49 protein-coding genes and 1 pseudogene (1 of these 50 running past the window's edge) are annotated in these 57671 nt (G+C 55.3%); 16 read left to right on the top strand and 34 right to left on the bottom strand.

The genetic code is table 11. The features are described 5' to 3' along the window. Nucleotides 1–1017 carry the end of a type I polyketide synthase gene (locus Q1B13_RS05210; protein WP_299078051.1) on the top strand. Its footprint begins 4275 nt before the window's first position, so only the last 1017 of its 5292 coding nucleotides appear in the window; the start codon falls outside the window, past its left edge; it ends in the stop codon at nt 1015–1017. Here Q1B13_RS05210 and Q1B13_RS05205 read toward each other — a convergent pair. The 7 genes from Q1B13_RS05205 to Q1B13_RS05175 all read right to left on the bottom strand — a co-directional run bounded on the left by Q1B13_RS05205 (nt 1010) and on the right by Q1B13_RS05175 (nt 8754). Further along, nucleotides 1010–1636 carry a hypothetical protein gene (locus Q1B13_RS05205; RefSeq protein ID WP_299078048.1) on the bottom strand — a complete coding sequence of 209 codons (627 nt, stop codon included), beginning with the start codon at nt 1634–1636 and terminating at the stop codon, nt 1010–1012. The two genes, Q1B13_RS05210 and Q1B13_RS05205, sit on opposite strands and share 8 nt — an antisense overlap. A gap of 219 nt (nt 1637–1855) precedes the next feature. Beyond that, on the bottom strand, nt 1856–2977 hold the full coding sequence (locus tag Q1B13_RS05200; protein ID WP_299078046.1) for a radical SAM protein: 1122 nt from the start codon (nt 2975–2977) through the stop codon (nt 1856–1858). 446 nt (nt 2978–3423) lie between these two features. Further along, entirely contained in the window at nt 3424–4737 is a 1314-nt protein-coding gene (locus Q1B13_RS05195) for a TRAP transporter large permease subunit (protein ID WP_298932818.1), read from the bottom strand. Between the two features lie 4 nt (nt 4738–4741). Then, entirely contained in the window at nt 4742–5275 is a 534-nt protein-coding gene (locus Q1B13_RS05190; RefSeq protein ID WP_298932820.1) for a TRAP transporter small permease, read from the bottom strand. Nucleotides 5276–5344: 69 nt separating this feature from the next. Next, nucleotides 5345–6322 (bottom strand): TRAP transporter substrate-binding protein, encoded by a 978-nt coding sequence (locus Q1B13_RS05185; protein ID WP_299078043.1) that lies wholly within the window; start codon nt 6320–6322, stop codon nt 5345–5347. 51 nt (nt 6323–6373) lie between these two features. Beyond that, complete coding sequence (locus Q1B13_RS05180) at nt 6374–7624, bottom strand: FAD-binding oxidoreductase (protein ID WP_299078040.1); 1251 nt, start codon at nt 7622–7624, stop codon at nt 6374–6376. Beyond that, nucleotides 7621–8754, bottom strand: a complete 1134-nt coding sequence (locus Q1B13_RS05175; protein ID WP_299078037.1) for an enolase C-terminal domain-like protein — start codon at nt 8752–8754, stop codon at nt 7621–7623. The genes Q1B13_RS05180 and Q1B13_RS05175 overlap by 4 nt, the downstream gene beginning before the upstream one ends. Before the next feature lie 98 nt (nt 8755–8852). Between Q1B13_RS05175 and Q1B13_RS05170 the strand changes: the two genes are divergently transcribed. Beyond that, nucleotides 8853–9773, top strand: coding sequence for a LysR family transcriptional regulator (locus tag Q1B13_RS05170; protein ID WP_298932828.1), 921 nt, complete (start codon nt 8853–8855; stop codon nt 9771–9773). Here Q1B13_RS05170 and Q1B13_RS05165 read toward each other — a convergent pair. Further along, entirely contained in the window at nt 9734–11428 is a 1695-nt protein-coding gene (locus Q1B13_RS05165; protein WP_299078034.1) for a thiamine pyrophosphate-binding protein, read from the bottom strand. The two genes, Q1B13_RS05170 and Q1B13_RS05165, sit on opposite strands and share 40 nt — an antisense overlap. A gap of 110 nt (nt 11429–11538) precedes the next feature. Between Q1B13_RS05165 and Q1B13_RS05160 the strand changes: the two genes are divergently transcribed. The 4 genes from Q1B13_RS05160 to Q1B13_RS05145 all read left to right on the top strand — a co-directional run bounded on the left by Q1B13_RS05160 (nt 11539) and on the right by Q1B13_RS05145 (nt 16691). Beyond that, entirely contained in the window at nt 11539–12237 is a 699-nt protein-coding gene (locus Q1B13_RS05160) for a GntR family transcriptional regulator (RefSeq protein ID WP_299078031.1), read from the top strand. A gap of 3 nt (nt 12238–12240) precedes the next feature. Then, nucleotides 12241–12951, top strand: coding sequence for an aspartate/glutamate racemase family protein (locus Q1B13_RS05155; RefSeq protein WP_299078028.1), 711 nt, complete (start codon nt 12241–12243; stop codon nt 12949–12951). A 419-nt stretch (nt 12952–13370) separates the two neighbouring features. Further along, on the top strand, nt 13371–15152 hold the full coding sequence (locus Q1B13_RS05150) for an adenylate cyclase (RefSeq protein ID WP_299078025.1): 1782 nt from the start codon (nt 13371–13373) through the stop codon (nt 15150–15152). A 99-nt stretch (nt 15153–15251) separates the two neighbouring features. Beyond that, entirely contained in the window at nt 15252–16691 is a 1440-nt protein-coding gene (locus Q1B13_RS05145) for a phosphatidic acid phosphatase (protein WP_299078022.1), read from the top strand. On the opposite strand, the gene Q1B13_RS05140 is transcribed toward Q1B13_RS05145, so the two are convergent. The 5 genes from Q1B13_RS05140 to xylF all read right to left on the bottom strand — a co-directional run bounded on the left by Q1B13_RS05140 (nt 16688) and on the right by xylF (nt 24768). Next, on the bottom strand, nt 16688–19513 hold the full coding sequence (locus tag Q1B13_RS05140) for a hypothetical protein (protein ID WP_299078020.1): 2826 nt from the start codon (nt 19511–19513) through the stop codon (nt 16688–16690). The two genes, Q1B13_RS05145 and Q1B13_RS05140, sit on opposite strands and share 4 nt — an antisense overlap. 754 nt (nt 19514–20267) lie before the next feature. Continuing rightward, nucleotides 20268–21575, bottom strand: coding sequence for a xylose isomerase (xylA, locus tag Q1B13_RS05135; RefSeq protein ID WP_298932842.1), 1308 nt, complete (start codon nt 21573–21575; stop codon nt 20268–20270). A gap of 9 nt (nt 21576–21584) precedes the next feature. Further along, a complete protein-coding gene (locus Q1B13_RS05130; RefSeq protein ID WP_299078017.1) occupies nt 21585–22388 on the bottom strand; it encodes an ATP-binding cassette domain-containing protein in 804 nt (267 codons plus the stop codon). Beyond that, nucleotides 22388–23686 (bottom strand): sugar ABC transporter permease, encoded by a 1299-nt coding sequence (locus Q1B13_RS05125; RefSeq protein WP_298932846.1) that lies wholly within the window; start codon nt 23684–23686, stop codon nt 22388–22390. The genes Q1B13_RS05130 and Q1B13_RS05125 overlap by 1 nt, the downstream gene beginning before the upstream one ends. Before the next feature lie 62 nt (nt 23687–23748). After that, nucleotides 23749–24768: a D-xylose ABC transporter substrate-binding protein gene (gene xylF, locus Q1B13_RS05120; RefSeq protein WP_298932848.1), complete on the bottom strand. Its 1020-nt coding sequence runs from the start codon at nt 24766–24768 to the stop codon at nt 23749–23751. 152 nt (nt 24769–24920) lie between these two features. Here xylF and Q1B13_RS05115 point away from each other — a divergent pair, with 152 nt between their 5' ends. Both Q1B13_RS05115 and Q1B13_RS05110 read left to right on the top strand, forming a co-directional pair. Continuing rightward, nucleotides 24921–26138: an ROK family transcriptional regulator gene (locus Q1B13_RS05115; RefSeq protein ID WP_299078015.1), complete on the top strand. Its 1218-nt coding sequence runs from the start codon at nt 24921–24923 to the stop codon at nt 26136–26138. Further along, nucleotides 26128–27639 carry a CRTAC1 family protein gene (locus Q1B13_RS05110; RefSeq protein WP_299078011.1) on the top strand — a complete coding sequence of 504 codons (1512 nt, stop codon included), beginning with the start codon at nt 26128–26130 and terminating at the stop codon, nt 27637–27639. The genes Q1B13_RS05115 and Q1B13_RS05110 overlap by 11 nt, the downstream gene beginning before the upstream one ends. Here the strand turns inward: Q1B13_RS05110 and Q1B13_RS05105 are convergent, their stop codons facing one another. From Q1B13_RS05105 to Q1B13_RS05045, 13 genes are all read right to left on the bottom strand, one after another. Continuing rightward, complete coding sequence (locus tag Q1B13_RS05105) at nt 27640–28938, bottom strand: cytochrome c peroxidase (protein ID WP_299078008.1); 1299 nt, start codon at nt 28936–28938, stop codon at nt 27640–27642. After that, a complete protein-coding gene (locus Q1B13_RS05100; protein ID WP_299078005.1) occupies nt 28935–29864 on the bottom strand; it encodes an aldose epimerase family protein in 930 nt (309 codons plus the stop codon). Before Q1B13_RS05100 ends, Q1B13_RS05105 begins: the two co-directional genes overlap by 4 nt. 20 nt (nt 29865–29884) lie before the next feature. Next, on the bottom strand, nt 29885–31342 hold the full coding sequence (xylB, locus tag Q1B13_RS05095) for a xylulokinase (protein WP_299078002.1): 1458 nt from the start codon (nt 31340–31342) through the stop codon (nt 29885–29887). 93 nt (nt 31343–31435) lie between these two features. Further along, nucleotides 31436–32590 (bottom strand): Gfo/Idh/MocA family oxidoreductase, encoded by a 1155-nt coding sequence (locus tag Q1B13_RS05090; RefSeq protein WP_299077999.1) that lies wholly within the window; start codon nt 32588–32590, stop codon nt 31436–31438. Further along, nucleotides 32590–33645 (bottom strand): sugar phosphate isomerase/epimerase, encoded by a 1056-nt coding sequence (locus Q1B13_RS05085; RefSeq protein ID WP_299077996.1) that lies wholly within the window; start codon nt 33643–33645, stop codon nt 32590–32592. The genes Q1B13_RS05090 and Q1B13_RS05085 overlap by 1 nt, the downstream gene beginning before the upstream one ends. A gap of 27 nt (nt 33646–33672) precedes the next feature. Then, nucleotides 33673–34701, bottom strand: a complete 1029-nt coding sequence (locus Q1B13_RS05080; protein WP_299077993.1) for a LacI family DNA-binding transcriptional regulator — start codon at nt 34699–34701, stop codon at nt 33673–33675. 37 nt (nt 34702–34738) lie between these two features. After that, nucleotides 34739–36361 carry a dihydroxyacetone kinase subunit DhaK gene (locus Q1B13_RS05075; RefSeq protein ID WP_299077991.1) on the bottom strand — a complete coding sequence of 541 codons (1623 nt, stop codon included), beginning with the start codon at nt 36359–36361 and terminating at the stop codon, nt 34739–34741. An 11-nt stretch (nt 36362–36372) separates the two neighbouring features. Further along, on the bottom strand, nt 36373–37365 hold the full coding sequence (locus Q1B13_RS05070) for an ABC transporter ATP-binding protein (protein ID WP_299077973.1): 993 nt from the start codon (nt 37363–37365) through the stop codon (nt 36373–36375). After that, the gene (locus Q1B13_RS05065) at nt 37358–38455 is read right to left on the bottom strand and encodes an ABC transporter ATP-binding protein (RefSeq protein ID WP_299077971.1); all 1098 of its coding nucleotides are present in this window, start codon (nt 38453–38455) and stop codon (nt 37358–37360) included. Before Q1B13_RS05065 ends, Q1B13_RS05070 begins: the two co-directional genes overlap by 8 nt. Nucleotides 38456–38457: 2 nt before the next feature. After that, the gene (locus tag Q1B13_RS05060) at nt 38458–38646 is read right to left on the bottom strand and encodes a hypothetical protein (protein WP_298932870.1); all 189 of its coding nucleotides are present in this window, start codon (nt 38644–38646) and stop codon (nt 38458–38460) included. Next, entirely contained in the window at nt 38643–39581 is a 939-nt protein-coding gene (locus Q1B13_RS05055; protein ID WP_299077968.1) for a carbohydrate ABC transporter permease, read from the bottom strand. Before Q1B13_RS05055 ends, Q1B13_RS05060 begins: the two co-directional genes overlap by 4 nt. Continuing rightward, the gene (locus Q1B13_RS05050; RefSeq protein ID WP_299077965.1) at nt 39578–40525 is read right to left on the bottom strand and encodes a carbohydrate ABC transporter permease; all 948 of its coding nucleotides are present in this window, start codon (nt 40523–40525) and stop codon (nt 39578–39580) included. Before Q1B13_RS05050 ends, Q1B13_RS05055 begins: the two co-directional genes overlap by 4 nt. Nucleotides 40526–40606: 81 nt before the next feature. Next, entirely contained in the window at nt 40607–41926 is a 1320-nt protein-coding gene (locus tag Q1B13_RS05045) for an extracellular solute-binding protein (RefSeq protein WP_299077962.1), read from the bottom strand. A gap of 421 nt (nt 41927–42347) precedes the next feature. Here Q1B13_RS05045 and Q1B13_RS05040 point away from each other — a divergent pair, with 421 nt between their 5' ends. Next, on the top strand, nt 42348–43064 hold the full coding sequence (locus tag Q1B13_RS05040) for an MOSC domain-containing protein (protein ID WP_366870884.1): 717 nt from the start codon (nt 42348–42350) through the stop codon (nt 43062–43064). 165 nt (nt 43065–43229) lie between these two features. After that, nucleotides 43230–43511: pseudogene (locus Q1B13_RS05035) on the top strand (IS3 family transposase); the annotation flags it as partial. A gap of 206 nt (nt 43512–43717) precedes the next feature. Here the strand turns inward: Q1B13_RS05035 and ureG are convergent. The 8 genes from ureG to Q1B13_RS04995 form a co-directional block, all read right to left on the bottom strand. Continuing rightward, a complete protein-coding gene (gene ureG, locus Q1B13_RS05030; RefSeq protein WP_299077956.1) occupies nt 43718–44389 on the bottom strand; it encodes an urease accessory protein UreG in 672 nt (223 codons plus the stop codon). Then, nucleotides 44386–45033 (bottom strand): urease accessory protein UreF, encoded by a 648-nt coding sequence (locus Q1B13_RS05025; protein WP_299077953.1) that lies wholly within the window; start codon nt 45031–45033, stop codon nt 44386–44388. The genes ureG and Q1B13_RS05025 overlap by 4 nt, the downstream gene beginning before the upstream one ends. Beyond that, nucleotides 45023–45475 carry an urease accessory protein UreE gene (gene ureE / locus Q1B13_RS05020; protein WP_299077951.1) on the bottom strand — a complete coding sequence of 151 codons (453 nt, stop codon included), beginning with the start codon at nt 45473–45475 and terminating at the stop codon, nt 45023–45025. The genes Q1B13_RS05025 and ureE overlap by 11 nt, the downstream gene beginning before the upstream one ends. A 355-nt stretch (nt 45476–45830) precedes the next feature. Next, nucleotides 45831–47591, bottom strand: a complete 1761-nt coding sequence (ureC, locus tag Q1B13_RS05015; RefSeq protein ID WP_299077948.1) for an urease subunit alpha — start codon at nt 47589–47591, stop codon at nt 45831–45833. Further along, entirely contained in the window at nt 47591–47896 is a 306-nt protein-coding gene (locus tag Q1B13_RS05010) for an urease subunit beta (RefSeq protein WP_299078795.1), read from the bottom strand. The genes ureC and Q1B13_RS05010 overlap by 1 nt, the downstream gene beginning before the upstream one ends. After that, nucleotides 47893–48054, bottom strand: a complete 162-nt coding sequence (locus Q1B13_RS05005) for a hypothetical protein (protein WP_299077945.1) — start codon at nt 48052–48054, stop codon at nt 47893–47895. Before Q1B13_RS05005 ends, Q1B13_RS05010 begins: the two co-directional genes overlap by 4 nt. Before the next feature lie 17 nt (nt 48055–48071). Continuing rightward, nucleotides 48072–48374 (bottom strand): urease subunit gamma, encoded by a 303-nt coding sequence (locus tag Q1B13_RS05000; protein WP_298932890.1) that lies wholly within the window; start codon nt 48372–48374, stop codon nt 48072–48074. 1 nt (nt 48375) lies between these two features. Further along, nucleotides 48376–49242 carry an urease accessory protein UreD gene (locus tag Q1B13_RS04995; RefSeq protein WP_299077942.1) on the bottom strand — a complete coding sequence of 289 codons (867 nt, stop codon included), beginning with the start codon at nt 49240–49242 and terminating at the stop codon, nt 48376–48378. 346 nt (nt 49243–49588) lie between these two features. Between Q1B13_RS04995 and urtA the strand changes: the two genes are divergently transcribed. The 6 genes from urtA to Q1B13_RS04965 all read left to right on the top strand — a co-directional run bounded on the left by urtA (nt 49589) and on the right by Q1B13_RS04965 (nt 56878). Next, nucleotides 49589–50869 carry an urea ABC transporter substrate-binding protein gene (urtA, locus tag Q1B13_RS04990; protein ID WP_299077939.1) on the top strand — a complete coding sequence of 427 codons (1281 nt, stop codon included), beginning with the start codon at nt 49589–49591 and terminating at the stop codon, nt 50867–50869. Nucleotides 50870–50929: 60 nt separating this feature from the next. Beyond that, nucleotides 50930–52882 carry an urea ABC transporter permease subunit UrtB gene (urtB, locus tag Q1B13_RS04985; RefSeq protein ID WP_299077936.1) on the top strand — a complete coding sequence of 651 codons (1953 nt, stop codon included), beginning with the start codon at nt 50930–50932 and terminating at the stop codon, nt 52880–52882. 3 nt (nt 52883–52885) lie between these two features. After that, a complete protein-coding gene (gene urtC / locus Q1B13_RS04980; protein WP_299077934.1) occupies nt 52886–54115 on the top strand; it encodes an urea ABC transporter permease subunit UrtC in 1230 nt (409 codons plus the stop codon). Then, a complete protein-coding gene (gene urtD, locus Q1B13_RS04975) occupies nt 54112–54852 on the top strand; it encodes an urea ABC transporter ATP-binding protein UrtD (RefSeq protein ID WP_299077931.1) in 741 nt (246 codons plus the stop codon). The genes urtC and urtD overlap by 4 nt, the downstream gene beginning before the upstream one ends. A 3-nt stretch (nt 54853–54855) precedes the next feature. Continuing rightward, nucleotides 54856–55554: an urea ABC transporter ATP-binding subunit UrtE gene (gene urtE / locus Q1B13_RS04970; RefSeq protein ID WP_299077928.1), complete on the top strand. Its 699-nt coding sequence runs from the start codon at nt 54856–54858 to the stop codon at nt 55552–55554. A 688-nt stretch (nt 55555–56242) separates the two neighbouring features. After that, complete coding sequence (locus Q1B13_RS04965; protein WP_299077925.1) at nt 56243–56878, top strand: hypothetical protein; 636 nt, start codon at nt 56243–56245, stop codon at nt 56876–56878. Nucleotides 56879–57671 lie beyond the last annotated feature (793 nt).

Raw genomic sequence — 57671 nt, 5'->3', positions numbered from 1 at the left:
TTAAGCCCCGTCGGTATCCACGATAAGTTCTTTGAATTGGGCGGCCATTCGCTGCTTGCCATTGAGATGACAATGCGGATCGAAGAGCGGTTTGGTTACACCCCAGAGGTCGGTCAGATTTTTGACGCGCCAACGATTGCAGGGCTAGCCCCGTTAATTGAGAAAAACATAGGGAAGGAACGGGAGCCGCCCCAACCAGCCGAGGCCAATCATAATTCTGCGGCAACCGATCCGGACCTAAGCTTGGAGGGTGCTAAGAAAAGCTTTCAGGACATGTATGACGGTGTGACCAAACAACTGGATGGGTCCGCTTTCGGAGCCTTCGCACATTTTCTGAACTATGGCTACGTGTCAAACGGTGCGCCAGAGGCATCAAAGGCAGAACTTGGCGACAAGATGATGAACCGAAACTCGGTCAAACTGGCGCTGGAAGTGATCGGAACCTACCCTGTTGATGGCAAAACCCTATTGGATGTGGGATGCGGACGGGGTGGAACAGCCAGAACCTTGGTTGAGTTCTTCGAACCCGCCGCGGTCACCGGCGTGGATCTCTCAGGCGCGGCGATCGATTTTTGCCGAAAGACACACACTGACGGCAGTCTTACATTTCTGCAGGGCGACGCCGAGGACTTGCCTTTCAAGGATGCGCAGTTCGACGCTGTGACCAACATCGAAAGCTCTCATACCTACCCCGCCATACAGCGCTTCTACGCATCGGTCATGCGGGTTCTGAAACCGGGTGGTGCGTTTCTGTACACCGATCTCTTGCCGGTCGGAAAACTGCATCAATGCCTCGAACTACTGAAAGATCTGGGCTTTGTGATTGAAGATGAACGAGACATTACACCTAATGTGCTGCTGTCATGTGACGAAATCGCAGCGTCGCGCCTTGGTGCCTTTGGAGGCGATCAGGACATGAGCAACTTTCTGGCCGCCCCTGGATCGGCTGTCTATGAATCGATGAAGTCGGGTGAGTGGAGTTACCGTATCTGGCGATTGATGCGGCCAATTAGGTGACGTCTATCTGACAAGAAATCAATTGGTTGCGCGCCTGACCTAATCCAACAATCACAAGGGCAGTCGAATAACATACCCCTTCGCGGTAGAGGTCAGCATCAAGCGGTATCATAACCTTTACCGTTTGCTTTTGACCGGGCGCGAGGTTGATAAGCTCTGGGACGACATCAATCATCGCACCTTCAAGAGCCGTACCAGAGTCATCCAGAACCGGCGTCGTCGAGACACGGGGGCTGACACTGGTGGCTGTGCTGTTCTCAACATCAAAACTAGCGGACAGGGTTGTGCCCGCAGCACCAGACAGCGAAATCAATGCCGCTTGAGGGTCTGGCGCCGGGTCGGTCAAATAGCCATTCATTCCGCGTGTATTCAGGAAATGAAAAAGTTCATCAGTATATCGTTTGGACAAAACTTGCGCCGATGCAGCATATCGAATGGCAAGCTGAAGACCCTCCTGCGCGATCTCAGCACCGCGCGTTTCGGTGAATTCTTTGTAAAGGTCAGCCAACTCAGGCGCATATCCTTGTTCCGACAGCTTTTGATACTGTGTCCCAGCGTCGGTGTATTGCTGGGTGAAGGCCGTATAGATCGACTGTAGCTGACGGTAGCTTTCCTCCATCGCGGCCTGCAGGTCGGCTTGCCCATCTTTCCCCGAGCGGGCCGGCTGCAGGCTCGGATTGTCATTCTCAATTTTCGTTGGTTTCTTAGAAGACTCCGTTGGCGCGGGCTTAGGTTTCGGCGCGCTCCGCTTTGCCTTCCTCGTTGGTTTTTTTGCTGGTTGTTTTCTGGTAGTTTTGGCCATTTCAGCCCCTATCGTAGCCGTGCTGACCCGCCCAACTTACACCAAAGCAGTGGTTTGCGCCAATTTGCCCTCGGTCTCGCGCCGAATTGCAGCCTGATACCATGTGCTCAAAAGCGCGACGTAGCCCGCCAAATTGGTCGAGGTCAGCGTTGCTGCAGCGTGCGTTGGGCCACGCAGGCCACGTTCAACCGAAAGCGTGCCATAAAGCTCAATCACTCTCTGGATCAATGTTGGCGCAGCATAGGCAAGCGACAGATGCTCCGGCTCCCAGACCGTATTGAAGTATAGGACCGCACCAAGCTCATCGGCAAACTCCAACAGATCAACCAGCTCCTGCCAGTTGACGGTCATAATGCAGGCCGAAATCCCGATTGGTCGGTTGTTCTGGTGCGAATAGTCGGCCAGCCAGCGTGTGTTTGCCATCACAGTGTCAAAGTCGGCATTGCGACGGATCGAGCAATAAGTGTCGCGCCGAACACTGTCGAGCGAGATGCCGATATGCACGTTGCCGCGTTCCAAAACTGAACGGGCTTGATCCGGAAGGATCGACGCATTGGTCTGTATAGTGATTTCGCAATCCGGGTTCAGGGCGATGAGCCGTTCCCAGATCCGATAATACAGCCGCATGACGAAAGGTTCGCCGCCATAAAATGTCGTGCCCTCAAGATGGGGGATGAACTCTTCCAGTTCGTCGACAAAGGGCTGGCCATAAGCCTGCGGCAAGGCCGGACGTCTTTCGCGGAACCGACGGATCCGCGAAGAAAGCTCTCCGTTGCACATGATGCATTCCAGATTGCAGGCATTGTGCAACTCGAAAGACAGCGAAGTTGGATGATCCGGATTTGGCGTCCAGCGGTCGAAATGCTGTGCGACAACGGCTCCGAAATTTCCGGTTTCGATTTGCGACCCGCACCCGTTGCACGCGCCGCCAAGATCGTCCGCCGCGATGCGTTTGCACAGGGTTTGGCGCGCACGGCCCTCCCAAATCTCGCGGATTGATTGGGTCGGGTAATACCCTAGAGGTTCGCGATTGTAGCAGCAGCTTGATACGTTGCCGTCAGTGCCGAAATACAGGCTTGTTGACGGGCTGTAACACAGCAGAGGCCGAGGTCCAGAGCGGCGCTGCTGGTTATAAAGATAGTTCTGGATCGGGTTCACGACGTCCCCCCGCAAAACTCTTTCTTGGTCATATCTTATCACAAATCTTGTTCGGTGAGTCTGAAATGAGCGAAAGCTCGCGGCGTCTGCATTTCTGCTTGGGCGTTACGCCCACCCCGTATGGCGACCTTTAGCCCTGACACATCCGTCCCAACGACAAGAACACCGGCATCTGATGTGTTTTTTCGTATGTTTTCGTGAGAACTAGTTCGTACGCCACTCCTTGCCATTCGTTGGGTTCTATTTGCGCCGAATTTGAACTCCGATTTATGCTCTTTCGGCTTTTACAGATATGTCACGCCCAGATACTCCAACGCGCAGCAAATGTCGGAAAGCAACGAGTTCGCGTTGACATCTGTTCGCTCTAAAACAACAGCAGCAGAACTTTTTACCCTAGTTCAATACGCTCTTTGTCTGTTTGCGGAACAAGTGCCAGGCGTGTGACGTCAACCTCCGGGCCCCTGACGTAAGTTGTCAGGCAACCACGTGGCCAGTTCCGGGAACCAGATCAGCACGAATACCATCAAAACCATGATCAGGAACATCGGGATGGCAGCGCGCGCGATGTAACTCATTTCGTGGTTCGTCATACCTTGCATCACGAACAGGTTGAACCCGATCGGCGGCGTGATCTGCGCCATCTCGACGACAACCACGATGAAGATGCCAAACCATATCAGGTCAATCCCGGCGTCACGGATCATCGGCTCGACAACTGCCATGGTCAGCACAACCGAGGATATCCCGTCAAGAAAACAGCCCAGAATGATGTAGAAAACCAGAAGCACCATCAACAGTTCGAACCGGGTCAACTCCCAGCCAGCGATCAGATCCGCCAGCCCGCGTGGCAGACCGGTAAAGCCCATGGACAACGACAAGAACGCGGCCCCGGCCAAGATCAATGCAATCATGGCGCTGGTGCGTGTCGCTCCCATCAGGCTTTCGGTGAACGTTTTCCAGTTCAACGATCCTTGACCTGCCGCCAGTAACAACCCCCCGATCACACCAAAAGCAGCCGCTTCGGTTGCGGTGGCATAGCCCAGATACATCGATCCAATCACCACTGTGATCAGCAAAATCACCGGCAACAGGAAACGGGAATTCCTGACCTTTTCTGAAAAACTTAGTTTGCTTTCATCGTTCGGGTTCCAGTCTTTACCCACCTTCGAATAGATCGCGACATAGCCCATGAACATGGTGGCCAGCACAAGCCCCGGCAGAATGCCCGCAAAGAACAGTTTGGTGATCGATTCATTAATCGTCACGCCATAAACGATTAGCGTCAGCGAAGGCGGGATCATAAGCCCCAAAGTCGCCGCTCCGGTCAGCGTCCCGATGATCATCTTCTCGGGGTAATTGCGCTTTCTCAGCTCTGGGATCGACATTTTCCCAACTGTGGTCAAAGTGGCAGCAGAGGACCCCGACACAGCGGCAAAGACCGTACAGCCCACGATATTGGTGTGCACCAACCCACCGGGCATAGGGGCCATCCAAGGGGACAGTCCTTTGAACATATCTTCGGATAATCGTGTTCGATACAGGATCTCACCCATCCAGATGAACATTGGCAGCGCTGTCAGCGTCCACGAGGAGGAGGCGGACCAAATGGTGGTGATCATCACGTCACCAACCGGTCGGGTAGTGAACAGCTCCATTCCGACCCACGCGACGCCCATCAGAGCAAGGCCAACCCATACGCCGGACCCAAGCAGCGTAAAAAGGACAAAAAGAAACAGGATGATGACAGATACGTTCTCCATATCCCTATTCTCCGTGGCTTTGATCGGCCAGATCACGGACGATGCGGTGATCGCCCCGGAACAGCACATGGATCAGATGATCTGTCAGGGCGATGGCCAGGATGATCGCCCCAATCAGCATGGTTGACTGCGGTATCCACAGTGCAGTTTTGTCCTGACCCTGACTGATATCGTTGAACTTCCAGCTCCAGTAGACAAAGCGATAGGCGTACCAGCAAAAGTACCACATCACTGCTGCGCCGATGGTAAAGCACCAGATTTCAAGTATACGGCGCACCCCGTCCGGGACAGAGTTCAACAGGATTGACACCCGAATATGGCTGCCGCGATTCAACGCATTGGCGAAGGCAAGGAACGACGCCGCCGCCATCGCATATCCGGCATAATCCGGAGCGCCTGGAAATACTTCTCCGGTCCAGCGGGCAAGCATCTGAACGACGATGAGCAACAATATGGCAATCAGGCTAAGCGCTGCCAGCACACCCGCCGCCAAATAGATGAAATCCAGTACGGACCGAAGCCCTCGCAATACCGCCATACCGTCCCCGCTGTGGTTCGTTTTGAGTGACAGCGGGCAGAGGGTTGGCCCCCGCCCGCCTTATGATGCTTACTGCGACGAGTTGAATGCATCGACGATGGCTTTGCCCTCGTCCCCTGCCGCTTCAAGCCATTCGTTTGTCATCGTCACGCCGATCTCTTTCAGCTCACCCACCATCTGGTCAGAAGCCGGACCAACAGTCATTCCGCCATCGCGCAGACCTTGCAGAGTAAACCCGGTGTATTCTTTGGCACGCCAGTTACCGGCGTATTCAGCCAGCGACGCACAAGCCTGAATGACGTTTTTATTGGCGTCAGACACGCCGGCCCAAACTTCCGAGTTAACCATGACGTAGTTTCGCGGCAACCACGCGTCTACTTCATAAAAATAACTCAGGCTTTCCCAAACCTTACGGTCATAACCGGTCGATCCGGATGACACCATGGACTCGGCAACGCCAGTCGCAAAAGCCTGACTGATTTCGGCAGCTTCGATGGTAACCGGCAGCATTCCCGTCAGTTCGGCCAGTCGGGATGTGGCGTTGTTGTACGAGCGGAATTTGATGCCTGCCATATCCGCGACCGAGTTTACCTCGTTCTTGAAATACAGGCCCTGTGGTGGCCACGGCACGGCGTAAAGCAGTGTCAGGTTCTGCTCGGCCAAAAGCTTTTCGATAGACGGCTTGGCAGCGTCCCAGAGTTTCGCGCTGTCGTCAAACGAAGTGGCGAGGAACGGAATAGAATCGAACCCAAACAGCGCATTTTCATTTTGGTGGCCGGAAAGAAGACGTTCGCCGATTGGCGCCTGCCCGGTTTGGATTGCGCGCTTGATGTCACCACCTTTGAACAGCGATCCCGAGGGGTGGGTGACGATTTCGATCTCACCGCCTGTCCCGGTAGTGACGCATTTGGCGAATTCCGCACCTGTCGCCGAATGGAAATTCGATGCCGAATAAGCCATCGGCATGTCCCATTTCTCGGCCAGTGCTGGTGCCACGGTGGCGGCGGTCAAAGCAGTCGCTGCCAGTAGGTTGGTTAGATGTTTCATCGTTTTCTCCCTATTGAGTACTAAAGTGTCGATGTTTTTCACCGGTCTGTCTTATGTTGTGAAACGCGAAGGCGCATAGACGCTCATATCCGTGTTCGGGGTTCTGCACGCAATCATTTGCGCCAACAGGCGTCCAGTCTTTGGCCCGCCCGTCAGACCAACATGATGATGTCCAAAGCCCATATAGGCCCCTTTGATACCAGGTACGTCGCCAATGATCGGGATCGAGTCAGCCGGAGCGGGTCTGTGCCCCATCCATTCCACTTCCTCCTTCCATGTCACGCCGGGAAACGCGGCCCGGGCATTTTTTCGCATCAGGTCAAACGGAGCGCGTGATGGCGCCGCATCTAGACCGCCGAATTCAACGATTCCTGCCAGCCGAATGCGTCCGTCCATTGGCGTCGCCACAAACTTGCCCGCGGCCACCATAACCGGGCTACGCGGCATGGCAGAAGGCTCTACCAATTCAATATGATAACCGCGTTCGCTTTCCAGAGGAACTGAAACTCCTAGTCGCTTGGCCAGTGGGCCAGACCAGACCCCCGCCGTGACGATGGCCGTGTCACACGCGATCGTTTCCCCACCGGCTCGCACGCCAGTGACTTGTCCGTTTTCACGAACGACGTCTTCGACATTGGCCCGCATGATCTTGCCACCGTTTGCTTCCACATGCGCGGCGAGATCTTTAACGTAGCGCCCCGGATCGGTGATGTGTCCGTGATCCGCCAGCTTTGCGGCGAAACCGATATCTTCGCTAAAGACAGGATCGTAGGCTTGAAAGGCCTTGCCCTCCAGCTCTTCCCAGTGGAAGCCATGCTTGCGCCGGATTTCCCATCCAAAGGCATCGCCTTCGAAATGGGCCCGGTTTTCATACAAGAACAGATAATCCGACGGAACGATCCACCTTTCGGCGATCGTGCCTTCGGCCAGCGCTTTGTGGTCGTTCAGGCTGTCTCCGATGATGGGCGTCAAGGCGGATGCGATGCGGTCAACGTCTGAAGCGTTGGCATGGCGCAGGTAGCGCATTAACCAAGGGACCAGCTTCGGCAAATACCCCCATTTCAGAAACAATGGCTGCGACGGGCTGAGGAGCATTTTCGGGGCTTTCTTCAAAAGACCCGGAACAGTCACCGGCACGATCGAACACGACGCCAACACCCCGCCATTCCCGTGCGAGGTACCCTCGCCCGGGCCTTCCTTGTCGATCAGGACTACATCATGGCCATCCCGCTGCAGCCAAACGGCAGCAGAAACACCGACAATTCCTGCGCCGATGATAGCGATTGTTTTGGATTCACTCATGCCGCCACCGCCTTGGCCACGGCATAGTGGTCAAGCTTTGTGACGTCTGGCTTGCCCCCCAACCCTGGCCCATCAGGGACAACGACATGACCATTTCTTACATCGAATGGTTCCTCCAGAATATCCTCTCTCAGAAAGTACGAAGCCTGATAGAACTCACAGCCCAGTGTGATTTCAGGCGTTGCGGCGATCATGTGAGTGCCGGCCAAATGCGCCAATCCAGCCTCGAACATATCGCCACCATAGGCGCTAAGACCATGCGCCGCGGCGATGCGGGCAACTGTTTGACCACGTGTCAGGCCTGCGGATTTCATTATCTTGACAGAGACACCGTCACAAATACCGTCTCGGGACGCGCGTTCCATGTCTTCCGGACCAAAGACGCTTTCGTCGGCCAACAGGGGCACGTCGATCGTCTGACGTAGATTTGCCATCAGGTCATAGTGATGAGCCCGTACAGGTTGCTCGATGAAATCGGGATGGAACTGCGCAACGTCCCGCACTTGTGCTGGTGCGTCTTCAATGGCAAGCCCTTGGTTATAGTCCACGCGGACAGAAAAATCAGGATAATTTCGGGCCAGGCTTTCCAGGCGCATGATGTCAAAGGCATGATCTTTGAACCCAGTCTTTAGCTTGACGATCCGGACGCCATCGTCCCGCAACCGTGCCAACAGTTCGATGTCCTGAGTAAAATCAGGATTGGCGATCGAACAGCTTAGCGGGATGGTTCCACGGTACTTGCCACCCAGAAGCGACCAGACTGGCACCGCGCTGATCCTACCAGCTAAATCCAGCAATGCAGTTTCCAAAGCGGCTTTGGCCTCGGTGCAATGGGCCACCGCATAGGCGGCACGCGCCATGATCGCCGCCCGATCCCCGACTTTCGCACCGACGACAAGAGGCCGCAGATACCGGTCGAGTGCGGCATAGGTCGCTTCTGGCGTGCCTGTGAACACTGACCAGGGCGAGGCCTCGCCATATCCTTCACTGCCATCTTCCGACCTCAGGCGCAGGATCACGACCTCACAAACACCTTCGACAGACCCGATACCGTGATCTCGGCGGGACGTTACTGGAAGTTCCAGATGCCACAGGTCGTATCCGATTATTGTTTGTGTCAGATCGCCCATTCTTCCTCCCAGCGATAGAAATCAGCCTGCCTTGACGTCCATATCATTTCAAATACTATATTTTTGATACTTCATCAGAAAAAGTGATGGGATAAACAGTGTCTCTAAGGTTTCGGCAGCTGCAGGCCTTTCACGCGATCATGGAAACCGGAACCGTGACTGGTGCGGCGTCTGTGCTGGGCATCTCGCAGCCGGGCATCAGCAACCTGCTTGCACAGCTGGAACGCGAAGCCCGCCTGCCCTTGTTTGAGCGGAACAAGGGGCGTCTATTGCCGACCCCCGAGGCAGAACTATTGTACCGGGAAGTAGATACGGTCGTTCGGGGTCTCGATCATGTTGCACAAGCCGTGTCAGACTTGCAGAACAAACACCCCGGACAGTTGCAGGTCGCCTCACCACATCTTCTGTCCTTCGGTTTCATGCCGCGAGAGATTGCGCGCTTTGCCAAATCACGGCCGAACCTGTCCGTCAGTTTCCAATCTCAGTATTCCTCGAAAATTCAGGAATGGGTGACCTCTGGTCTGTTCGAGATCGGCATAATCGAAATGCCTGTTCTTCACGACACCCTGAACTATCAGGTTTTTCAATTCGAAACCCTTGCGACCTTTCCGGAAGACAGTCCCTTGGCCGCCTATGATATCCTGACCCCTGAAATACTTGAGGACGAGCCCTTTATCGTCATGGGTCCCGAACATCAGACCCACCTCAAAACACGCGACATCTTTACGACGGCAGGGCGCACGTGGCGGACACAGATACACACGCATCTGTCCGAAAACCTCCTGAGCTTTGTCAAGCAAGGCATGGGTGTCGCGATGATTGATCCATTTACCGTCGCGTTCGACGGCGAAAGCGGGTATCAAACCCGACCGTTCCGACCGGCCGTGATGCTGGATCTGGCGATAATCACGGCAAAAGGACGCCCGTTGTCCGCCATCGCTCAGGAATTTCTGGCACAGTTGGTCCCGTCAATCGAGTCTTATGCTACCCATTCCGAAACCGGCGCCGCCGCTTCGTGAAGCGGTTGAGAATGGATGTCGACCAGTGTCGGCCCGTCATGTTCCAGCGCCTGCTTCAGAACACCGCGTAAGTCTTCGGGGTCTTTCACCGTCCAGGATTTGACACCAAAGGCCGATGCAACTGCCGCATGATCGGTTCGATTGAAATCAACGTTGTAATAGCGCTGACCAAAGCCGGCATTCTGACCGGCCTTGATCCAGCCAAACACCGAGTTTGAGAAGACGATCGAGGTGATTGGCATGTTGTGCCGCACCATCGTTTCAAACTCACCGCAGGCGAAGCCAAAGGATCCATCCCCCATCACCGCCAACGTTTTGACCAAAGGCCGTCCGACATGCGCGCCCATCGCAGCCCCCAGCGAATAGCCCAGCGCGCCATGCGCGCGATTGGTGATGAAATGCCTCCCCGGCTTGTGCCAGCGATAATGCGCACTGAAGTAAGGGCACGGTGTTCCGGGATCAGCGACGACAATCGCATCATCATCCAATACTCCCATTAGATCCGCCATTACGCGTTCGGGCCGGATAGGTGTATCCCGACTGGCTGCGAGTGGGGCAAAAGCCGCCATCTTGGCCTTCCACGCCGCAGAGGCTTTGGCTGCTCCGCCCAAACCGGACAGATCCTTGCGCGCTTCCAAAGCGCGCGCCAAAGCCTCCAACGCCAGTCGTGCGTCGGCGCAGATCGCAACCTCGGTCTGATAATTCGCCCCGATCACCATCGGATCGCTGTCGATATGAATGATTGTGGCGTCCCGCCCCGGGCTTCTCCAACGCTCGGTGGTGACAGATCCAGCGCGGCAGCCGATGAACAACACGACATCGGCGTGATCAACAACTTCGCGGGTGGCAGTTACGCCACCGTTTGACCCAACGACGCCCAAGGCCAGTGGATCGGTTTCGGCAATTGACCCCTGCCCCGACACCGTCGTGGCAACAGGCATGTCTAACACGCTCGCAACACGGCGCAGTGCGTCCTCCGCACCGGACAGAACCGGCCCGCCACCGCATATCGCGACCGCAGATTTGGCCCGCACCAGGACATCAGCTGCCGCCTCAACAGCGTCTGGGTCAGGCCCTGCACGCTCGGCCGGGTAGCTGCGATGGCGCGCATCTGCCCAGATCTCGGCCTCGTCCACTGGGGCTTTCTGTGTGTCAAACGGCAAAGCCAAATGTGTCGCGCCGGGTGTTCCGGTTGTCATCGCCCGAAATGCAGCCCGCACCATCGCAGGCAGACGCGCGGCATCGTCCAATGACGCATTCCACTTTGCCAGCGGCTTGAATAGCGCGGCCTGGTCAAGTTCGGTCAAAGGGTATTTCCCGCGGCTGGTCGTCGCCACATCAGAGGTAATCGCAAGAATTGGCACCGAGCTTTCATTGGCTTCGATAACCCCCGGAAGGATGTAAGTCGCCCCACCTCCTGACGGCCCTTCGCAAATGCCTGGCTTGCCGGTAACGCGGGCATATCCATCTGCCATATAGGCAGCATGGCGTTCATCCCGGGTCAGAATGTGTTGAATTCCATGATCCATCTGTGCCAGCGCATCATAGAACGGCAATGTCGTATCACCGCAAAGACCAAACATATGTTCCACGCCGTGTGCTTCCAGCATGCGCACCAAAGCCTCAGCACCAGTCAGATAGTTGGTCCCCGTCATAGCCTGCGATTCCCTTTACAATAATTGCACGCAGATCTGTATACAGTTTTGTATATTGATTTCAAGCTTGAGCTGTGGCACCTGTACTTTGACTGAAACAGGCGGGTTCTATGGCAGGTCCACGAGTTGATGATATCTATGATCAGGTAAAGGCGATGGCGGTTTCATTTCGTCTGCGACCAGGTGATCGCCTAAACGAAGTTGCCTTATCAAAAGAACTAGGCGTTAGCAGAACGCCGCTGCGTGAAGCGCTGAACCGATTGGTTGCGGAGCGACTGTTCGACTTTCGCCCCGGACAGGGTTTTTTCTGCCGCCCGTTGAATGCCCAAACCGTTTTCGATCTATTCGAACTGCGCGAAATCATCGAAACGGCCGCTGTTCGCGCAGCCTGCATGAAAGCCACCGATGATCAACTGACGGACCTGAAAGATGAGCTTTATGCGACCGGTATCGACATCACTGGCCTGACGGTTCAAGAGGCCGTCAGCCGGGACGAAGCATTTCACCTTGGGATCGCCCGTTTGTCTGGCAATGCCGAGCTATTGCAGACCCTGACGCGGATCAACGAACGCATCCGCTATATCCGCTGGATCTCGATGAGCCTTGATAGGGTCCAGCGTTCGAAGGACGAACACAAGCGGGTGATGCAGGCCCTTCTGGACCGCGATGCTGAAGAAGCCGCACGCGTCTTGGGTGCGCATATCACCAAGCGAATGGATCAAGTACAAGAGGCCGTGCGGTACGGTATCTCTAGCATCTACATGGAAGGGTCCGACGACATCTCGGGCCGTATCATCGAGGAAGCATAGGATATGATCGCAAAAGGTGGCAAATCGATCTATGGAGCGTCTGTTGGCATTCTTATGCTCGACGCCCAGTTTCCACGCATTCCCGGGGACATGGGCAATGCGCTGACATGGCCGTTTCCGGTGCTGTATCGTATCGTTCGAGATGCCTCGCCCGATTTGGTGGTCCGTCACCGGGCTGAAGGCATGCTGGACGCTTTCATCGAAGCGGCTCAGGATCTGGTCAAGGATGGCGTGGACGGTATCACCACCAATTGCGGCTTCCTTTCTCTCTTCCAGAACGAGCTGGCCGAGGCAGTGCCTGTGCCTGTTGCCACGTCATCGCTTATGCAGGTTGAAATGGTGAACCGCGTCCTTCCAGCCGGAAAACGCGCCGGAATTCTTACCATTTCAGCCAGTGCGCTGACCAAAGATCATCTCCAAAGCGCTCGGGTCCCCGACAACACACCAATTGGGTCAACCGAAGACGGATACGAATTCACCCGCGCGATCCTAGGCAACGAATTCGCACTAGACGTGGACAAAGCGCGCGCTGACAATGTCGACGCTGCGCTGGCCCTGAAATCAGACAATCCAGACCTTGGCGCGATAGTTTTGGAATGCACAAATATGTGCCCCTATGCTGCAGATATTCAACAGGCAACGGGGTTGCCGGTGTTTACCATTGTGACATTTGTCACCTGGTTTCAGGCCGGGCTTGTTCCGATCAAGTACTGAATCTCTTCGCCCTTGACGATACTAAGCAATGTATTCCAGGAAGTTGGGTGAATTGAGTTTCAAAATACGATTTCGTGCCCGTTTTGAATGGCCATGAGTTGCTTCTAGAAGCCCACTGTTTTCCGACGGTAACACCCTCATCTGTTCAGAAATACTCGGAGTTTGGCGCGCTCTGGGACTGTTTCTGAGCAGAACCGCAGCTCAGATTTCTTGTTGAAAAGTGGCAGACGACTTGATTCTGTCAATCAAGGCTGCTTTGGTACAGCCTTAATTTTATATTTATTTATTAACTTCAATGCCGCCTTATCGTTCACGCCTCCAGCACGGGCAAAAACCCCAACATGGTTGGGACTCAGTCACTATGCTAGTCTGAGCGCGCAGTTATGGTAAACCGGAAGTCTCAAAAGGTTATTTTTTGAATGGTAGGGTCTAAAGACAACGAACTCAGATTGCGAATTGCCGTTATTGCCTTTGCCGATGTGGCCAACTACTCGCGTCGCATTCGCGAAGATTTGGAGGGGACTGTGCACGCGTGGACGACGCTTCGCCAACAAGTCATTTACCCTACCGTGGCAACCGCCTCCGGCCGCGTTATCAACGAAGCTGGAGACGCGGCGCTGATTGAATTCCCCAGTGTGCGCACCGCAATCAACTGGGCGCTTGATGTTCAACGCTCAATGCGGGGCAAACGCAAATCCCACGCTGGTATGCGATTGCGTATAAGCATCAATGTCGACGATGTATTGGATGACGGTGAAACAATCCAGTCAGACGGGGTTGTTGTCACGTCACGAATTCACCAATTGGCGGCACCGGGTTCGGTTGTGGTTACGCAATCGGTGCGCGATATTATCCGAACCCAACCCGGCCTGACTTTCCGTGGGCTCGGCGCGCCTCAACTGAAGAACATCGATTTTCCAATTCGTGTCTACGCGGTGGAGGAACAGGCCGACAAGCGCGGCTTGGTCCGCCCGCATGCGAATTGGTCAACTAGGCCGACTCTGGCTGTGCTTCCGTTTGAAGTGTCCGGCGATGATAACCAACGTTATTTTGGCGAAGGCATTACCGAGGATATAATCACCGGTGTGTCACGCAGCCGTGCCATGTTTGTTGTCGCTCGCAATTCTACCCTACAGTTTTCCAAAGGTGACAAAAACTCCAAAGAAATCGCATCGGCACTCGGAGTGAAGTATCTACTCAACGGCTCAATTCGTCGACAGGGCGCGGTATTGCGCATCAACACCGAACTGGTTGACGTTGACCGCGACCGCGCTATTTGGCGCGAACGATTTGACGGCGTTTCCGAAGATATTTTTTCGTTCCAGGATCAAATCGTGTCCAGCATTGTCGCGACGTTGGAACCCAAGGTGCTCAACGCAGAAACGTCTAATCTGGGCACGCGCGCTACAGAAAACCTCGATGCGTATGACTGTGTACTTCGTGCATTGTCAGAGCTCTATCTGGCGAACGGCGAAAGCTATTTGCGTGCCCGAGATTATCTATCGCAGGCAGTGCAGCTTGATCCCGGATATGCCCAGGCGCATGCTTATCTAGCCTGGTGCCTTAACTTTATCATGGCAGAAGGTGCGTCCAAGAACATTGCCGACGATCGGAACCTTGCTATCCAATGCGCCCGCCAGGCGCTCAACCTTGATCCGGAGGATGCGCTTAATCTTGCGGTTCGTGCACACATACTTGGCCTCCATGAACAATCCCCAAAAGACGCGGTGGAATTGCTGGATGAGGCGTTGCAGTTGAACGAGAACTTGCCTGTTGCCTGGGGTCTCAGCGCTACAAATCTTGCGTATTTGGGAAATTGCGAAGAAGCGCGGGATCGATTGTTGAATGTCTGGCGGCTGACACCCTACGATCCCCTGAACTTTTTCTATCAGACGGCAGCAGGCCTAATTGAGTTTGTTGCCGGAGACTACGAACAGGCGATTACGCAGCTCAAGCGGGCCAATAGAAGAAAACCAAATTTTGTGGCTGGATTGCGCTTACTCGCCGCCTCGTTGGGAAACAACGGGAACCTGGTCGAAGCGCGAGAGGTCGCTCAGAAACTTATAGAACAGGATCCTGGTTTCTCGGTTCGGGATTTTGTGGCATGGTATCCCATACAAGCACCGGCCGCATTGGAGCAATTGGAACAAGGTTTGATAGCAGCCGGATTACCACCGGCCCACGTTCGAGAAGGCTGCTAATTGGTGCGGCTCAATACAAGCTATCGTTTCTAAGAAGGGGTTTAATTTAACAATTTATCGGCTGACATGCCGAAAAGCCGACAGAGGGGGTTATTGATCATGACATCTAGTGGTTCGCGTTCAGGTGCTGCAAACGGCCTTGGGGCCAGCCAAGGGCTGGGCCTGGGTTTGGGCTCGTCTCAAGGTCTGGGGCTTGGGCTTGGACTTGGTAACGGACTGGGTCTCGGCAATGGTCTAGGACTGGGCAATGGGCTTGGTCTCGGCAATGGTTTGGGATTGGGCAACGGGCTTGGTTTAGGTAACGGGCTCGGGCTTGGCTTGGGTAATGGGCTTGGCTTGGGTAATGGGCTTGGCTTGGGACTGGGGAATGGCGAAGGGGCAATACCCGTCGGAGCAGATGGCGGCATAGGCTTTGTAAGAAGCTACTACGCCACGCCAATTGAGCTGGCATTGCTGCCCTGGTCGCTGAACTTCACGCCCGATAACGCGGGCGTCCCGCCCTTCCCGCTGGATTTCATGATTAGCCCCTATCAGGACGAGGGCAAGGCACCCGTTCTGGCCTGGACCACCGAGGACTGGGATCCTGCGCTACGGTTCTGGACGCTACCCTTTGATGACCACCTGAATGAATGGCTTCGCGCGGCGGACCGGTCTGAACCAGCCACACTTGCAGCGCTTGAATTCGCCGGGCAATGGGAAAAATGGCATCCTGACTTCTTCAATGATCAGGCTGGAGGCGGAGAGGGCCCCGGCGCTGAGACATGGGTAACAGGCGCTGATCTGGCCTGGCGTTACGTCTTGAATAGCGGCGATACGAATGCAGAGAAAAAAGCAAAGTCCGAAGCCGCTTTTGCAACCATTCAAGTCGAACTTGAAACGCTTAAATACTACATGGAGGATGATCGCGCGAGCTACCTCGTGGAATGCGATGTGCAGGCTGATGGTCTGCCCGCCTATCTGATACATTTCCTTGGCGCGAACTCTTTCGATCACCCCTATACCCTCAAACTGATCGATCTTGGACTGGCGGTCGGAAACGTCGCCTATATGTCCTACAAAGCCTACTATAAACGTGTGCGACCATCTATATTGATGCCTGGCCTGACAGTTCCGTTTGGGCCGCCAGCGCATCCGGCATTCCCCAGCGGACACTCTTTCCTGGCATACTTCATCTCATTGCTTTTGCTTGAGATCCCGGGAATTGCATTCCGCTACGGTGTGCAGGTCGGCCCCAATCCGGGCAATGGAGATCTGCTTGGCAAGCCAGATCTTAGCTACATGATGCAAGCGGTAAATGACATTCACTCTCCGTTGCTTCAAATTGCGAACAGAATTGCGGTCAACCGCGAACGCATCGGCGTGCACTATCCCACTGACTCGTCTGCCTCGCGCCACCTTGCGTCTAATATCTGGTCGGACATCATGGCGAATGACATCATCTGTCCAACGGTTCACACGATCCTATCGCACGCAACAAGCGAGTGGCCAGCTGGTTGGGCCGATGCCGATGTTCAGGTCGTTCCAGCGCCCGGGCCCTAGCCGCGCCACAAACCTAGATTGTTGTCAGTGGCCACCAGATCGGTCAGCGCTCGGGGTGTCCCTGGCAAGTTGGGTGTGACGTCACCCGCCTCCACCTCAAGCGCGACCGGAAGTGCTTTCGCAGGGTCGGTGTTGGCATGATCATCTGCGCAACTGATTTCGAACAACAATACCGCGTTGTTTGTGGCCATCGCGTCTTGCACTTCTTGGTCCAAGTCGCCAGCGTCCGTTTGAGTTGATACTCCGGAAGCGATGTCTCCCAGTGGCAGCGAAAACACCCGATCTTCCCATTTCAAGCTACTCGGATTCTCATCCCAACCTGGTGTCGACGGATCGCCGCTCAGCTTGCCAATCCAAATCCTCAGCTCGACATTTTCGGCAGTCACACTGCCTCGATTGCCAAAAACCACAGCATTGGTCATCAACCACAACGGATCGACGCCCCAATCCAATGAAACCGGACGATAGCTGCCTGGCCCGTATTCAACCGGTCCAACAGAGGTGTCTTCCGTTTCGGGACGCCTATCGGCGACATAGATGTCCACCTCGGGTGGCACGCCTATGCCATTATGTGGTTTGGCAGGATCGGGCGGAAACATGCCCTGTGCTTCAAACGCCCAGCGCACAACCTTATTTGCCAACCCGCCGCGCCATTCCACAGGCTGAGTGCCGCCAAAGCGATAGTCGACGATTGGCAATGGCGACAGCGTTCCCACATCAGATTCTTGCATACCTGTTTGGAGGAATTCCGCCATCGAAGGCGATTGAGCAAATCCATCAATCGCCCGAACCAGCAGGTACAACGTCACGAACGAGGCGCGTTCACGCACCTTCTGGTCCGTCCCCTGCCCTGGGTTCCCCATTACATAAGTGTCGCCGCCCAAGGCGCGATACAGGCGAAACAGCGTCGATGACAAGATTTGCTCTGTCAAATAAGACTTAAACCGAAATCCTACTGAAGGCTCCGTCTCTAGCACGGAACGATTTAAGGTCCCATACCATGCCCACCCCAGCAGTGGTGTTCGATCATGGCGGCGTGTCGAAAACACAAAGGGATAAGTCACGCCGCGAAACGAATTTGCAACGCCGTCGCGTGTATCGGCGAGGCGCGAGATAGGATCGAAAGCAACCGCAGCCATGCCATCGCCCGGGCTGTGGCAAAAATCAAATTCCAGTTGCCCTATTCGAGCGGCCAGCAGATAATGTGAAAACTCGTGGAGCATCCAACGTCCGCTTGACGCTATCCCAAGTGGTTCTGCCCACTTTCGGCGGCCATCAGGCTGTACCGGCCTGTCCCAACGGTTCAGGTTGGCCAACGCCAGGTTCATCTCGATTGCTGGTTTCTCTGCCCCAATTTCAGGCTGTTGCGGCGGATCATATTTGACTTGAGCGTTTATCGTACGACCGCCGCCTCCGGGCCCGGGCGTAATGCCTGCTCGATAGAATATCCCGATATCCTTTTGTGCATGAATAACGAAACTGTCTGGAACAATGCCAAAGGCAGACAACATGCGAAAGAAATCAGCGGCGTTGCAGTAGGCGTTGAGTGCCGCAAATTCGTTGCTGCGAGGTGGGATGTCACCCAATTTGGCTGGCGGTATCGTTTTGACGGTTTCTCCGTTTGATGCTGCGGGCCTGTCCTCGGGGACAAGCTTCGGACACAGGCGAATTTCAAACCCATCACCTTCCAATTTAGCAGGCACTGGGCGATCAACGAAATACTCTTCCAGCATTGCGTCATCACGCGGCGGGCGTCGCAGTGTCCAGTCGTACTGCGCCGGCGGATCACTTGCGTCATGCCAACCCGACGGTGTTTGTACAAAAACACTGGCATTGTGCACGGCATGCGTTACCAACTCGTGTTTTGTTGTGCCGCTAATGATCAACTTGAGATCGGGACCCGTTGTGTCGACGCCAGAGATTTCTGATTGCACCTGAAAACCCAAAGAGGTGCCTGCCCTGGGTTTGCTTGCCCGAGCCTTTGATCGCAATGAAAACAAAGGACCCTGCCGGATCAAGGATTCCTCTGACACGATTCGAGGCCAGATTTCTTCAACAACAACAGTCTCCTCGCTTGTCCCTGACGAGGATGCAATGTCCGCGTCGAACCGCCCCAGCTTTGCGGCGCTGGTGAAACCATGGACTACTCTCGAATAGATTTCGCGATTGTCCTCTTTCAACAAAAAGAACTGTTCCGAAAAGCTTGTGTATCCCGGCAATGGCAGTTCTGCCGTCATTGTACGTATGGTTACTTTCAGACCGTCGGTGGAGTGCTCAACCGCCATCGGTATACGAAGACCCACATTGTAGGAAAAAACGTCGAGCCTGTTTTCGTTCTGCTGTCCTTCGGCGGCAGTGAGAATAATCGTGGCGGGAAGTTCGTGCGTTTTGGTGTCGCGAGATAAGTTCCATGACCCAATGAACTCTGGCTTTTGCCCATAGTTTTTTCCAACCGCTGGCCAAACAGGCAGCCATTGAATGTAGTTTTCCAGAAATAACGAAGGGCGTGACGGGAACAGCGCGCGTTCCCACGACTCTGGAAGATCCAACCCCTTGTCGACGTGATTATAATCTTCCAAAAATTTTTGCAGATGGCGCAAATAGTTGGCCGCCACTTCGCCAAGGAGTTCCGCCGTAACCTCGGACGCTCCTTCAATAACTGCCGAATATGGAACACCGATATGCGACGCACGTCGCGATGGGCGGCCAGTTTGCGGAAACTGTTTTTCAAACGTGAGCCAGCGCTTGTATTGGCCTTCGGGATATTTGTTGTAAGGGCCAGGTGGCCAAGCGGGATTTTCGACATCAGGATTTTTTGACAATATGGTTCTCCAGAAAATTGCAGGTATTAAAAGAACACATTGACCTCATTGTAGCTGAAATTCCTCTCGCTCGATAGAAGGCGAAGCTCTGGTCAATGTGTGACGAACCACAGCTATGGCGGAATGACAGCGTAATTGAGCCTCCGCATCGTGATTTAGGTCTCTTTAACATTCTGGAATTATTAAAAATTAGTACTCTCGCATGTGGAGCCCCGGATATCAGACCTGCTTTCCGAATTTACCCGCAGATTGCCGGTTGCCAGTCCCCAAAACGATCTCACCGAATCTCGACACTTAGACTTTCCGATCGATCTTGGCTTAAGGTGTCCGACTTGAGCGGCCCATGTTTGCGACGGTCACACCAACAAAAGTGAATTGCGACACTATTCCTGGTTAGAAAACACAGCTTAAGTGAGACGTGCATAAGTGGCAGCACTGTCAGATAAATCGCACCAGTTTCAGCCAGGCCAGCGGGGCTATCTATTGTCGCCTAAAGGCCGCAAAACCTGACCAATTCAGAACGTGTCAGCTTGAAGGTGGGGCTGGTTGTAAAGTATTTGAAAAGCGGTCGTTTGTTCATGGACGGAGGTTTGGAAAGTCCGCGCGGCCTCTGGCCAAGTGCTTCTGACAAGACCCCTTAACGCATCCCTTGATCGTGAACGCAATATAGTGCCCACCGCGCAACGACTCTTTCCAACTCCGCGCAAGTCGGCTTCTACCGACGACGTTTGGACATGAACTTAGTACGTTTTGGTCAGACGAACCTGTTTACGTAGTTTTCCAAGTATTCTTGCCGTCCCGAACGAGGCTCGGGCTTGATCGCTTCAATCAGAACACGAGAAGCAACTTCTTCTAGGCTGGAACCCAGCATGACCTGAGCTTCGGGACTTTGCCAACCTGAGTATCTATTCGCCAGCGCTGAATCGAGGCCACCGTCCTCAATCATTGCCGCGGCGGCCTTCAGGCCTCTGGCGCAAACATCCATTCCACCGACATGCGCTGCAACAAGATCTTCAGCATCTATCGATTGCCGACGAATTTTCGCATCAAAGTTTGTACCGCCCGTCGAAAACCCACCAGCTTTCAGGATGTAGTAGTAGGCCAAAGCGACTTCGGGAGTGTTGTTCGGGAATTGATCCGTGTCCCAGCCCGACTGGTAGTCGTTTCGGTTCATATCGATAGAGCCCAGCATTCCCTCTGCTGCGGCTACAGCGATTTCGTGTTCAAAGCTGTGGCCCGCAAGAATTGCGTGCCCCTGCTCGAGGTTCAGCTTCACCTCATCCTCGAGCCCATATTTTCTTAGGAACCCGATACACGTCGCCGCATCATAGTCATACTGATGCTTTGATGGTTCCTGCGGTTTGGGTTCGACCAGAATGGCGCCTTTGAATCCAATCTTGTGCTTGTATTCCACCACCATATTCAGAAAGCGGCCCATGTGATCCAGTTCGGCTTTCAAATCGGTGTTCAGCAAAGTCTCGTATCCTTCACGCCCCCCCCACAGAACATAGTTTTCACCACCAAGCTTATGCGTGGCGTCAATACAGGATTTCACAGTGGCGGCGGCAAATGCGAAAACGTCGGGGTCTGGGTTGGTGCTGGCACCTGACATCCAGCGGCGATGGCTGAACATATTGGCGGTACCCCAGAGGAGTTTGGTTCCAACCGCCCGCATCTTTTCGCCGATATAGTCGGTGATTTCCTCGAGGGTTCTCAGGTTGTCCGCAAAGTTCCCTTGTTCGGGCCGGATGTCTGCGTCGTGCCAGCAAAAATATGGCTGCCCCAGAATGTCGAACATCTCAAAGGCAATGTCTGCCTTCATACGGGCCCGACCCATATCATCCTGCGGATGCCATGGACGTTCAAGAGTCGGGCCACCAAATGGATCGCCGCCTTCCCACGCAAAGGAGTGCCACCAGGCTACAGCAAACCGCAGGTGATCTTCCATACGTTTGCCCATGACAACCTCGTCCGGGTTGTAATGGCGGAAGGCCATAGGATTGCTGCTGTCAACGCCTTCATACCGGATCTTTTCGATCCCTTCAAAGAAACGGCTTGTCACACCTGCCCCCTATTCAGCTGTTTGTCCTGGCTGTTTGCCAAGAATGATCATCGACAACAGGTCGTCGTCGGTTACGTCGGCAATGTTCACTGTTCCGACCAGTTTTCCGTTCTTCATGACCGATGCGCGATCACACAGTTCCATCACCGCGTGAACGTCATGATCAATCAGGAATATCCCTATTCCTTGAGCCTTTAGTTGGTGGATCAGGTCTGCCACCATCTGCGTCTCATGCGGACCCAAAGCCGCGGTGGGTTCGTCCATAATCAAAATACGGGCGTTGAAGTATACGGCACGTGCGATTGCGACGGATTGGCGTTGCCCACCAGACAATGCGGAGACCGGATCGTTGAACTTTTGAAAGTTCGGGTTCAATTGCGCCATGATCTTGCGGCACTCGGACTCCATCGCTGCGTCATTGACCAGTCCGAACGGCGTGGTGATTTCGCGCCCCAGGAAAAGGTTCGACGTTGCATCCAGATTGTCTGCCAGGGCGAGCGTCTGGTAGATCGTTTCGATGTTGTTGGCCCGTGCATCGCGGGGGTTGTTGATCTCAACCGGTTTGCCATCGATCAGGGTCTCTCCGTGATCCATCTGATAGGCCCCGGACAAGGCCTTGATCAAAGTGGATTTCCCGGCTCCGTTATGCCCGAGCAAGCCTACGACCTCACCTGGGTAGAGGTCGACCGATACACCGTCCACCGCTTTGATTCCACCGAAAGACACCGAGATATCGCGCATTTCGACCAGTGGCGGTGCGCCTGAGCCGCGACCAGATGCCGAAGGCGTTTGCTGCGTTTCCTGAGCTTGCATCACTTTGCCCCCAATCGTTTGCGGTAGACGATATCGATATAGACAGCGAGCACCAGAACACTGCCAACGACGATGTTCTGAAACGGTGCATCGACGCCAACCATCGCCATCCCGGACTGAAGTGCTTGCATGATTAAGGCGCCAAGGATCGCGCCATAAATGGTCCCGATGCCGCCAGACAGTGCAGTACCGCCTATGACGGCTGCGGCAATCACCCTCAGCTCGTCCAGAGTGCCTATGTCATTGGAGTGGTTGGCCAGCCGAGCCGATGCAACCACAGCCGAAACGGCACAGAGGAATCCCATCAACGCAAATATCTTGACCGTTAGCAGTCGCGTGTTGATGCCCGAAAGCTCAGCCGCGTCCGGGTTGCCGCCGGTCGCAAAGATATAGCGACCGAAACGGGTTTTGCGAGCCACTATGGTCAGAGTGACCGCAACGATAATTAGTATGAGAACGGAAATCGGTATGCCATATCCTACAACCAGCCCCTCTGGCATCGTTTCTCCACGGGCCTCAAACATACGTTGCAGCCTGCGTGTCGGAATGGCGTAGCTGTTGACGATGTAGACATACCCAAGGATCGCAATCGCAATGATCCCGGCCAGAGTGGTTTCGGCCCAAACAGGTTTCACAGGGAAGCCATGCGCAGCCTTGGCGCGCCTCCCGCTCCACAAAACCCAGATTGCGATTGCGGCTGCAAACAGACCGAACATCCAGCTTGTCGTTGAACCCAAAGTTCCGTTGGTTCCTCCGAACATCAGGAACGTGCTATCCAATGGGCCAATTGTCTGCCCGCTGGTCAAATACCAGGCCACGTTCCGCCAGACCAGAAATCCGCCTAGGGTCACAATGAAAGCGGGTATCGTTAGATAGCCTACCATCCATCCGTGAAAAGCCCCGATCAAGGTGCCGACGAACAACCCGACCACGATCGTGATGGCCCATGTCGCGGGATTGTTAAGCCCCATTCCCAGCATACTGGGTAGCAACTCGGTTTGTGTCATCGCCATCACGGCTGATGTGGTCGCCAGCAACGCACCAACCGACAGGTCGATGTGGCGCGTGACGATGATAAAGACCATTCCGCAGGCCATGATGGCTACTGAAACCGTCTGGATCGAAAGGTTAAACAGGTTGCGAGGGGTCAGAAAGCGCCCATCCGTAACGATATTAAACCCTATGCACAAGATGACAAACGCGCCGATCATTCCCAAAAGCCGCATGTCCAGTTCCAGTTGTTGGAACAGGTTTGGCTTTGCTTTTTCAGGTATCGGCTGAGACGAAGTTTCGGTCATTTCCGATCTTTCATATTCAGCAATGGTCCCTGGCCCTTAATGCGGGCCAGGGACTGACAAGTTTAGCTACACGGGGCCGGGCCGTTTTCTACGCCCTGGCATAGGTCCTCTAGCGGGATCCAACCGGCATCGACAACAACGGACAGGTTGTCCTTGGTGATCGGAACCGGCGCCAGGAAGACCGAGTTCATCTCGGTGCCACCTGGTGATGTCCAGCGTACCGCCTCTTCGACCTCAGCAGGGCTTGTTCCACCGCTGAGAGCGACCGCGATTTCACCAGCCGCTTTGCCGAGCTCGCGCGCATCTTTCCAAACCGAAACGGTTTGCGTACCCAGCGCCACTCTGTTCAGGGCTGCATGGTCCCCATCCTGACCAGAAACGGGGATACCCTCCATACCCTGCGCAGTCAGAGCTGCAACGACACCACCGGCAGTTCCGTCATTCGAAGCAACGACCGCGTCCACGTTGTTTTCATTCGCGGTCAGGATCTGCTCCATGTTCCGTTGCGCGTTCGCCGGGAGCCAGCCGTCGGTATATGCCTCGCCCACAATCACGATGTCACCACTGTCTACTGCGGCACCAATAATCTCTTGCTGACCACCGCGCAGAAAGTCGGCGTTCGGGTCAGTCGGAGACCCCTTGATCATCACATAATTACCCTTGGGCATCGCGCCAAAAACCGCCCGCGCCTGCATCCGTCCGACTTCAACATTGTCGAAAGTCAGATAAAAAGCGCGTTCATCTTCGATAAGACGGTCATAGGCGATGACCGGAATGCCTTCGTCGGCAGCCGCCTGTACGGCCGGACCGATCGCTTGCGCATCTTGCGCAAGAATAATCAGAGCGTCCACGCCTTGCGCGATCAGGCTTTCAATGTCGGAAAGCTGTTTTGCCGAAGACGATTGTGCGTCCGCCGAAAGATATTCGGCGCCACCGGCTTCAAGCGCAGACTTGATGGCGGCTTCGTCGGTTTTCCAGCGTTCTTCCTGAAAGTTTGACCAGCTTACGCCAACCACTGGTTCTGCAAACGCCGCAGATGCCAGCAATGTAAACGCAGCCGAGAAGCTGAGAATTCGTTTCATGATTTCCTCCCATTTGCTGAGCCATCGCATCTCGATTCGTGGCCCTCACCTGTATTGAGTAGCATATTTATTTCAGTCGGTAAAATATTTACTCTATTCGAAATACAGAAATCCAAATAGATTGAAGCCATGACAAGATTCGTGAGGACAAGATGCTGAAAAGCAAAGATTCTCCCAATTCTCTGGATCAAAGAAACGCGACCCGCCTTCGGGTCCTTGAGCATATCAGAACGCGCGGATCGATCTCGCGGACTGATATCGCCTCGGCGTTGGAGACCAGCCCGGCAACAGTCACGGCCGCAACCGCCGATCTGATTGCTGCCGGTCTGATCAAAGAGATTGAAGGCGAAACGTCCTCCAAATCCGCGAAACGCGGCAGACCGAGGGTCCTGCTGCAGTTGGATGGGCGATCCCATCTGGTGGCGGGCCTGAAAGTGGCGCGTCATGTCATCTCGGTCCTGCTAGTCGATTTCGAAGGCAATGAGGTCACGTCGCATATACACAAGCTGCAAGAGGTCCAGATGACGCCGGTTGGATTTATGGCAACCGTTCGACTGGCTCTGGAGGAGGCCTGCACGAAGATCGACGGGTCAATCGAACAATTGGCAGGTGTCTCAATCGGAATTGCAGGGCTGGTCGATGCCAACCGGAACTTCGTGCATTGGTCATCCTCGATCACCGAGCGAAACGTCGATTTCAACCGTCTGTTTGCAGAAGGCCTGCCCTGCCCTACTTTTGTTGAAAACGACGCCAATCTTGTCGCAAAGGCCGAGCAGTTGTTTGGGCAAGGCAAAGGCCTGAAGAACTTTCTCGTGGTAACAATCGAACACGGCGTTGGGCTTGGCATTGTGCTGGATGGCAAGCTCTATCGTGGAGAGCGCGGCTGCGGCGCTGAGTTTGGGCATGCCAAGGTTCAGCTTGATGGTGCCTTGTGCCAGTGCGGCCAACGTGGCTGTCTTGAGGCCTATGTCGGGGACTACGCCTTGTTGCGCGAAATGACGGTCACGGGCCACAGCTCAGAGATGGCTAACGTCTCAGACATCCATGTTCAGGCCAATGCAGGTGATCAGCGCGCAACCTCGGTTCTGGCACGCGCAGGTCAGATGTTCGGTCTGGGAGTGTCCAACCTGATCAATCTATTTGACCCCGAATGCATCATTTTATCCGGCGCTCAGATGAGCATGGAACACCTTTGTTCCGACGACGTCATGAACCGCATCAAAAATGGTGTCGTAAATGTTGATACCCCCTTGCCTGAGATTAAGATTCATCACTGGGGCGATCTGATGTGGTCCAAAGGCGCGGCGGCGTATGGGATTGAACAGGTCTCAATTCTCAAGGTCAAGGAGCTTGCGGCGAATGCGTCCTAAGTTTGCTGTCTTTCTAACCCTCGCGACAGTCGCCAACGCAGAGACCGAAATCCCCCGGTTCGAACGCGTTGATGTTCCGGCACATATCTACGATGGCGGTTGGGAGCATTTCGTTGGTGGCGGTGTGGCTGTTTTTGATTGTGACGGAGACACTTTACCCGAACTGTTTGTCGCGGGCGGATCAAATCAATCACAATTGTTCAAAAACACTTCGCAAGAGAAGCTCTCTTTTCGCGCCGAAACTCCTGATCAACTGTCCCTGACCGGCGTGACAGGCGCCTACCCCTTGGACGTTGATAGTGATGGATTCATGGACCTGATTGTCTTGCGCGTGGGTGATGACGTTCTGCTACGAGGCGCGCCAAATTGCGAGTTCGCTCCTTTTGACGCGCTAGGTTTTCAATCCGACGACCATTGGAGCACGGCTTTTTCCGCGACCTGGGAACAAGGTCAGAATCTCCCGACCCTCGCCTTTGGAACTTATGTGGATCGGCACGATCCTGATGGCCCATTTGAAACCTGTGGACCAACGCTGCTGTATCGGCCGAGTAAAGACAATTACGGACAGCCGCAGAACCTAGAACCCGGTTACTGTTCGCTTTCCATTCTGTTTTCAGACTGGGCTCGTACAGGTCGCGCAGACCTACGTGTCAGCAACGACCGGCACTACTATGTGCGCGGCGGTCAAGAGCAGCTTTGGGCCATGGAGACTCAGCCGCGTTTGTACTCAAGTGATGATGGCTGGCTGCCCTATTCGATCTGGGGAATGGGGATCGCATCTCGGGATCTGACCGGCGACGGATTTCCCGAAGTCTATCTGACGTCGATGGGAGATCAGAAGCTTCAAGTTTTTGATCGCGAGGCCTCCGGCCCGACCTGGCGCGATGCCACCTATGAAAAAGGAACGACTGCGCACAGGCCGCATGTGGGGGGCGATGGCCGCCCATCGACAGGTTGGCATGCACAGTTTGGGGATGTGAATAACGATGGTCTGGACGACATTTTTGTCGCCAAAGGAAACGTCGAGCAAATGCCCGATGCCGCGCTGGACGACCCCAACAATATGCTTTTGCAACAGGCAGATGGCCAGTTTACTGAAGCCTCGATCCAATCCGGCACTGCGTCGATGGCCAAGTCCCGCGGGGCGGCATTGACTGACCTGAACAACGACGGCCTGTTGGATCTGGTGGTGGTGAACCGCGGTGCTGGTATGGAAGTCTACCAGAACCAGTCCGCACCCGGAAAATGGCTATTGGTGGATGTAAGCCAGAACCGCACCAACCGCTGGGCCATCGGCGGCTTTATCGAGTTGAAAACCAACTTTGGGTCGCAAACGCGTGAAATCACACTTGGCGGAGGACATGCTGGCGGGAGTATCGGTCTGCATCACTTTGGCCTCGGCGATGCGGACCAGATCGACATCCGAGTGATCTGGCCCGACGGCGAGACGAGCGATTGGCAACGCGTCAGCTCCGGCCAGACGGCCAGATTGACGCGCTGATCAATTCTCGACCGGTAGCCCGCTCGGGACGCTTTCGGGAACACCCAGACGCAATGCCGGATCTTCGAGGCTGGCGAGAAAGCTCAGTATCGCGTTGATTTCAGCATCTGTTAGGCTTGATGGAGCCAATCCATTGGCATCGCCTATTGCCTCAACACTATTCATATCAAGCATTGCGCTTTGATCTTCCGCTCCGGGGAATTCGGGCAACATGGCTTTGTCCACCAAGTAAGTCTGCAAGGACGCCGCCGGGTTTAAGTGGTGCCGCAGCACGTCCTCGAGCGCGGCATAGGCCCCAGAGTGGCCGTAGGGCGCGGTCAGTGTCACATTTCTCAATGACGGCGTACGGAAAGCATAGGCATCCCCCTGGTCACCCGTTACACGCATTCGTCCTTCGTCGCGTGTATGATTCTCAAACCTCGCCGCTTTTCCAGGGCCGATCTGCGGCATCGCAATGGCGTGGAATGCATGATCGGTTTGAAACCAGCCAGAGTGGCAGGTGCTGCAGCCCGCCTCGCCGTAAAAAAGCTGCATCCCTGCCTGCGCCTGTTCTGATAACGTGTCTTCCCCGCGCATCGCACGGTCGAACGGGCTGTTATCCGCGCGCCACTCAAAGGCGATAAAGTCGGCAACAACGTTTGCGATGGCCGTGAAGGTGACCTTCTCCCCCGGCATAACTTCTTCGAAAAGCCGCTTGTATTCCGGAATCGCCGCCACGCGTGCGGCTATCAAATCCCACGCGCCACCGTCCTGAGTCAGAAGCCCAAGACGTACGGCTTTGCTGACCTCGTTTTCCGAGTAATGCCCGGCCATCTCATCAGGCGATAAGACCGGGAACATCGCCTGCGCGGCCAAGGCAGATTGGAACCCCGGTCTCATATGCGTGCCCAAAGGCGTACGGATGCCGTTGGGCTGGTGTGGATCGGCTTCCAGACGCCCATCATGGAAAAAGGTCGTGAACTCAGCGGCGCCAAGGTTCCACAGCCCGGGCGAGTTGCGGGGAATGCGCTGTTCAGGCGGGTTGTTCGGGTCGATCTTGCGATCAGGCCCAAGCCCCACACCACCTTCGCCAATGCCAAGCGAAAGGCCATCCGAGGTGCCGAGATCGGGATGATGGCAGGTTGCACAGCTGATGTTTTTGTTGCCCGACAGGATCGGGTCATAGAACAATAGTTGACCAAGCTGGGCATTTGCAAAGTCGGGCTCGGCAAACTCTGGTCTGGGTCCGAGGTCTTGCGCGTTGGCGCCTGTGGAGATCAGGCAAGCGCCCAGCGCCATAGCAACTACACAATGCTTCATGCTCGCATCCCTGAAATTTCTAAGTCCAGTGTCTGGCGATAGGGGTTATCTGGCGAGTAGATGATTGGCGGAAACGAAGCAACGTTGATCGCGTTGGGATAGCCTGAGGGTTCGATACAGACCCCGCCCTCCCGATTGAAAGGTGCAGACAGATGCGCCACAGAATACACCTGCGCGCCGGGCTGGTCAGAATACACGCTGAGCTTGAGTCCACTGCCTGCCTCGACCTCGGCAATTGGGTTCTGCGGTGGCCTGTGGGGATCAAAAACAAAGAAATGATCTATGGCCCGTGAGGCGCTGCCGATCGGTTTCGACAGGGTGAAATCCAATCCAACGTCATGCACTTGTCGAAGCTGTCCCGTAGGTACCCCGTGCTCATCGATGTCGAGCAGTCGATCTGACGCCAACTGCAGACGGGTATCGACGATGCCACTGGCGCTGCCCAATGAGTAGTAGTTATGCTGCGCGATGCTGATAGGCGTCGGTCGATCTGGTCTCGCGGAAATCGCATAAGTGAGGCGAGGGTAGTTCAGGGACACTCTGACTTCGAACTGCACTTCACCCGGGAACCCATTGTCACCGTCTGGCGATACGAAGCCCAGCACAGCCTCGTTTTCTGCGGCTTGACTAAGTGTCCAATTTTGCCGAGACAGACCTGTTGCCCCCCCATGAAGCGTATTCGCCCCTTCGTTCGCGCTTAACGGATACCGGATTCCGTCGAGCTGCATGTCTGCACCACCTATCCGATTGGCAACCCGCCCGACAATCGCACCCAGATAATAGGGGTCCGTCAGGTAATCCTGCGGGTCTTCATAGCCCAGGATCAAAGGCGTGTCGTTGATCCACCACCCCTGAGTAATCGCCCCGTAACTCAGCAGAGACACGGACATCGTGTGATCATTCAGCAATACACGATCAATATGCATTGGTGTTCCCTGATCTACCTTCATCGGGCCGCGAGCGGCGCGAGCGCTTTGTAGGATTGGCTGTAGAGCTGATACTTGCTTTCGTAAGCGTCGAATAGATCCACACGCGGGTCAATAACGTCCGAGGTTTGAGGGGGCACCATGACCTCGCCGGGGTTAGCACCGCTGACCGCGCAGGCAGCCAGACGGGCGGCTCCAATGGCGGCCCCGAACTCGCTGCCATCGGGCAGCGCAAGCGGCACCTTCAGTACGGTCGCAAGCGTTTCCAGCCAGAACCGAGAGCGCACGCCGCCGCCAACAGCCAGCAAGCGGTCGGGTTCCGTACCGGTGCTTTTCAACGCCTCCAGACAGTCTCGCATCGCAAAGGCAACGCCGTCCATGACAGATTGCGTCAGATCGACGGGCCCTGCCGACACGTCAATGCCCAGAAATGCACCCCGGATATCGCTGTTGTTGTGGGGCGTCCTCTCTCCGGACAGGTAGGGCAGAAAGGTAATGGATGAGGGTCCGGTCAGTGTTTCCGGTAACGCCACCGCCAGTGATCCAACCGATTGACCAAGATTTCGTGACAACCAGTTCATGCTGTTTGTGGCCGATAATATGACTCCCATTTGGATCCACCGCTCGGGAACCGCATGACAAAAGCAATGAACAGCGGTTTCAGGGTCCGGCGCGTACGAGTTTTTTGCAACAAGCAGAACACCGGATGTGCCCAGCGAGACAAATCCCGACCCCTCATCAATACTGCCAATTCCGCAGGCCGCAGCGGCGTTATCACCAGCGCCCCCTGCGACAACAACTGGCCCGGATAGGCCCCATTCCTGCAACAACCCGGTTCTAAGTTCTCCTCCGGGTGCGCTGCCTTCCACCAACCGGGGCATCTGATCGACGCTCATGTGGCTGAGATCAAGGGCGGTTTCCGACCACACCCGTTGTCCGACATCCAGCCAAGAGGTCCCGGCACTGTCGGACATCTCACTGATGTAGTCTCCGGTTAGCCAGAAACGCAGATAATCTTTCGGCAGCAACACTTTTGCGGTCTTGGCGAACACACCAGGTTCGTGGTTCCGCACCCAGTCCAGCTTGGGGGCGGTGAACCCGGGAAAAACGATGTTGCCGGTAATGGTGCGCATCTCGGGCTCTTGGTCCAGCTCGGCCGCTTCTTGGGCGGATCTGGTGTCGTTCCACAGGATACACGGCCGCAGCACTTTGCCTTCAGCGTCCAGCAGAGTTGCACCGTGCATATGACCGCTTAGGCCGATGCCTCGAACCGCGGACAAAGCGCTGGCATCCAAAGCACGCAATGACGCGATCACCTGTTTGCAGGCTTCAATCCAATCCTCGGGCGCTTGTTCGGACCAGCCGGGTTTTGGCGTTGAGGTCTCGATACCTGCTTCAGCCTCAGCAACAACTTTCCACTCGTCGTTCACCAGAATCCCGCGAAGACCTGATGTCCCCAAATCCAGACCTAGATACACTCGAAACTCCTTCTTTCACCGCGCATTTCAGGCCGCGCGCGACCCTGTTGTTTTAGCCCATCGCACCCAGCGCTGACGGGCCAACTGGTTACCCTAGCCGAGCTTTACCCACGCCGCGTTTCGTGCCGAGCTTTGTACACAAGCCGCGACAAATTTCACGCCATTTAAGCCATCCTGAACAGTTGGATACATAACCGCAGTATCGGATGATTTCCCTGTTCTGAAGGCCTGAATCGCTTCTGCAGCTTCGCTGTAGATATTCGCAAACCCTTCCAGATACCCCTCCGGATGGCCGGGCGGCACGCGGCTTAGTCGGTTGGCAGCTTCACCTGCACCGGGCCCATTGCGGGTGATCAGGCGCTTGGATTCACCGTAGGGCGAAAACCACAAATAGTTCGGATCTTCCTGCGCCCATTCCAAGCCACCCTTTTCCCCATAAACACGCAGACGCAGGGCGTTTTCATTTCCCGGTGCGACCTGTGAGGACCATAGCATCCCGCGTGCACCGCCATCAAACCGCAGCAAGACATGGGCGTTGTCATCAACTTTGCGACCAGGAACGAAGGCCTGCAAATCCGCGGCGAGGCTTTCGGCCTGCAGCCCGGTGACGAAACAGGCAAGGTTGTAGGCATGAGTTCCGATATCTCCTGTCGAGCCACCCGCACCCGAGCGTTCGGGATCGGTTCGCCACTCTGCCTGCTTGAAATCCTGCTGTTCTGTCAGCCAGTCCTGCGGATACTCAACCTGAACCACGCGGATTTTCCCGATCTCACCATTGGCTATCATCTCACGCGCTTGCCGAACCATGGGATAACCCGTGTAGTTATGGGTCAGGATGAACAAAGCGTCCGCGCTTTCGGCCGCTTTGACCAGTTTCTTTGCATCGCTCAGCGTCGATGTCAGCGGCTTGTCGCAAATGACATGGATACCGCGTTTCAGAAATTCGCGCGCTGCTGTGTAATGCACGTGATTGGGGGTAACGATTGAGACCGCCTCGATTCCGGATTTTAGCCGCGCCTCGCGTATCGCCATCTGCTTGAAGTCGTCATAGACCCGCGCAATCCCCAGTGCCTCTCCGCTCTCGCGGGACTTTTCAGGTGTCGAGGACAAGGCACCAGCGACCAGTTCAAACTTGTCGTCCAGCCGCGCCGCGATGCGATGCACGCCCCCGATGAAGGCGTCATTTCCACCGCCGACCATACCTAGGCGAATACGTCCCGAACTATCTTCACTGCGTCCCGTAACCATCAGTCAATCCCCAGCATTTTTCGGTTGGCTGCTTCGTCGGTGCCACCGTCCGCAAAGTCATCAAAGGCCCTTTCCGTCACGCGAATGATGTGGTCCGACACGAATTGAGCGCCCTCGCGCGCGCCATCCTCTGGATGCTTCAGACAGCATTCCCACTCAACCACAGCCCAGCCGTCGAAATTGTTGGCCGCCATTTTCGAGAAGACTGCCCCGAAATCCACCTGACCATCCCCAAGTGACCGGAACCGCCCAGCCCGATCCACCCAGCTTTGGTATCCAGAGTACACGCCCTGTCGACCGGTTGGATTGAACTCGGCATCTTTAACATGGAACATTCGAATCCGATCCTTGTAGATGTCGATATTGTCCAGATAATCGAGGCATTGCAGCACGTAGTGTGACGGATCGTATAGCATGCAGCCACGCGCGTGGTTACCGGTCCGTTCAAGGAACATCTCATAGGTCACACCATCATGCAGATCCTCGCCCGGATGGATCTCGTAACAGACATCCACACCGCAATCTTCCGCGTGATCCAGAATGGGCCTCCAGCGACGCGCAAGCTCATCAAAGGCCGTTTCGATCAGACCAGCGGGGCGTTGCGGCCATGGGTAAACATATGGCCAGGCCAGCGCTCCTGAGAAGGTCGCATGCGCCGAAATCCCCATATTCCGTGACGCCGACAGGGCTTTTTTGACCTGGTCGACAGCCCATTCCTGCCTGGCCTTGGGGTTTCCCCGCACGCTTTCGGCCGCAAACCCGTCGAATGCCGTGTCATAGGCCGGATGTACGGCTACCAACTGCCCCTGCAGGTGCGTCGACAGCTCGGTTACCTCAACACCATTTTCCAAGGCTTTGCCTTTGAATTCATCGCAGTAGTCGACACTGGATGCAGCGGTTTCAAGATCGAATAGCCGGCCATCCCAGCTGGGCACCTGAACGCCCTTATATCCGCAATCGGCAACCCATCGCGTAATGGCATCCCACGAGTTGAACGGAGCGTCGTCCCCGGCGAACTGCGCCAAAAACAATGCTGGGCCCTTGATCGTCTTCATAATTTTTCCTCCCCATAACCTAAGCCGCTATGGCGGCAAATTTTCCTTAAGGTAGATGTCGATGCGAATGCGCTCCTGCGCCCTGTTGAACGGAACCTTGTCGGTTGTCGCGCGCAGCAGACGCACGGCAGAGCGGACGATATGCCCGGAATCCTGTGAAATCAGCGCGTCGAACGTGCCACGGCACAGCGCCTCGCGGCTCAGCGGTGTCAGCTCGTGGGCGATGATCGCCATATCCTTGCCGACCTTGCTTTCCGACAGAAACTGGACCAGCCCCGCGTTGCCTGCGGCTGAAGAATAGATTCCAACCAGATCAGGATAGGTCTCAAAAATCTCGGGCATCATCTTGTAAATCAGATCCGGGTCATCCCGACCTTCCACGGAGGCAACGACTTCGAGATGCGGAAAATCTTCAGCAACCACCAGATCAAAGCCCTGACGCCGCTCCAAATGGTCACGCGCCAGACGTGAACCGGTCAGAACCAGAACCTTCCCGGGCCGATGCACAAACCGCCCCATCAACTGAGCCGCAGTACGCCCGGCAGATACGTTGTCAATTCCAACAAAATGATCCCGGTCCGAGCTGGGAAGGTCAGAGACCAGCGCCACAACCGGCACACCCTTGTCCCGAACCCGTTTTACCGCGTCTCTAACTGATGGTGTTTCCGGGCCAAAAACGGCCACGCCATCGACATCTCGCCCATCGACCCCATCCAGGATTTCAACAATATCTTGCGGGTCAAACGGAGCGACCCTTTTGATCGTCATCCGCGTCCGCTCAATGAACTGGTCCCGCGATTGCTCGCCGATCTGAGTGCTGAGCGCCTCGACAAATTCGTTATCCGCGTCCGGTAAAACAAAGAGGAAATTATAGACACGATTGCGCGCAAGGTTCGCGGCGGCGGTGTCGCGGATATAGCCCAACTCATCGATGGCCTTGTGCACTTTCTGGACCGTCACCGCCCTAACACCAGGCCGTCTGTTCAACACACGATCAACCGTAGCCAAGCTTACGCCGGCTACCCGCGCGATGTCGTTCACCGTTGGTTTCTTCACCAATTCTAGCTTCTGTTTTTGGTCTTCCACTATTCTGCTATTCCTCAATCTCCTGCGCCAACCCTTCGAATAGCAATGCGACGACTTCGGCGCCGGGATCATTGTGCCCAATCAGGTTTTCCTCGGGAACATAAGCTGCGCGACCTGCCTTCGCACGATGAATATTAGCTGTTCGGTCAGCGCCTTGCCGTGCGGCTTTCGCAGCTTGGGGTAAGCCTGCCGGTAGCGCTTCTAGCGCAGGTTCAAGTGCATCGATCATGGTCCGATCGCCCAGTTTTGCACCGCCCACCTGACGGACCCTGTTCAAGCCTTCGACCAAGGATTTAGCCACCGACGCGCCGCTTGCGCAGGCATCCCCCGCTGCGTTGAAGAAGATCGCCAGGATCACACCAGACGAACCGCCCATGGTCTGGCTCAACTCATTGCCCAGGGCGGGAAATAGCTGCGTCAGATCGGCAAGAGGCATCCGGTCCAGACTGGCCTGCAAAGCCCGGGCCGCGGTAGCCAACGTACTGCCCGTATCACCGTCCCCCGACTTGGCATCCAGCGCATTCAGGTCTTGTTCTGCGCCAATCAACAGTGCGGACAATCGGGTGATCGTGTCCCTGGTGGCCGGGTTATTCGACGGGATCGGATCGATCGGCGTCAAACCATCCGGCAAAGGCGCGATCTTTACCGGAGCAATGGAATTGACGCCCGGCCACGCGACAAGATCGACCGGGCCTTTAAGGGCCGCCAACTCATCAGAACCTGCGGGCAAGACCGACACGGAAAACCCATGCATGTCCAGCGAGGTCATCATCGGCGCGGGCCCGATGATATGGCGCGCAATACCGGTCTCAGAAAGCGCATGCGTCAGAACCGCCATTTCCAGTGGCGTTGTCGAGCCGAGGTTATTCACCAGCGCCACGCAATTGCCCGCCCCTACCCGCTGTTTAAGTTTTTCAACGACCGTAGACATGGCCGTAACCGCATCTGAAAAATCCACTTGCTGCACGCCGGGCTCGCCGTGGATGCCCAATCCCAGTTCCGCTTTTCCCGGAGCTATCCTGTCTTCTTTCGGTGATCCCGGAACGGTGCACGTATCCAAGCTCATGCCAATGCTGACGACTTTTTCGATGACCGTCTTGGCCGCATTGGTCACAATACCAAGATTCGCCCCACCCTCGGCCAACGCACCTGCAATCTTGTGAACAAACAACGTGCCCGCCACGCCACGGGGTTGCGGAAGGTCAGGCAGGGCAATGTCGTCATCGACCACAACCATTTCCACCTTCCGACCCAGCGCGCGGGCGCGTTCTGCGGCGAGCCCAAAGTTCAGCCGGTCCCCGGTATAATTCTTGACGATCAGCAAACAGCCCGCTTCACCCGTCACCGCCAGAATTCCGGCCAACACGGCCTCGACCGACGGAGAGGCAAAGACCTCGCCGCACACCGCGGCGGTCAGCATTCCAGCGCCGACAAACCCCGCATGCGCAGGTTCGTGGCCGGATCCACCTCCGGACACCAATGCGACCTTGGACTTGTCCCAATCCGATCGGTAGACCACCTTGATATGAGGATACCCGTCCAACCGTGTGAGTGTGCCACCCGAGGAGGACAAAAGGCCGTCAATCGCATCTGTCACAAGGGTTTCTTTGGTGTTGAGGAACTGGGCCATGCTTTTGCTCCTTAAGTCACACGCGCGCCGGACGCGTCGAAATACAACGGGTTGTTGGGTCTGATTTTTATTGTCTTTCCGGCGGGGTAATCCTGATGAACATCAATTAGAGTCACGATCGGGTACCCGTGCAGATCAAGATGCAACCTTGTCTGGTCGCCCAGATGTTCGGCGCGGATCACACGGGCCTCGATGCCTTCGCCTTCAACGATGTTCTCGGGGCGCAGACCGATCTGCGGAGCCTTGTGATCGCCGCCAAACAGCTCGGACGGCAGGATGTTGATCCGCGGCAGGCCGAGACGGCTGGCGACATATACACTGCCTGGATTTTCGTAGATGTCGCGGGGAGTGCCATATTGGACAAGCTTACCGTCTTCCAAAACACCAATATGCGTCGCCATGGTCATCGCCTCGACCTGATCATGCGTCACGTATAAAAGCGTGGAACCCAAATCCGCCTGAATTCTCTTCAATTCAACCCGCAAATCCGCCCGCAGCTTTGCGTCCAAAGAGCTGAGCGGTTCGTCCATAAGGAAAATCTGAGGATCCCGAACCAGCGCCCGCCCGATTGAAACACGTTGCATCTCGCCGCCCGACAGTTCGGTTGCCTTGTTGTCCAGCTTGTGCGGGATCTGAAGGATTTCAGCGACCTCACCCACTTTGCGTGTGATCTCGTCTTCAGGCGTTTTCAGGATCGGGGATCGCAGCGGGAAGGACAGGTTTTCGCGCACCGTCATATGTGGGTAAAGCGAGTATTGCTGAAACACCATGGCCACATCACGTTGGGCCGGCGTTTCAAACCCGACATCGCGACCGTCAATACGAACCGATCCCGAATCCAGCTTCTCCAGCCCCGAGATCAACCGTAATGTCGTTGTTTTCCCCGCCCCAGTTGGCCCCAGCAACACCACAAAGGCCCCGTCAGGGATGATCATCGAGATATTGTCGACCGCCTTCAGACTGCCAAAGGATTTTGAGATTTGATCCAATACGACTTCAGCCATTGGTCAGCACCTCATTGTTCAGGACAGATCGCAAAGCTTGGCCTGTGGGCTGTTCGAACAATGTCACCATCGCGGACCGGAACTCCAACCCGACCGTTTCGCCTGGGCTGACGGTATCGCGAGCGTCAATACGAGCCTTCAGCTCTCCGTTTGGGCTTTGAAGCGTCACGATCTGGGTGGTTCCCAGATACTCTGCGGCCAGTACCTTGGCGCGGTAGCTGCTGTTGTCGGACAGAAACACATGCTCGGGGCGGACACCGAACACCAGCTCGCCCTCGGCGGCCTCAAGCGACTGCGGCACTGCCTCATTATGACCGTTCAAACGCACCATGTCCGATCCGGGTTCGACCTTGCCTTGAAACGGCAAAAAGTTCATTGACGGCGACCCGATGAAATCCGCAACAAACATGGTCGCGGGCTTGTCATAGATTTCCTGCGGGGTTCCGAATTGTTCGATCACCGCATTGTTCATCACGACGATCTTGTCGCCCATTTGCATGGCTTCTAACTGATCATGCGTGACGTAAACTGTTGTGGCCCCCATACGGTCATGCAACCCGCGCAGTTCTTCGGCCATATGTTCGCGAAACTCGGCATCTAACGCACCCAGCGGTTCATCCATCATGAAAGCCTTGGGTTCACGCACGATGGCCCGTCCCAATGCAACACGCTGCCGGTCACCGCCTGACAGCCCGCCCACAGGGCTGTCCAGAATATCATGGATACCCAGAATTCCGGCGACTTCGTTCACCTTGGCTTTTACCGCGGCGCGCGGCATCCCCTGAGAGATCAGCGGATAGCTAATGTTCTTGCGCACGTTCATGTGCGGATAAAGCGCAAACATTTGAAAGACAAAGGCAATATCACGCTCGGACGGGGGTCTTTGGCTGATCTCTTCTCCGTCCAGATAAATCTCGCCCGAGGTCGGAAGCTCAAGCCCCGCGATCATCCGCAAGGTCGTGGTTTTCCCACATCCCGAAGGCCCCAGGAGCATGAAGAACTCACCATCTTCGATCGTGAACGAGCTTTCGCGGACTGCCGTGAAATCGCCGAACATCTTCTTGACGTTTTTGACTACGATCTGGGCCATTTTTACTCCGGAAAATGGCTGACGACGATGAACATAACCGTTCCGATCAGCGTGACGATGAATGAGTATGTGAAGGCCCAAAGAACAAAGGGTTGCATCAACATGAAGACCCCAAGCGCGATCAGGATGGTTGCGACCATCTCCCATGGGCCACGGCGGAATCGCATCAGACCTGACAGAAAATCACTCATTTGCGTACCGCTCCAAAGGTAATCCCGCGCAGCAGGTGCTTGCGCATCAGGATAGTGAAAACCATTACGGGAATTAGGAAGATCGTCGCCCCGGCCGCAACTGCCGGCCAATCCAACCCCCCAACTCCGATGATGGTGGGGATGAAAGGCGGTGCGGTCTGAGCGGTAGCCGAAGTCAGCAGCACAGCAAACGCGTATTCATTCCATGCGAAGATAAGGCAAAAGATCGCCGTCGATGCGATGCCCGTCGCGGCCTGTGGCAAGACCACTTTGTAGAATGCCTGAAACCTTGTGTAGCCGTCGATCAGCGCCGCCTCTTCGTATTCGCGCGGGATTTCATCGATGAAGCCTTTCAGCAGCCAGACCGCGAGTGAGATATTCACGCCCGTGTACAGCAGGATCATCCCCAGATGCGTATCGCTAAGCCCCAGGTTCCTGAACATCAGGAATATGGGAATGGCCACGGCCACTGGCGGCATCATCCGCGTGCTGAGGATAAAGAACAGCAGATCATCCTTAAGCGGAACCTTGAACCGGCTGAATGCATAAGCCGCCAGTGTGCCCAGGAAGATGCTCAGGAAGGTTGATCCAAACCCAATGATTACGGAGTTCATAAAGCGTTCGCCAAACTTGGATGGCCCGACGATCACCATGTCATATTGCCTGACGATCTCATCCGCCCAGTTCTGTGGTGGGTTCGCGTCCAGAAACTCCTGCGTTTGCCGGGTTCGGGTGGTGAATAGGTTTACGTATCCCTCCAGCGTCGGGTCGAACACGACTTTGGGGGGATAACTGATGGCATCGGCCGGGGATTTGAACCCGGTCAGCAAGATCCAGACCAACGGAATCATGGTTATCAGCGCATAGGTGATGACCAAAGTCCCTGCGACCCACTTGGACCGTTTTGAAGGTTCGGTAACCGAAAAGCTGCTCATCGTTGTTTCACCTTGTTCAAGGCTTTCACGTATATGGACGCCAGGCCAAACACCGTTACAAACAGGATGATTGCGTAGGCCGAGGCATAGCCGGTGCGCCATTTCTCAAACGCTTCGCGTTTCAGATTGATTGACGTCAGCTCGGTCGTTGAACCTGGCCCGCCACCCGTCAGTTGGACCACAAGATCGAACATCTTGAAGTTCTCAATCCCGCGGAACAGGACCGCTAGCATCAGGAACGGCAGCACCATCGGGATGGTTATCGTAAAGAACTGCCGCAGCTTGCTGGCCCGGTCGACCTCTGCGGCCTCATAGATGTAATCGGGAATACTGCGCAGCCCGGCCAGACAGATCAGCATCACAAACGGCGTCCACATCCAGGTGTCCACGATCACAATCGCCCAGGGCGCCAACTGGACCGATCCCAGCATCTCAAAGCTGGATGGATCCTTGCCGGTGAACCAGGACACGATGTAGTTAAACAGACCTATCTGTGGCTGATACAGGAACTTCCAGAAATTCCCGACCACCGCCGGAGACAGCATCATCGGCAACACGATGATCGTCGTCCAAAGGTCATTACCCTTGAATTTCTTGTTCAGCAGCCAGGCCAGCGTGAACCCGATCAGCACCTGAAAGAAGATCGTCCAGAACAGAAAATGGGCCGTCGCCTGCATGTTCAGCCACGTGTCGGAATCCGTCAGAATGCGTTCATAATTCCGGAACCCGACATCTTTGACCTCACGCCCGATCCGGTTGGCTTTGAAATTGGTAAAGCTCAGTTGGATGGTCCAGATCAGTGGAAAGATATTGATCGCCAGCAGCAAAAAGATCGTGGGGGAGATAAAGATCCAAGCGATCGCCCGATCTGACAATCCCCGAATTTTTCGCGCAACTCGAACGGGCGTTGCCTTCGCAACGCGATCTACGGTCCTGTCAGACATCTCTTTGCCAGTTCTTGTCGGTTTCGGACTCTGAGAGAAATGCAGGAGCGGGTCTGATCCCGCTCCTGTCCGGTTTCCGGATTACAACTTGCCTTCGTCTTCGAAGGTCTCGGTCCAATCCTCGATCAAAAGATCCAGCGCTTCCTGTGCCGTGCCCTGATCGGCAACAACGTAATCATGAATGCGCTTTTGCATCGCCAGCAACAGCTCGGCATAAGCCGGCTCTTGCCAGAAATCCTGAACATCATTCATGGCCAAAAGGAAATCGCCGGCAAACGGGGCGCTATCAACAAACCCCGGATCCTGCAGTACCGAGTTATGCGCGGAATATCCGCCCAGTTCCCACCACTTGGCCTGAACCGCAGGCTGCGCGAACCATTTGATGTATTCTAGGGCCGCATCCTGCTTGTCAGAATAGCTGACAACGGAGATACCCTGCCCGCCCAATGTCGAGCCAGCCTGATTTTGTGGTGGATTCACAAAGAAGTCGATCTTGTCACCGCCCGTACTTGGGTCTGCGTAAAGACCTGGGAAGAACGCAAACCAGTTCATCGCCATGGCGACCTGACCGGACTTAAAGGCGTCAAGGCTCTCACCCATGTATGAATTGGTGTATCCCGGAGGCGTCGCGGTCTTGTAGAACTCTTTGTAGAATTCCAGTGCTTCGACGGCCTCGGGCGAATTTACAGCCCCCTCCATATCATAGGACCCCGGAGTGTTTTCATATTTGAACCCCCATGGGTAAAGCGCACCGGTCACACCCATTGTGATGCCTTCCGAGCCACGCTCGGTGAAGATCGCAGCACCGTAAACGGTCTTGCCGTCAATCTCGCGTCCCTGGAAAAACTGTGCGATCTGCAGCAGTTCTTTCTGGGATTCCGGTTCGCGCAGATCTTGCCCGGTGGCTTCTTTGTAAGCAGCCTGAATCTCAGGATCTTCAAACCAGTCTTTGCGATAAAACCATCCGTTGGCATCGCCCATCGCTGGCAGCGCATAATAGCTCGGCGTGCCCTTGGGCCAAGTCGAATAGGCGTAGACGGTGGCTGGGGCAAAATCATCCATACTGATGCTTTCAGCATCAAAAAACTCGTTCAGCTGGACATAATGGCCGTTTTCCGCGCCACCCCCGATCCACTGGCTGTCGCCAATCAGCAGATCACAAAGCTTACCGCCCGAGTTCAATTCGTTCAGCATCCGGTCCGCAAAGTTCGGCCAAGGCACGAACTCAAAATTCATCGTATGGCCGGATTCGGCTTCGAATTCCTTGGACAGTTCGACAAGCGCGTTGGCCGGATCCCAAGCTGCCCAGCATAATGTCAAATCTTCAGCATTTGCCTTGGTAGAAAGAGTAGTAGCGGCAAGGACTATTGCGCTGGCCGAGGCCAGTTTTGAGTAAGTCATCCATTCCTCCCTTTTTTGCGCCGTCAATCGAGGATGTGCGAATCGCGGCATGTTTCCAAGGCTATTTGAGGTACGCACCTCAAGTCCAGATATTTTTGAGGTTCGTACCTCATCGCGCCGCCATCGACCGTCTGATGTATTGCTAATTATTTGTTTTTATTTACTTTCTAAAAGAACCAGAATCTGCACGCCGGCCCATAGCAATATCTGTGATTTGAAATCCCGAACAAAGCCCAACTATGTTCCTCACGTTGGCGGTAACCGCCAACGACATCCAAATTAACTCTGGTATTGCTCAAGCGAACGCCGCACCATTCTGAGCAAACGGCATTTGAACTATTGCGTAAGGCGCGATTTCATGACCACTCTTTCGATCTCCCGGTTGAACAGATTTCCAGTCAAGGGACTAAGCGCAGAGCCAATGACTTCAGTCGCCCTGCGCCCAGCCGAGGGCATCCCCGGCGACCGCCTTTTCGGCTTTGCACGGTATAATTCGGGTTTCGATCCAAGCGACCCACAACCCTTGCCCAAGGACCGGTTTGTGGTTCTATTGAAAGAGGCCGAGTTGGCGAGCCTGCAGACACGGTTCTCTGCTGACAGCCAAATCCTTGAAGTCTCGCGCAACAGTGAGTTTTTCTGGTTCAATATGCGGACATCACAAGGGCGCAAGGACGCGGCCGCTTTCCTGCATAGGGAACTCGCCCTGGCTGATCCTGAACCGCCTGTATTTGTGTCGTCCGAACCGCACCGGTTCACCGATGTTTCCGTCGTCTCACCTGTCATGATGAATGCAATATCCGTGCTGAACCTCGCTTCGGTTCAGGCGCTGAGCCGCCATCTGAGTGAAAATGTCCACCCCGCTAGGTTTCGCGCCAATATCGAAATAGATGGCCTGCCACCTTTCGCTGAGTTGGATGCCATCGGATCCACATTGGTATTTGGGGACGTTGAGCTACGACTTCTGCAGCGCACCAAAAGATGCGCCGCGACCGAGGTTAACCCGGAAACGGCCGAGCGCGACCTCAAACTCCCTTACCTATTGCGGAAGCACTTGGGTCACACAGATATGGGCGTTTACGTTGAGGTGGTTAAACCTGGTGAATTGCGTTTGGGACAATCAGGTCACTTGCTGGCTTGATCGCAAAGACCCCGAATCCTGGAACATGGGGTCGCGTAAGTCGACGTTTTCGACCTAGCAGCCCACTTTGATCCACCCCCCAAAACACTCTGACCTAAATACCCATGTAATGGATTGGCGTAAAGATTCATTGGTTTCGGTTAGCCAGCATAACTCGGCATCGGAAAAAGAGCGGGGCTCAAAATGTCAACGAAGCAACCCAAGAGCAGGAAGCTCTGGCAAAACGACGGGTCATGTGTGCAGCTGCTGCCAGGGTCCCGCGACCACGTCAGGTCGCATGGCTCGGTCCATCTTCGCACAAACGATGGCAGAGCGTTCCGGACATTAAACATACTGAATAAACACAGCCTGGGATGCCTTGCGATCCGGGTGAAGCGGAAGCTGAAGTCAACCGAGGTCATCAATGCCCTCACAGATCTGTTCATCTTGCGAGACGTACCGTCCTACAAACGAATGATCTCTGAACTGGTTTTGAAGTCCCTGAATGGCAACCGACTATTCATGAACCAAGGCTACGAAAGCCACCTGCGCGCCTCAAGCCAAGTTCTTCCGGCAAAACCAGTTCATCATCTACAAACGAAGATTCTGCAGGTCGGCGCGAACCAAGATACCGGTCGTTGCTCTAACTAACCCTCGAATTCATTCCTTGATGCCTATAGTTTTACTTGCCGCCTAGAGGGGATGTGCCGCGCAGAGGCTTTCTCTTCCGGGATCCTTAAACCTCCCACTTGCAGCAGAAGATCCACTACCGCGTCGATCCCTTTCCTGTAGCGAAGCGACGTGAATAGATGGGGTCGTCCGTTGCGCATTCTTAGCGCGTCTCGGTCCATAACTTCTAACGAAGCGCCAACATGTGGTGCCAGGTCGGTTTTGTTGATAACCAGAATATCTGATTTGGTAATAGCCGGGCCACCCTTGCGGGGGATCTCCTCTCCTGCTGCAACATCAATCACATACAGCGTCACATCTGCCAATTCAGGGCTGAAAGTGGCCGATAGGTTGTCTCCACCGCTTTCGATCAAAACAACATCCAGATCAGGATGGCGCGCTTGCATCTCGGCCACGGCTGCCAAATTGATCGACGCATCCTCGCGGATCGCGGTGTGCGGGCAGCCTCCAGTTTCAACACCGATAATCCGGTCCTGAGGCAGGATCTGCATCCGCATCAACGCTTCGGCGTCTTCTTGGGTATAGATGTCGTTGGTGATGACACCGACCGAACACGCATCGCGCAGGACTTCGGACATGGCCGCGGTCAGAGTGGTTTTTCCTGCTCCAACCGGGCCACCGATGCCCACGCGAAGGGGACCGTTCATATTGCTCATGTTCGGAATATCCTTGAGTATTGTGTTTCGTGTTTCATGGACGCGACGTCTGCCAAGAACGCCGTTGAGCTAACGTCATCCAAGCCACCCTGTTGCGCCCCGTCGGCGATGTGAGCACACAGCGGCGTCAGATTTCGGATCAATCTTTGGGCATCAGTCTGACCCAAAGGCACAAGGCGCGTTGCACATGCGACAAGGTTGCTTGCGAATGCTTGCAGAAACATCTTTGTCATCAACAAAACGGGAAGGTTCTGCAATCGTGCAGCATGGCCGACAGAGACCGGGTAAGTGAACTGCTTGAGGTCCAACTCCCAAGTGTCTCCTGTGACAGTCGCGAACGCCTGTCCGAGCAACTGCGCTTCCTTCAACCTTTCCGATGACGCGCAAAAGGCGCGTGAGGTTGCATCGATGCCGACCAATTCATCGATATCCTGCGCGTTGTAGGCCGCCACAGCGAACAAAGCGTCATTCAGCCCTGAGCCGTGTTCCAGCACATCCGAAATCCAGGCCTCGGTGTCCTGCGGACCTGTGACCGTTCCCTCTTCTATCGCTGCCGCCAGCCCATGCGAATACGCAAACGCCCCGACGGGATAGGACGGAGATAACCATTGGCACAGCGTCAGGATATCGGCATCAGTGTGCATGCCCATGAGTCCTGCCGTGCCCATAGGCCCCGCCTTCTGGGGTGAACGGTTCGTGTACTTCTCGAATTGAGGCACCAATTTTCAGAAGCATGTCTCTGATAACGTGATCGACTTGGATCAACAGCCGATCCTTCTCGATCTGGCAAGGCGTGTGGCGATTGCCAATATGCCACGCGATGCGCGTCAGGTCAGGGGCTGTTACCTGCAGAAGCGCTTCGGGTGCAGCCTGTATTTCCACCTCGCGACCGTCATCAAGAACCAAAACGCCGCCGTGGTTCAAAGAGGTCGTTTGCGCCAGGTCGATAAGTATTTGTTCACCGCTCTCGCAGGTCAGAACCTTGCGGCGCAAAAAACGGTCATCATAGGTCAGCGACAGGCAATCTGCTGGCTTGCTGTGCGTATGTTCCAAGTACTGGCGCGCGGTACAGAGAATGACGGTCATGCGATCGCCCTCACTGTAACAGGATTGGTTAGCGCCAGATTAAGTCGGCAAGCACGCGATGAACGATTCGATCGCGCATCAGACCCCTTTTTTTCAGCTCTTCGTCGCTGAGCGATTACAGGAAGTCGACTTGCAGAACACGCGATTGAGCTTCGGTCACGCTGCTCAGAGCCGGGTAGGTTGACGTAATCAGACTGGGCAGCGAAAAGCGTGTGCGTGTTGTAGAATGTGCCAGTTGGACCTTCGTAAACGTTGATCCTCCCATGGGCTCTAATTTTTGTCATTTCTGCCTCGCTGAGTAGTGCGTGTTTGCTAATGGTTCGGTTGCTTGCGCAGCAACGCAGCAAAATCTTGGTCAAAACATAAAGTATCGCTGCGCCATCGGCAGAACCTCGGCCGGTTGGCAGGTCAGCAATTCACCATCTGCGCGGACCTCGTAGGTTTCTGGGTCAACCTCGATATTGGGTGTTGCATCGTTCAGCAGCAGGTCACGCTTGCCGATGTTGCGGGTGTTCTGCACGGCCACAGTTTGCTTAGCTAGCCCTAGTGTATCTCCGATCCCCTCTGCTTGGGCGGCCGCAGAGACGAATGTGATCGCCGAATTTTCGACCGAGCGGCCGTAGGCGCCAAACATCGGTCGGCTATAAACTGGCTGTGGTGTGGGGATTGAGGCATTGGGGTCCCCCATCTGCGCGCAGGCAATGGTGCCGCCCAGCAGAACCATCTCGGGCTTCACACCAAAGAAAGCAGGGTTCCAAAGGACCAAATCGGCACGTTTGCCTTCTTCTATGCTGCCGATTTGATGGCTGAGACCATGTGCGATGGCCGGGTTGATCGTGTATTTGGCGATATAGCGCCGGACGCGTAGGTTGTCGTTCTGGCCGGTTTCCTCAGCTAGGCGGCCCCGCTGTTTCTTCATCTTGTCGGCGGTTTGCCACGTCCGGATCAGGACCTCCCCGACGCGACCCATCGCCTGACTGTCCGAGGCGATGATGCTGAACGCACCCATGTCATGCAGGATGTCTTCGGCCGCGATGGTCTCGCGCCGAATGCGGCTTTCAGCAAAGGCCACGTCTTCGGGGATGGATTTGTCGAGGTGATGGCAGACCATCAGCATATCCAGATGCTCTTCCAACGTGTTCACTGTGAAAGGCCGTGTCGGGTTGGTGGACGAGGGTAGAACGTGGTTTTCGCCGCAGATCTTGATGATGTCAGGGGCGTGTCCTCCGCCCGCACCTTCGGTGTGGAAGGCGTGGATCGTACGGCCCTTCATGGCGGCAACGGTGTTTTCCACGAACCCGGACTCGTTCAAAGTGTCAGTGTGGATCATCACCTGCACGTCCATTGCATCCGCCACGGACAGGCAGCAATCGATGGCGGCAGGTGTTGTGCCCCAGTCTTCGTGCAGTTTCAGGGCGCAGGCCCCAGCTTTGACCTGTTCTTCTAACGCAGCGGGCAGGGAAGCATTGCCTTTGCCTGCAAAAGCCAGGTTCATCGGAAAGGCATCAGCCGCCTGCAACATTCGCCCGATATGCCAAGGGCCGGGGGTGCAGGTTGTCGCCAATGTTCCATGGGCCGGGCCGGTGCCACCGCCAAGCATGGTGGTTAGGCCGGAATGCAGCGCGTCCTCAATCTGTTGAGGGCAGATGAAGTGAATATGACTGTCGAAGCCACCGGCGGTCAGGATACGCCCTTCGCCCGCGATGGCTTCGGTGCCTGGCCCAATTATGATGTCCACACCCGGCTGCGTATCGGGATTTCCGGCCTTACCGATTTTAGCGATGCGCCCGTCTTTCAGACCCACATCCGCCTTGTAGATACCTGAGTGATCTACAATTACCGCGTTGGTGATGACCGTATCCACTGCCCCGTCGGCGCGTGTGAGCTGAGACTGACCCATTCCGTCGCGGATCACCTTTCCGCCGCCGAACTTGACCTCTTCGCCATAGAGCAATGCATTATCGCCGGTTCCACCGGTTGCGGCGCCCCCCGCACGCTCGGCTGTCAGGTCACGTTCAACTTCGATCACCAGATCAGTATCCGCTAGTCGCAGCTTGTCTCCGATGGTGGGGCCGAACATGGCGGCATAATCCGCGCGTTTGATTTGCGTCGGCATCAGAGCGACCCCATGACCTTTTGATTGAACCCATAGACTTTTCGTGCCCCGCCGATGGGGATCAGTGAAACTTCACGGGCTTGCCCAGGTTCGAACCGAACCGCAGTGCCAGGCGCGATGTCTAACCGCAGGCCATGGGCTTCTTTGCGATCAAAATCGAGCGCAGGATTGGTCTCGGCAAAATGATAGTGCGAGCCAACCTGTACGGGGCGATCTCCGGTGTTTGCGACCATCAATGTAATCGCCGTCAAACCGGAATTCAGTGTGATTTCACCTTCGGCCGGGAAAAGCTCGCCGGGGATCATTTCGGCAGCATCCATAACAGCGTGATCGCAACAACGGCAATCAAGGCCAGACCGACGCCCAACGTGGCATAGTCTGCGCCATGGGCGTGAAGATGAGTATCCGTATGGGCCATGGCCGGACCGGACAAAACAAGAGCGGGGAACAGCATGCGGTGCATGGGATTTTCCTCTATATTTAGCGAATGGGGTTGTGGACGGTGACCAGCTTGGTCCCATCCCGAAAAGTGGCTTCGACCTGAACCTCGTGAATCATCTCGGGCACGCCTTCCATGCAGTGGCTACGGGTGATGACCTGGGCCCCGGCCTGCATCAGGTCAGCAACCGAACGCCCGTCACGCGCACCTTCGACCACCGCGTCAGTTATCAGCGCTATCGCCTCGGGGTGGTTCAGCTTGACGCCGCGCACCAAACGCTTTCGGGCGACTTCGGCGGCCATCGCCACCATCAGTTTGTCTTTTTCTCGGGGTGTCAGGTTCATGTCAGAGCATCCAGCATCGTGGGAGGGTGTCGTTGTTCAGTCTTCGCAGAACCGGCATCAGCGCACGGCGAAGCGCGAAGCTGGTTTTCGCCAGCATTCGGATTACCAGCATATCGTTTTGGATGAGGCTCGCCCCAGCAGTGTCTGGCAGCAGATGTCGAACGGGGTCCAACTGGCCCTCGGCCGTAGCCGAGGCAAAGACTACCAGCGCCATCGCGCCGGCACCGTTGGCAATATGCGGTCTGCAAAGATGCGCCTGCAGATCACCGGAGAACCGCATAGCGTCCAGGAAAGCAGGCGCTCCATCGCGCAATATCTCGATCCGGTCGCGAAGACGGATGTCGGTCAATGTCTCTCCCATGGCCGCGCGGCCAAAAACCAATGGCTCGACCAATAGCATGGTCGCATCCGGATCCATCTCGATCTGCAGTCGACGGTCCAACGCGCTGCCGTTGAACAGAATGGTCTCTTGAGGCAGCCAGTTCAATCGCGCACCCGAGCTGACAGTCAGGTGGTTGGATATCTGTGCGTATGGCCCCGGCTGCGCTTTATAGGCGCGCTCGCAAGCCTGCGTTGTCAGGGTCAGCGTAGTGCCCTCAGCAGCGTTGGCGGTGAAGCGGAATGAGTCACCGCCAGTTACGCCTCCGGCTGTGTTAAGCAGAACTGCATCAAGCCCCTGTGCCGATGCGCGGGGAAACAGGCACTTAGAAGACCCCGACTGGAGAAGCGTGTCCAAAACCGAGTTTTCGCCCAGTTTTTTTGTGCTCAGGTTGACGACACCCTTCGCACGCGGCGGGTTCGCACCTTGCTGAGGCAATATGGAGGCAAATTGAGTAATGGGGCACCCGCGGAACCTAATTCGTGCCACTTGTTTCTCCGCTGGCGCCTCGGAACGCTACTGCGCGGGACATAATGTAGGCAAAAACCAACTCGTGCGATCAATTTTTAACCACGAGCCTGCGCGGTAGATTAAAAATTAAGCAGATACTGCCGTTTTCCCGAAATGCAGCTCAGGCTGGTTGCTTACTTTGCTGCGATGCAGAAACCGTATGGGTGCCCACAGTGGGGAAAACTCCAGGGGTGTGTGACGGCTGCGCGAATTGGACATCGGACACAACCGCCACACGGAACGCAACAACAGTTGCGGGGATCAGGTAGAAGAAGACAGCACAGTTGTGCAAGTCCTCTTGCTGTGAACCCGCCAGGAGGATTACATGAAATCTCTCAAATCCACGCTCGCCGGATCGGTTGTATTTGCGACCATGGCCACCACCGCGCTATCGGCCGAAGACACGATAAAGGTTGGAGTGCTGCATTCGCTGTCAGGCACGATGGCAATCTCGGAAACCACGCTGAAAGACACCATGCTGATGCTGATCGACCAGCAAAACGCCAAGGGTGGCCTGTTGGGCAAGCAGCTTGAGGCCGTTGTGGTCGATCCTGCCTCGGACTGGCCCCTCTTTGCAGAGAAAGCGCGTGAGCTGCTGACCGTACATGAGGTGGATGTGATCTTCGGCAATTGGACCTCGGTGAGCCGCAAATCGGTTCTGCCGGTGATCGAAGAACTGAACGGCCTACTGTTCTATCCGGTTCAGTACGAGGGCGAAGAGTCTTCGAAAAACGTTTTCTACACTGGGGCCGCACCGAACCAGCAAGCCATCCCGGCCACCGACTATTTTCTGGACGAACTGGGAGTAGAGAAATTCGCACTGCTGGGAACCGACTACGTCTATCCCCGCACAACCAACAACATCCTTGAAAGCTATCTGAAGCAAAAGGGTATTTCGGATGAGGACATATTCGTCAATTACACGCCCTTCGGCCATTCCGATTGGTCCAAGATCGTGTCTGACGTCGTCGCACTCGGCGCCGACGGCAAGAAGGTTGGCGTGATCTCGACCATCAACGGCGATGCAAATATCGGCTTCTACAAAGAACTGGCAGCGGCCGGTGTGTCGGCGGATGACATCCCTGTCGTGGCTTTCTCGGTCGGTGAAGAAGAGCTGTCAGGCCTCGACACCACGAACCTTGTCGGCCATCTGGCGGCCTGGAACTACTTCCAGTCGGCAGACACCGATGCCAATGCTGAATTCATCGAAACATGGAAAACCGCCATGGGCGATGAGCGCGTGACCAATGACCCGATGGAAGCACACTATATTGGCTTCAACATGTGGGTGAACGCCGCGACCACGGCCGGTTCGACCGATGTCGACGCAGTACGCACCGCCATGTACGGGCAGGAATTCCCGAACCTGACCGGTGGTACTGCAGTGATGCTGCCGAACCACCACCTGGCCAAGCCGGTATTGATCGGTGAGATTCAGGAAGACGGCCAGTTCGACATCATCAGCGAAACGGACGTTGTTCCAGGCGACGCCTGGACCGACTTCCTGCCGGAATCGGCGGTTCTGGTATCGGATTGGAAAGATCTGGGCTGTGGGATGTACAACACCGAGACCGAGACCTGCGTTCAGACCCTGTCGAACTACTAAACGATCCTGCAAGGCGGGCGCGATCGCCCGCCTTGCCTCAAGATACTCGGGTTTCACCACATGTTACGACTTTTCCTTGCGGGCCTCGCAATCCTGTGTGCCTGCCTGACCGCCAACGCTCAAGAGGTTGGTCTGCAGCCGATCCTGCAAGAGCATCAGGAAACCATCGCCAAAAGCTCACGCAAGACCATCAAGCCCGCCATTGACGCAATCGCGGCCAGCGGGTTGCCGCAGGCACAAGTGATGCTCGAGACTTGGGGCGCCAGGGATATGTGGATGCGCAAGTCCGACGGGCTGTTCTTTTCTGCTGAACAGGCCGAGGGGCAGTCCTATGTGCTAACTGATTTCGACACGGGCAAGGTCGTCGGTACCATTAAAAAATCCGATATAAAACAATTGAAACCCAACAGCGGCGTACGTGCTATGATCGGGACTGCTCTGGTACAGTTCCAACTGACCGACCCGGATCGAAAGAAGCGCCTGGCCGCTCTGCAATCCATTCAACGTGACCCCGAAGGCGCTCTGCTCGAACCTCTGCGCGCCTCGATCGAGGACGAAGCCGATGCGGATTTGAGGGCGCGGAAGCAGCGGCTCGAACGGCTGCTGACTATTGGGTATGACACAGACACGGCGGCCCGCGTGGCTGCAATTGAAGACATGTCGGACGATTTGAGCGTCGACGTTCGCGCAGCGTTGAACCCGTTGGTCGTTACCTCACGAAAGGCTGCTGCGGACCTTCCGTTGAATGTTAATGTCGCCGTCATTCTGGAACCCGGATCAGACTCATTGTCGCGGGACGAAGCGTATGACCTGTTGGTCGCCAGCGATCTGGCAGCGCCGCCTGTGTCTCCGGACAACATCCGCACAGCTTTGGCTGGGTATATCGACGGTGGCCGCGTGGGTGGCGTCCCGGTCGCGCAACTGAACACTACTACCGCGCGCGCGCGGGCGTACGCCACTCTGGCCGAAGCCGGAATCGTCCCTGCTTTGGTAACGGAGGCCGATATCGACGCGGCACTGGGTGCGCATGTGTTCTTTGAAACCTATGCCGAAGCGTCTCCGGAAGTGACCGCCGCCGCCGAAAAGGCGCTGGAACAGATCGAACTTAAGGTTGGCCTGAACCAGTCACTCGACCTGATGCTGGATGCGATCTCGCTGGCGTCGATCTATTTCCTGGCCGCAATTGGCTTGGCCATAACTTTCGGCGTGATGGGTGTGATCAACATGGCCCATGGCGAATTCATCATGATGGGTGCCTATACGGGCTACGTCGTTCAGCAGTTCATCCCCGATCATACGCTCTCTATCATTGTCGCCATCCCCATGGCCTTTGCCGTGACATTTGCCATGGGGGTCGCAATGGAGCGGTTGGTGATCCGCTGGCTCTATGCCCGCCCGCTGGAAACGCTGTTGGCCACCTTCGGCATCTCAATTGCCCTGCAGCAGCTTGCCAAGAATATCTTTGGCACGCAGGCTCGACCACTGACCGCGCCCGGTTGGCTGGACGGGGCATGGGTGTTGAACGATGTAGTCTCGATCAGCTATATCCGCATCGCGATCTTCGTTCTGGCGCTGATCTTTCTGGGTCTGTTCCTCTACATTATGAAACGCACGCGGCTTGGGCTTGAGATGCGCGCTGTGACGCAAAACCCGCGTATGGCCGGGTCGATCGGGATCAATCCGGGCCGGGTGAACATGCTGACTTTCGGGCTGGGCTCGGGCATCGCCGGGATTGCCGGCGTTGCGATTGGCCTGTTCGCTAAAGTGACCTCGGATCTGGGCAGCGATTACATCGTCCAAAGCTTCATGACCGTGGTCGTTGGCGGTGTCGGCAACATCTGGGGGGCACTGGCAGGCGCCGGGATGATCGGCTTCCTGCAGAAAGGGATCGAGTGGATGAACCCGTCGAACACCCTCGCGGCGCAAACCTACATGATCGTTTTCATCATCATTTTCATCCAGTTCCGGCCGAGGGGCATCGTCGCCCTAAAAGGCCGCGCAGCGGGGGATTGAGCCATGGAACGTAGTTTTGTTGCCAAGAACCCATCGGTGCTGGTCTTTCTGGCCATCCTGTCGCTGTTCACTTTGGGTGTGACCGTCCTGTCGGAAGGGTTCGGGATCGGCGTGATCTCGACCAGTTTCGTCAAGACGCTGGGCAAGACCCTGTGCCTGTGTCTGATCGCAGTGGCGATGGATTTGGTCTGGGGTTTCACCGGCATCCTCTCACTGGGCCACTTCGCGTTCTTCGGGTTAGGCGGCTATATGATAGGTATGTGGCTGATGTATGAGCGCACACGCCTCATCGTCGTCGAGTCCCTATCGCAAACCGAAATCCCGCCCACCCCATCCGAGATCGCAGATGCCATCGGCAACCAGATTTTCGGTGTCGTTGGATCATCTGAATTCCCGCTGATCTGGGCGTTCTCAGACAGCCTGTTTTTGCAACTGGCTCTGGTGGTGCTGATTCCAGGTCTGTTGGCGCTGGTTTTTGGTTGGTTGGCGTTCCGTAGCCGGGTCACCGGCGTATACCTGTCGATCCTAACCCAAGCGATGACACTGGCTCTGGCGTTGTATCTGTTCCAGAATGACAGCGGATTGCGCGGAAACAACGGGCTGTCGGGCTTGCAGAACTTGCCCGGCGTCACCGCTTCGCAGGACGTGGTGTCGATCTGGTTCCTCTGGGCGTCTGCGCTGGCGCTCGGTCTTGGATACATGCTGGCCGCATGGGTTGTCTCTGGCAAGTTCGGTTCAGTTATACGCGGTATCCGCGACAACGAAGCCCGTGTGCGCTTCCTTGGCTATTCAGTCGAAGCCTATAAACTCGCCGTCTTTACCCTAACCGCCTGCATCGCAGCCATCGCGGGTGCGCTATATTACCCGCAGGCAGGCATCATCAACCCCGAAGAAATGGCCCCGATCGCCTCGATCTATTTGGCTGTTTGGGTTGCCATTGGCGGACGCGGCCGTCTGTATGGCGCGGTCATCGGCGCGGCGTTTGTCAGCCTTCTTAGCACGTGGTTCACCGGTGGGCAGGCTCCGGATATCCCTTTGGGCGTTTACACGATCAAATGGGTCGATTGGTGGCAGGTTCTGCTGGGCGTGTCCTTCGTTCTGGTCACGCTGTTCGCCCCGCAAGGTATCGGTGGGCTGTTCGATCTGCTGGCCAATCGTCGCCCGTTGGATCGTCATGGCGCTAACCTTGGCCCGGATGACGGGGCTCTTCGCGAAAAGGAGGCCACCGAGTGAGCACTTTGTTAGAAGTCAGCGGCGTCTCGGTTACCTTTGACGGGTTTCGCGCCATCAACAACCTGTCGTTCCAGATCGGCAATGCCGAACTGCGCGCCGTGATCGGACCAAACGGTGCAGGCAAAACAACGTTCATGGATATTGTCACTGGCAAAACCCGACCCAATGAAGGCCGGGTCATCTGGGGCGAAAAATCCGTATCCCTGCTGCGTATGAGCGAGGCCAAGATCGCGCAGATGGGGATCGGGCGGAAGTTCCAGAAACCCACGGTGTTCGAGGATCAGACCGTTCAGGAAAACCTGCTGATGGCCTTGAAGAACAAGCGCGGGTGGTTTGGCGTTTTGTTTTATCGCCCCTCGCCTGCGGATTTAGGCGGGGTCGAACAGCTGGCTTTTGAGATCGGCCTAAAAGACGAACTGCCCCGCAAGTCAGGCGAGCTGAGCCACGGACAAAAGCAATGGCTGGAAATCGGGATGCTACTGGCACAGGAACCGCGCCTGTTGCTGGTGGACGAACCCGCCGCTGGGATGACCCCGCACGAACGAGAACACACGACCGAGCTCCTGGTGCAGGCCGCCAAGACCCGTGCGGTGGTCGTTGTTGAACATGACATGGAGTTCGTCCGCCGCCTGAACTGCAAGGTCACTGTGCTGCACGAGGGGTCGGTTCTGGCAGAGGGCAGCCTTGATCACGTGACATCGAATCAGGACGTTATTGATGTCTATCTGGGACGCTAGACGATGCTGACACTAACAGATCTGACTTTGCACTACGGGCACTCCCGAATCCTTAACGGCATCTCAATGGAGGCCATGCAAGGCGAAGTGACCTGCGTGATGGGGGCCAATGGCGTAGGGAAAACCAGCCTGCTTAAGGCAATCTCGGGCACGCATCCGCGCTCGGGTGGTGAAGTGGAGCTAGACGGAGATCCACTGCCGATCTTGCCCGCCCATCGTATGGCTTGGAAAGGTGTGGCCTATGTCCCCCAGGGTCGCGAGATTTTCCAATTGCTCACCGTTCGTGAAAACCTTGAAGCGGGATTCTCTTGCCTTCCCAGCAGCGAACATTTCATTCCGGACGAGATTTTCGATCTGTTCCCGGTGCTCAAACAAATGCAGAACCGGCGCGGAGGCGACCTTTCAGGTGGTCAGCAACAACAACTGGCGATTGCGCGCGCTTTGATAACAAAACCTAGACTATTGCTTCTGGACGAGCCTACTGAAGGTATTCAACCGAATATAATCCAGCAAATTGGTGAAGCCATTCGGCACCTCAGAACTACCAGGGGGATGGCAATCGTCTTGGTGGAGCAGTACTTCGATTTTGCCTATGACCTTGCTGACAGGCTTGTCGTGCTGCGACGCGGAGAAGTCATGATCAAAGGAGCAAAGAGGGATCTAATCCGCGATCAGGTATTGCAGGCCGTAACAGTCAAGTAACAATCGTAGACTTAGGCTTCGAGATAGGCCGCGTCCAAGTGGTTGAAAATCATCAACTACTCACGCTCCATACTCAACAACTTTGAGCTATTTCCGATCTTTCCCTGTGAATTGCCGGATATCAGGGAAAACTCCTCGAAGCAAACCCGCCAAAACAAGGCACTGAGACTTTGGCTCGAATTACACTTGTGGAGTGTGACGCGAACGGTCTTTGCCCTGGAACAGGCAAAGCAACCAGCGGGAATTGCGGCGCAAGTCCGAGGCAGAAACCACAATTGAAGTAAGACGGGCTTTGGTGGCGGGGAGACAGGGATTCGAACCCTGGGAACGCTCTCACGTTCAACGGTTTTCAAGGCTGGCGCGATTTGGGGTCTTTCAATGCCTTAGCCTCAAATTTTCCCGCGACAAAACGTGAACAATGATCGAACATGGGAAACACCTACATCGGGGATGAACACAGCAAGATCTGCACAACGAAAGAGGCGGCAGAACTCATCTCAACACTTAAGATTCGGACAAATGCTTCGCTTCGACGTATTATACTCGAATTCATCGGATCATCGGGTTGGTCGAGAGTGAGGACGTACTGTGACGAACCTGAGCCTCAGCCTTCTTTCAGCTGTGGTTTTTTCGGATTTTTAGAGACGGCACCTGAATTGACTAAAGTGGCAATGAAAGGATTTACATCATGGGTATTCTAACTAACGAGAAGTATTGGGCAAATGTAACAAACAAGCTGTTCGAGCTTAGACCGGCACCTGGTACAGCATATGACGATAATCAGATTTCGGAGACATTAAGCTTGATCTGCAAGGCTATGACAGACCTTCAGAAGGACCCGTCGTTCCCGAGCGATCTGCAAAGCGCACTTCTCAAGCCGACACCAGATACAGTAGCGATGGCTGATATGCTGGACGAATTTGAACGCGCTGAACGTAAGATAGCCCTAGATGCTGGTGTTTATGATCAGGCAACCAAGGACTTAGGTCGTTCTGTTCGAAGTGTTCAGAAGGCGCTTCGGCAGGATTTTCGAGCATTGTCTGATGTCCAGACACTTGGTCGACAAATCGAATACACTGGTAGGCTCGCGTGTGATGCGAAAAAAGATCGACGACTTGCGATGGAAAGCCAAGCGGGGCGGACGCGGATTGAAAGAACTGTTCAAGCAACAAAAGGCGTGGCCGTGATTTCGTTTAATGCCGGTGCGACTGCGGGATCAACTTTTGTCAATCCCGTCTTAGGAGCTACTTCGAGCCTGCTGCTTGGCTGGTCAGTGAGGTCCGGGGCTATGCTTGTGAAAGATGCATACGAAGGTGTCTGGTAAAAAACCACGATGCTAGTTGTAACAACGAGCCTAACTAGCGGAATATCTGTGGTTGCTTGTCGTATTTTTAGGGCGGCCCGAAATGTTCCGCTAGTTTCGTATTCCAAAATTATTCCGATATCAGTGTTTAAGCGCCAGACTGTGGGAACGAGCCGCCAGCTCCGGCGTGCCAAACCTCAGCAAAGGATTTTGAATTCCATCAACTTCCAACAATTTCAGCATCTTAACAGATCATACTTACAAAAACACAACACGAACGTATGGTGAAACTGTGAGTTAAGGTCTCTCTTTCAATCGGCAAGATCCCTTGGCACCCGAATCCTAGGCACTCTTGTGATAGCAGGTGCACTAGGTTGCATTGCTGCCGATACCGTCGCACCGTCTGTCATTGATTCTACCTAAAGATTATTGAGATACGGAAGGATTTAGACGGTGGACGCGAGAGAAGTAGTGCGCCTTTCGGAATGGATGACAGGCTTTCACTCTGAAACAAACAGTGAGATGAACACGTTGCGGTCAAACTTGACGAACAATGCCCGTCAAGGAAACGCAACCCAGCCAGTCAAAGAACACCTGGATGAGGTGTCCGACATGCTAAGAAATTGGGATACAACCGAACTGTCTATCCTTCAAATAGCAACACTAAAGCATCTGGAAGTATATCCTTATTTAGGTCGACACGGTGCCAAGTGGTTAAACACAACCGTAAAAGATGCTAGGTTCTGGACCTATTAATTTGGTTGCCGTCATCCCGCCTGCGTGATTCATACCCGTGAGTTTCAGGGGTATAACA

Origin of the sequence: uncultured Ruegeria sp. (assembly GCF_947489545.1) — a bacterium.
Lineage (GTDB): Bacteria > Pseudomonadota > Alphaproteobacteria > Rhodobacterales > Rhodobacteraceae > Ruegeria.
The sequence above is the reverse complement of the archived record's forward strand: the minus strand, read 5'-3'. Positions and strand labels throughout refer to the sequence as shown.

Coding starts and splice junctions, on each gene's coding strand:
- Q1B13_RS05065 (WP_299077971.1), bottom strand. CDS start 38,455: ATGGCCCAGATCGTAGTCAAAAACGTCAAGAAGATGTTCGGCGATTTC.
- ureG (WP_299077956.1), bottom strand. CDS start 44,389: ATGAGCAATATGAACGGTCCCCTTCGCGTGGGCATCGGTGGCCCGGTT.
- Q1B13_RS05070 (WP_299077973.1), bottom strand. CDS start 37,365: ATGGCTGAAGTCGTATTGGATCAAATCTCAAAATCCTTTGGCAGTCTG.
- Q1B13_RS05100 (WP_299078005.1), bottom strand. CDS start 29,864: ATGCATATTGATCGTGTATTGCTGAATGATCACACGATGTCCGTGTCT.
- Q1B13_RS05085 (WP_299077996.1), bottom strand. CDS start 33,645: ATGAAGACGATCAAGGGCCCAGCATTGTTTTTGGCGCAGTTCGCCGGG.
- Q1B13_RS05195 (WP_298932818.1), bottom strand. CDS start 4,737: ATGGAGAACGTATCTGTCATCATCCTGTTTCTTTTTGTCCTTTTTACG.
- Q1B13_RS05160 (WP_299078031.1), top strand. CDS start 11,539: ATGGCAGGTCCACGAGTTGATGATATCTATGATCAGGTAAAGGCGATG.
- urtA (WP_299077939.1), top strand. CDS start 49,589: ATGAAATCTCTCAAATCCACGCTCGCCGGATCGGTTGTATTTGCGACC.
- Q1B13_RS05110 (WP_299078011.1), top strand. CDS start 26,128: ATGCGTCCTAAGTTTGCTGTCTTTCTAACCCTCGCGACAGTCGCCAAC.
- urtC (WP_299077934.1), top strand. CDS start 52,886: ATGGAACGTAGTTTTGTTGCCAAGAACCCATCGGTGCTGGTCTTTCTG.
- Q1B13_RS05010 (WP_299078795.1), bottom strand. CDS start 47,896: ATGATCCCCGGCGAGCTTTTCCCGGCCGAAGGTGAAATCACACTGAAT.
- Q1B13_RS05125 (WP_298932846.1), bottom strand. CDS start 23,686: ATGACCGAAACTTCGTCTCAGCCGATACCTGAAAAAGCAAAGCCAAAC.
- Q1B13_RS05050 (WP_299077965.1), bottom strand. CDS start 40,525: ATGTCTGACAGGACCGTAGATCGCGTTGCGAAGGCAACGCCCGTTCGA.
- Q1B13_RS05000 (WP_298932890.1), bottom strand. CDS start 48,374: ATGAACCTGACACCCCGAGAAAAAGACAAACTGATGGTGGCGATGGCC.
- xylF (WP_298932848.1), bottom strand. CDS start 24,768: ATGAAACGAATTCTCAGCTTCTCGGCTGCGTTTACATTGCTGGCATCT.
- Q1B13_RS05075 (WP_299077991.1), bottom strand. CDS start 36,361: ATGGCCCAGTTCCTCAACACCAAAGAAACCCTTGTGACAGATGCGATT.
- Q1B13_RS05150 (WP_299078025.1), top strand. CDS start 13,371: ATGGTAGGGTCTAAAGACAACGAACTCAGATTGCGAATTGCCGTTATT.
- Q1B13_RS05130 (WP_299078017.1), bottom strand. CDS start 22,388: ATGCAAGCTCAGGAAACGCAGCAAACGCCTTCGGCATCTGGTCGCGGC.
- Q1B13_RS04965 (WP_299077925.1), top strand. CDS start 56,243: ATGGGTATTCTAACTAACGAGAAGTATTGGGCAAATGTAACAAACAAG.
- Q1B13_RS05155 (WP_299078028.1), top strand. CDS start 12,241: ATGATCGCAAAAGGTGGCAAATCGATCTATGGAGCGTCTGTTGGCATT.
- Q1B13_RS05040 (WP_366870884.1), top strand. CDS start 42,348: ATGACTTCAGTCGCCCTGCGCCCAGCCGAGGGCATCCCCGGCGACCGC.
- Q1B13_RS05060 (WP_298932870.1), bottom strand. CDS start 38,646: ATGAGTGATTTTCTGTCAGGTCTGATGCGATTCCGCCGTGGCCCATGG.
- Q1B13_RS05005 (WP_299077945.1), bottom strand. CDS start 48,054: ATGCACCGCATGCTGTTCCCCGCTCTTGTTTTGTCCGGTCCGGCCATG.
- Q1B13_RS05190 (WP_298932820.1), bottom strand. CDS start 5,275: ATGGCGGTATTGCGAGGGCTTCGGTCCGTACTGGATTTCATCTATTTG.
- Q1B13_RS05180 (WP_299078040.1), bottom strand. CDS start 7,624: ATGAGTGAATCCAAAACAATCGCTATCATCGGCGCAGGAATTGTCGGT.
- Q1B13_RS05185 (WP_299078043.1), bottom strand. CDS start 6,322: ATGAAACATCTAACCAACCTACTGGCAGCGACTGCTTTGACCGCCGCC.
- urtB (WP_299077936.1), top strand. CDS start 50,930: ATGTTACGACTTTTCCTTGCGGGCCTCGCAATCCTGTGTGCCTGCCTG.
- Q1B13_RS05025 (WP_299077953.1), bottom strand. CDS start 45,033: ATGCACACTGATGCCGATATCCTGACGCTGTGCCAATGGTTATCTCCG.
- Q1B13_RS05165 (WP_299078034.1), bottom strand. CDS start 11,428: ATGACGGGGACCAACTATCTGACTGGTGCTGAGGCTTTGGTGCGCATG.
- Q1B13_RS05205 (WP_299078048.1), bottom strand. CDS start 1,636: ATGGAGGAAAGCTACCGTCAGCTACAGTCGATCTATACGGCCTTCACC.
- Q1B13_RS05145 (WP_299078022.1), top strand. CDS start 15,252: ATGACATCTAGTGGTTCGCGTTCAGGTGCTGCAAACGGCCTTGGGGCC.
- urtE (WP_299077928.1), top strand. CDS start 54,856: ATGCTGACACTAACAGATCTGACTTTGCACTACGGGCACTCCCGAATC.
- Q1B13_RS05090 (WP_299077999.1), bottom strand. CDS start 32,590: ATGGTTACGGGACGCAGTGAAGATAGTTCGGGACGTATTCGCCTAGGT.
- Q1B13_RS05115 (WP_299078015.1), top strand. CDS start 24,921: ATGCTGAAAAGCAAAGATTCTCCCAATTCTCTGGATCAAAGAAACGCG.
- ureC (WP_299077948.1), bottom strand. CDS start 47,591: ATGCCGACGCAAATCAAACGCGCGGATTATGCCGCCATGTTCGGCCCC.
- Q1B13_RS05175 (WP_299078037.1), bottom strand. CDS start 8,754: ATGGGCGATCTGACACAAACAATAATCGGATACGACCTGTGGCATCTG.
- ureE (WP_299077951.1), bottom strand. CDS start 45,475: ATGACCGTCATTCTCTGTACCGCGCGCCAGTACTTGGAACATACGCAC.
- Q1B13_RS05105 (WP_299078008.1), bottom strand. CDS start 28,938: ATGAAGCATTGTGTAGTTGCTATGGCGCTGGGCGCTTGCCTGATCTCC.
- Q1B13_RS05045 (WP_299077962.1), bottom strand. CDS start 41,926: ATGACTTACTCAAAACTGGCCTCGGCCAGCGCAATAGTCCTTGCCGCT.
- Q1B13_RS05055 (WP_299077968.1), bottom strand. CDS start 39,581: ATGAGCAGCTTTTCGGTTACCGAACCTTCAAAACGGTCCAAGTGGGTC.